The organism is Pantoea sp. JK (assembly GCF_026130245.1).
Taxonomy (GTDB): domain Bacteria; phylum Pseudomonadota; class Gammaproteobacteria; order Enterobacterales; family Enterobacteriaceae; genus Pantoea; species Pantoea trifolii.
The window spans coordinates 172,786-230,456 of sequence record NZ_JAINFN010000005.1 but is presented as its reverse complement, the minus strand read 5'-3'; the positions used below and the strand labels follow the sequence as shown (position 1 = coordinate 230,456).

The 57,671-nt window shown below is 55.2% G+C and carries 53 protein-coding genes and 6 tRNA genes (1 of these 59 running past the window's edge); 30 read left to right on the top strand and 29 right to left on the bottom strand.

The features are described 5' to 3' along the window. Positions 1-71 precede the first annotated feature (71 nt). Both PanJK_RS13420 and PanJK_RS13415 read right to left on the bottom strand, forming a co-directional pair. Positions 72-147 (bottom strand) — tRNA-Ala (locus tag PanJK_RS13420). Positions 148-189: 42 nt separating this feature from the next. Further along, positions 190-265: transfer RNA gene (locus PanJK_RS13415), tRNA-Ala, on the bottom strand. A gap of 363 nt (positions 266-628) precedes the next feature. Between PanJK_RS13415 and PanJK_RS13410 the strand changes: the two genes are divergently transcribed. Both PanJK_RS13410 and PanJK_RS13405 read left to right on the top strand, forming a co-directional pair. Further along, entirely contained in the window at positions 629-1,417 is a 789-nt protein-coding gene (locus PanJK_RS13410) for a formate/nitrite transporter family protein (RefSeq protein WP_256697035.1), read from the top strand. A gap of 111 nt (positions 1,418-1,528) precedes the next feature. Further along, positions 1,529-1,882, top strand: coding sequence for a YfeC-like transcriptional regulator (locus PanJK_RS13405; protein ID WP_256697036.1), 354 nt, complete (start codon positions 1,529-1,531; stop codon positions 1,880-1,882). A gap of 35 nt (positions 1,883-1,917) precedes the next feature. Here PanJK_RS13405 and gltX read toward each other — a convergent pair whose 3' ends face one another. Then, complete coding sequence (gene gltX / locus PanJK_RS13400; protein ID WP_265300344.1) at positions 1,918-3,339, bottom strand: glutamate--tRNA ligase; 1,422 nt, start codon at positions 3,337-3,339, stop codon at positions 1,918-1,920. Positions 3,340-3,612: 273 nt separating this feature from the next. Here gltX and PanJK_RS13395 point away from each other — a divergent pair. The 5 genes from PanJK_RS13395 to PanJK_RS13375 all read left to right on the top strand — a co-directional run bounded on the left by PanJK_RS13395 (position 3,613) and on the right by PanJK_RS13375 (position 4,500). Then, positions 3,613-3,688: transfer RNA gene (locus PanJK_RS13395), tRNA-Val, on the top strand. Between the two features lie 49 nt (positions 3,689-3,737). Beyond that, positions 3,738-3,813 (top strand) — tRNA-Val (locus PanJK_RS13390). Positions 3,814-3,853: 40 nt separating this feature from the next. After that, positions 3,854-3,929, top strand: a tRNA-Val gene (locus PanJK_RS13385). A gap of 4 nt (positions 3,930-3,933) precedes the next feature. Continuing rightward, positions 3,934-4,009, top strand: a tRNA-Lys gene (locus tag PanJK_RS13380). Positions 4,010-4,170: 161 nt separating this feature from the next. After that, entirely contained in the window at positions 4,171-4,500 is a 330-nt protein-coding gene (locus PanJK_RS13375; protein WP_154155757.1) for a FlxA-like family protein, read from the top strand. Here the strand turns inward: PanJK_RS13375 and PanJK_RS13370 are convergent. Beyond that, on the bottom strand, positions 4,497-5,417 hold the full coding sequence (locus PanJK_RS13370; RefSeq protein ID WP_256697038.1) for a LysR family transcriptional regulator: 921 nt from the start codon (positions 5,415-5,417) through the stop codon (positions 4,497-4,499). The genes PanJK_RS13375 and PanJK_RS13370 overlap by 4 nt on opposite strands. A gap of 102 nt (positions 5,418-5,519) precedes the next feature. Between PanJK_RS13370 and PanJK_RS13365 the strand changes: the two genes are divergently transcribed. Next, positions 5,520-6,521 carry a bile acid:sodium symporter family protein gene (locus tag PanJK_RS13365; RefSeq protein WP_256697040.1) on the top strand — a complete coding sequence of 334 codons (1,002 nt, stop codon included), beginning with the start codon at positions 5,520-5,522 and terminating at the stop codon, positions 6,519-6,521. A 31-nt stretch (positions 6,522-6,552) separates the two neighbouring features. On the opposite strand, the gene PanJK_RS13360 is transcribed toward PanJK_RS13365, so the two are convergent. From PanJK_RS13360 to zipA, 3 genes are all read right to left on the bottom strand, one after another. Continuing rightward, on the bottom strand, positions 6,553-6,771 hold the full coding sequence (locus PanJK_RS13360) for a DUF3820 family protein (RefSeq protein WP_008107783.1): 219 nt from the start codon (positions 6,769-6,771) through the stop codon (positions 6,553-6,555). A 1-nt stretch (position 6,772) separates the two neighbouring features. Next, positions 6,773-8,791 carry an NAD-dependent DNA ligase LigA gene (gene ligA / locus PanJK_RS13355; RefSeq protein WP_265300340.1) on the bottom strand — a complete coding sequence of 673 codons (2,019 nt, stop codon included), beginning with the start codon at positions 8,789-8,791 and terminating at the stop codon, positions 6,773-6,775. 68 nt (positions 8,792-8,859) lie between these two features. Continuing rightward, positions 8,860-9,837, bottom strand: coding sequence for a cell division protein ZipA (zipA, locus tag PanJK_RS13350; RefSeq protein ID WP_265300338.1), 978 nt, complete (start codon positions 9,835-9,837; stop codon positions 8,860-8,862). A 217-nt stretch (positions 9,838-10,054) separates the two neighbouring features. Here zipA and cysZ point away from each other — a divergent pair, with 217 nt between their 5' ends. The 5 genes from cysZ (at position 10,055) to crr (ending at position 15,001) form a co-directional block, all read left to right on the top strand. Then, complete coding sequence (gene cysZ, locus PanJK_RS13345) at positions 10,055-10,813, top strand: sulfate transporter CysZ (protein WP_265300336.1); 759 nt, start codon at positions 10,055-10,057, stop codon at positions 10,811-10,813. Between the two features lie 140 nt (positions 10,814-10,953). Then, positions 10,954-11,925, top strand: coding sequence for a cysteine synthase A (cysK, locus tag PanJK_RS13340; protein WP_008107790.1), 972 nt, complete (start codon positions 10,954-10,956; stop codon positions 11,923-11,925). A gap of 388 nt (positions 11,926-12,313) precedes the next feature. Beyond that, positions 12,314-12,571, top strand: coding sequence for a phosphocarrier protein Hpr (ptsH, locus tag PanJK_RS13335; protein WP_008107792.1), 258 nt, complete (start codon positions 12,314-12,316; stop codon positions 12,569-12,571). 157 nt (positions 12,572-12,728) lie between these two features. Beyond that, positions 12,729-14,456, top strand: a complete 1,728-nt coding sequence (ptsI, locus tag PanJK_RS13330; RefSeq protein WP_008107802.1) for a phosphoenolpyruvate-protein phosphotransferase PtsI — start codon at positions 12,729-12,731, stop codon at positions 14,454-14,456. Between the two features lie 41 nt (positions 14,457-14,497). Beyond that, complete coding sequence (gene crr, locus PanJK_RS13325) at positions 14,498-15,001, top strand: PTS glucose transporter subunit IIA (RefSeq protein ID WP_008107804.1); 504 nt, start codon at positions 14,498-14,500, stop codon at positions 14,999-15,001. A 214-nt stretch (positions 15,002-15,215) separates the two neighbouring features. On the opposite strand, the gene PanJK_RS13320 is transcribed toward crr, so the two are convergent. The 11 genes from PanJK_RS13320 to PanJK_RS13270 form a co-directional block, all read right to left on the bottom strand. Beyond that, positions 15,216-16,577 (bottom strand): ATP-binding protein, encoded by a 1,362-nt coding sequence (locus PanJK_RS13320; RefSeq protein ID WP_265300333.1) that lies wholly within the window; start codon positions 16,575-16,577, stop codon positions 15,216-15,218. Beyond that, positions 16,574-17,254: a response regulator transcription factor gene (locus tag PanJK_RS13315; protein WP_008107810.1), complete on the bottom strand. Its 681-nt coding sequence runs from the start codon at positions 17,252-17,254 to the stop codon at positions 16,574-16,576. The genes PanJK_RS13320 and PanJK_RS13315 overlap by 4 nt, the downstream gene beginning before the upstream one ends. Positions 17,255-17,431: 177 nt before the next feature. Then, positions 17,432-18,313 carry a cysteine synthase CysM gene (gene cysM / locus PanJK_RS13310; RefSeq protein ID WP_008107811.1) on the bottom strand — a complete coding sequence of 294 codons (882 nt, stop codon included), beginning with the start codon at positions 18,311-18,313 and terminating at the stop codon, positions 17,432-17,434. Positions 18,314-18,385: 72 nt separating this feature from the next. Beyond that, positions 18,386-19,474: a sulfate/thiosulfate ABC transporter ATP-binding protein CysA gene (gene cysA / locus PanJK_RS13305; RefSeq protein ID WP_008107812.1), complete on the bottom strand. Its 1,089-nt coding sequence runs from the start codon at positions 19,472-19,474 to the stop codon at positions 18,386-18,388. Beyond that, positions 19,464-20,336 carry a sulfate/thiosulfate ABC transporter permease CysW gene (cysW, locus tag PanJK_RS13300; RefSeq protein ID WP_008107814.1) on the bottom strand — a complete coding sequence of 291 codons (873 nt, stop codon included), beginning with the start codon at positions 20,334-20,336 and terminating at the stop codon, positions 19,464-19,466. Before cysW ends, cysA begins: the two co-directional genes overlap by 11 nt. Next, on the bottom strand, positions 20,336-21,169 hold the full coding sequence (cysT, locus tag PanJK_RS13295) for a sulfate/thiosulfate ABC transporter permease CysT (RefSeq protein ID WP_256697047.1): 834 nt from the start codon (positions 21,167-21,169) through the stop codon (positions 20,336-20,338). Before cysT ends, cysW begins: the two co-directional genes overlap by 1 nt. Beyond that, complete coding sequence (locus PanJK_RS13290) at positions 21,169-22,185, bottom strand: sulfate ABC transporter substrate-binding protein (RefSeq protein ID WP_265300327.1); 1,017 nt, start codon at positions 22,183-22,185, stop codon at positions 21,169-21,171. The genes cysT and PanJK_RS13290 overlap by 1 nt, the downstream gene beginning before the upstream one ends. 207 nt (positions 22,186-22,392) lie before the next feature. Then, positions 22,393-23,289, bottom strand: coding sequence for a Dyp-type peroxidase (locus PanJK_RS13285; RefSeq protein WP_265300325.1), 897 nt, complete (start codon positions 23,287-23,289; stop codon positions 22,393-22,395). Positions 23,290-23,391: 102 nt separating this feature from the next. Further along, entirely contained in the window at positions 23,392-24,012 is a 621-nt protein-coding gene (locus PanJK_RS13280; protein ID WP_265300321.1) for an RpoE-regulated lipoprotein, read from the bottom strand. Positions 24,013-24,075: 63 nt separating this feature from the next. Then, positions 24,076-24,534 carry a DUF2919 domain-containing protein gene (locus PanJK_RS13275; protein WP_265300319.1) on the bottom strand — a complete coding sequence of 153 codons (459 nt, stop codon included), beginning with the start codon at positions 24,532-24,534 and terminating at the stop codon, positions 24,076-24,078. Beyond that, entirely contained in the window at positions 24,534-24,959 is a 426-nt protein-coding gene (locus tag PanJK_RS13270) for a GNAT family acetyltransferase (protein ID WP_061717913.1), read from the bottom strand. The genes PanJK_RS13275 and PanJK_RS13270 overlap by 1 nt, the downstream gene beginning before the upstream one ends. Before the next feature lie 211 nt (positions 24,960-25,170). Between PanJK_RS13270 and amiA the strand changes: the two genes are divergently transcribed. Both amiA and hemF read left to right on the top strand, forming a co-directional pair. After that, the gene (gene amiA, locus PanJK_RS13265; RefSeq protein WP_265300312.1) at positions 25,171-26,028 is read left to right on the top strand and encodes an N-acetylmuramoyl-L-alanine amidase AmiA; all 858 of its coding nucleotides are present in this window, start codon (positions 25,171-25,173) and stop codon (positions 26,026-26,028) included. Positions 26,029-26,076: 48 nt separating this feature from the next. After that, positions 26,077-26,988 (top strand): oxygen-dependent coproporphyrinogen oxidase, encoded by a 912-nt coding sequence (gene hemF, locus PanJK_RS13260; protein ID WP_265300310.1) that lies wholly within the window; start codon positions 26,077-26,079, stop codon positions 26,986-26,988. A gap of 39 nt (positions 26,989-27,027) precedes the next feature. On the opposite strand, the gene maeB is transcribed toward hemF, so the two are convergent. Next, positions 27,028-29,307, bottom strand: coding sequence for an NADP-dependent oxaloacetate-decarboxylating malate dehydrogenase (gene maeB, locus PanJK_RS13255; RefSeq protein WP_265300308.1), 2,280 nt, complete (start codon positions 29,305-29,307; stop codon positions 27,028-27,030). A 289-nt stretch (positions 29,308-29,596) separates the two neighbouring features. Between maeB and tal the strand changes: the two genes are divergently transcribed. The 3 genes from tal to ampH all read left to right on the top strand — a co-directional run bounded on the left by tal (position 29,597) and on the right by ampH (position 33,942). Next, complete coding sequence (gene tal, locus PanJK_RS13250; RefSeq protein ID WP_256697056.1) at positions 29,597-30,547, top strand: transaldolase; 951 nt, start codon at positions 29,597-29,599, stop codon at positions 30,545-30,547. A gap of 69 nt (positions 30,548-30,616) precedes the next feature. Further along, a complete protein-coding gene (gene tkt, locus PanJK_RS13245; RefSeq protein WP_265300306.1) occupies positions 30,617-32,626 on the top strand; it encodes a transketolase in 2,010 nt (669 codons plus the stop codon). A 146-nt stretch (positions 32,627-32,772) separates the two neighbouring features. Beyond that, positions 32,773-33,942 carry a D-alanyl-D-alanine-carboxypeptidase/endopeptidase AmpH gene (gene ampH, locus PanJK_RS13240; RefSeq protein WP_265300303.1) on the top strand — a complete coding sequence of 390 codons (1,170 nt, stop codon included), beginning with the start codon at positions 32,773-32,775 and terminating at the stop codon, positions 33,940-33,942. 39 nt (positions 33,943-33,981) lie between these two features. On the opposite strand, the gene PanJK_RS13235 is transcribed toward ampH, so the two are convergent. Then, positions 33,982-35,055, bottom strand: coding sequence for a DUF1176 domain-containing protein (locus PanJK_RS13235; RefSeq protein ID WP_265300301.1), 1,074 nt, complete (start codon positions 35,053-35,055; stop codon positions 33,982-33,984). Positions 35,056-35,544: 489 nt separating this feature from the next. Between PanJK_RS13235 and PanJK_RS13230 the strand changes: the two genes are divergently transcribed. The 8 genes from PanJK_RS13230 to PanJK_RS13195 are packed head-to-tail and all read left to right on the top strand — an operon-like array spanning position 35,545 to position 43,471. After that, positions 35,545-36,375: a DeoR/GlpR family DNA-binding transcription regulator gene (locus PanJK_RS13230; RefSeq protein WP_154190452.1), complete on the top strand. Its 831-nt coding sequence runs from the start codon at positions 35,545-35,547 to the stop codon at positions 36,373-36,375. A gap of 12 nt (positions 36,376-36,387) precedes the next feature. Then, a complete protein-coding gene (locus tag PanJK_RS13225) occupies positions 36,388-37,371 on the top strand; it encodes a substrate-binding domain-containing protein (RefSeq protein ID WP_265300296.1) in 984 nt (327 codons plus the stop codon). 2 nt (positions 37,372-37,373) lie between these two features. After that, complete coding sequence (locus PanJK_RS13220; RefSeq protein ID WP_265300545.1) at positions 37,374-38,879, top strand: sugar ABC transporter ATP-binding protein; 1,506 nt, start codon at positions 37,374-37,376, stop codon at positions 38,877-38,879. After that, a complete protein-coding gene (locus PanJK_RS13215; RefSeq protein WP_256697061.1) occupies positions 38,872-39,861 on the top strand; it encodes an ABC transporter permease in 990 nt (329 codons plus the stop codon). The genes PanJK_RS13220 and PanJK_RS13215 overlap by 8 nt, the downstream gene beginning before the upstream one ends. 16 nt (positions 39,862-39,877) lie before the next feature. Then, on the top strand, positions 39,878-40,927 hold the full coding sequence (locus tag PanJK_RS13210) for an ABC transporter permease (protein WP_179449942.1): 1,050 nt from the start codon (positions 39,878-39,880) through the stop codon (positions 40,925-40,927). After that, positions 40,927-41,619 (top strand): D-allulose 6-phosphate 3-epimerase, encoded by a 693-nt coding sequence (gene alsE / locus PanJK_RS13205; RefSeq protein WP_256698437.1) that lies wholly within the window; start codon positions 40,927-40,929, stop codon positions 41,617-41,619. The genes PanJK_RS13210 and alsE overlap by 1 nt, the downstream gene beginning before the upstream one ends. Beyond that, entirely contained in the window at positions 41,616-42,509 is an 894-nt protein-coding gene (gene alsK / locus PanJK_RS13200) for an allose kinase (protein ID WP_256697062.1), read from the top strand. The genes alsE and alsK overlap by 4 nt, the downstream gene beginning before the upstream one ends. Beyond that, the gene (locus PanJK_RS13195; protein WP_265300544.1) at positions 42,509-43,471 is read left to right on the top strand and encodes a ribokinase; all 963 of its coding nucleotides are present in this window, start codon (positions 42,509-42,511) and stop codon (positions 43,469-43,471) included. Before alsK ends, PanJK_RS13195 begins: the two co-directional genes overlap by 1 nt. 84 nt (positions 43,472-43,555) lie before the next feature. Here PanJK_RS13195 and nudK read toward each other — a convergent pair whose 3' ends face one another. From nudK to PanJK_RS13155, 8 genes are all read right to left on the bottom strand, one after another. Beyond that, positions 43,556-44,134, bottom strand: coding sequence for a GDP-mannose pyrophosphatase NudK (gene nudK, locus PanJK_RS13190; RefSeq protein WP_061717931.1), 579 nt, complete (start codon positions 44,132-44,134; stop codon positions 43,556-43,558). Between the two features lie 167 nt (positions 44,135-44,301). Then, positions 44,302-44,886 carry a cytochrome c-type protein NapC gene (gene napC / locus PanJK_RS13185; RefSeq protein WP_008107860.1) on the bottom strand — a complete coding sequence of 195 codons (585 nt, stop codon included), beginning with the start codon at positions 44,884-44,886 and terminating at the stop codon, positions 44,302-44,304. A gap of 7 nt (positions 44,887-44,893) precedes the next feature. After that, a complete protein-coding gene (napB, locus tag PanJK_RS13180; RefSeq protein ID WP_007890846.1) occupies positions 44,894-45,325 on the bottom strand; it encodes a nitrate reductase cytochrome c-type subunit in 432 nt (143 codons plus the stop codon). A gap of 11 nt (positions 45,326-45,336) precedes the next feature. Continuing rightward, on the bottom strand, positions 45,337-47,823 hold the full coding sequence (gene napA / locus PanJK_RS13175) for a nitrate reductase catalytic subunit NapA (protein WP_265300289.1): 2,487 nt from the start codon (positions 47,821-47,823) through the stop codon (positions 45,337-45,339). Continuing rightward, the gene (locus PanJK_RS13170) at positions 47,820-48,098 is read right to left on the bottom strand and encodes a chaperone NapD (protein WP_008107865.1); all 279 of its coding nucleotides are present in this window, start codon (positions 48,096-48,098) and stop codon (positions 47,820-47,822) included. The genes napA and PanJK_RS13170 overlap by 4 nt, the downstream gene beginning before the upstream one ends. Then, positions 48,088-48,558: a ferredoxin-type protein NapF gene (gene napF / locus PanJK_RS13165; protein WP_265300285.1), complete on the bottom strand. Its 471-nt coding sequence runs from the start codon at positions 48,556-48,558 to the stop codon at positions 48,088-48,090. Before napF ends, PanJK_RS13170 begins: the two co-directional genes overlap by 11 nt. Before the next feature lie 163 nt (positions 48,559-48,721). Continuing rightward, positions 48,722-50,212, bottom strand: a complete 1,491-nt coding sequence (ansP, locus tag PanJK_RS13160; protein WP_256697066.1) for an L-asparagine permease — start codon at positions 50,210-50,212, stop codon at positions 48,722-48,724. Between the two features lie 296 nt (positions 50,213-50,508). Then, the gene (locus PanJK_RS13155; RefSeq protein WP_265300282.1) at positions 50,509-50,781 is read right to left on the bottom strand and encodes a YdgH/BhsA/McbA-like domain containing protein; all 273 of its coding nucleotides are present in this window, start codon (positions 50,779-50,781) and stop codon (positions 50,509-50,511) included. Positions 50,782-51,018: 237 nt separating this feature from the next. Between PanJK_RS13155 and narQ the strand changes: the two genes are divergently transcribed. The 3 genes from narQ to acrD all read left to right on the top strand — a co-directional run bounded on the left by narQ (position 51,019) and on the right by acrD (position 56,712). Continuing rightward, a complete protein-coding gene (gene narQ, locus PanJK_RS13150; protein ID WP_265300280.1) occupies positions 51,019-52,707 on the top strand; it encodes a nitrate/nitrite two-component system sensor histidine kinase NarQ in 1,689 nt (562 codons plus the stop codon). Positions 52,708-52,765: 58 nt separating this feature from the next. Beyond that, positions 52,766-53,401, top strand: coding sequence for a response regulator (locus tag PanJK_RS13145; RefSeq protein WP_265300278.1), 636 nt, complete (start codon positions 52,766-52,768; stop codon positions 53,399-53,401). 194 nt (positions 53,402-53,595) lie between these two features. Then, a complete protein-coding gene (acrD, locus tag PanJK_RS13140) occupies positions 53,596-56,712 on the top strand; it encodes a multidrug efflux RND transporter permease AcrD (protein WP_061717936.1) in 3,117 nt (1,038 codons plus the stop codon). A gap of 147 nt (positions 56,713-56,859) precedes the next feature. Here acrD and ypfM read toward each other — a convergent pair whose 3' ends face one another. Further along, positions 56,860-56,922 carry a protein YpfM gene (gene ypfM / locus PanJK_RS23995; protein ID WP_139221414.1) on the bottom strand — a complete coding sequence of 21 codons (63 nt, stop codon included), beginning with the start codon at positions 56,920-56,922 and terminating at the stop codon, positions 56,860-56,862. A gap of 406 nt (positions 56,923-57,328) precedes the next feature. Here ypfM and PanJK_RS13135 point away from each other — a divergent pair, with 406 nt between their 5' ends. Beyond that, positions 57,329-57,671: the 5' portion of an ArsC family reductase gene (locus PanJK_RS13135; RefSeq protein WP_008108371.1), read on the top strand. Its footprint extends 26 nt past the window's final position; 343 of the gene's 369 nt are visible here — the first part of the coding sequence; it begins with the start codon at positions 57,329-57,331; its stop codon lies beyond the right edge, outside the window.

Genomic DNA, 57,671 nt, shown 5'->3' with positions numbered 1-57,671 from the left:
ACAAAACCGCAATTCATGGCGTTGCGTTTAGAAGGTGATTTTTTTGAATGCGTTCGGAACGAACAGAGATTTGGTGGAGATAAGCGGGATCGAACCGCTGACCTCTTGCATGCCATGCAAGCGCTCTCCCAGCTGAGCTATACCCCCACATCTGGAAATCATTTTTCGGTCAAACCGTTGGGAGCGGTTTGGTGGAGATAAGCGGGATCGAACCGCTGACCTCTTGCATGCCATGCAAGCGCTCTCCCAGCTGAGCTATACCCCCGAACCGAAAAACTGCCGAGTAAACTCGACGGACGGGATAATATGAAACCGCCCCTTGAGTGTCAACGTCAAATTCTCGTTCTGTGTTTGATCGCTGAAAAAGGCGTCAACCCCGCGTCAGCATGGCTTTTTTTTCGACACGCCATCCCAAATCGCTTCTATTTATATGCGCTATCCAACAATGCTCACCAAACCCAACCTCAACCCAGCGTTAATTTAAGGTTAAAGATGTTAGGAGCGGTCTTGTTTTCGTTAAAAGTGCGTGTAAAACTTAGCGCGCTAATTAACCGGTCATCCTGCCAGGGTGTTCTCTCAATGACCGGCCAGCAACGTCCCCCATTAATCCATATAAGAAAAGTGAATTATGTCGCTGCATACACCTAAAGAGATCGCCCAACTGGCGATTCAAGCTGGCGTGACTAAAAGCCGCCTTCCTATCTCCACCTTGTTAATTCTTGGCTTTATGGCCGGTGCGTTTATCGCTACCGGTTTCCTGCTTGATCTGCATGTCATTAACCAACTGCCTGCTGAATGGGGCTCATTCGGCGTGCTGCTCGGCGCAGCGGTGTTCCCGGTTGGTTTGATCATGACGGTGCTGGCGGGCGGTGAGCTGCTGACCGGCAATATGATGACGATGCCCATCGCCTGGTTCGCGCGTCGCATCAGTGGCTTCAGCGTACTGCGTAACTGGTTTTGGGTGACCGTCGCTAATTTTATTGGCAGCGTTGCGGTAGCATGGTTTTTTGGTCACATGCTGGGCATGACCGAGGGCGATTACCTGAAGAAAACCGTGGCAATTGCGCACGCTAAAGTGAATGCCGATTTCCTGCACGCCTTTATTTCCGGCGTGGGCTGCAACTGGCTGGTGTGTCTGGCGGTGTGGCTCGCCTTCGCCAGTAAAGATGTGGTGGGTAAAATCTTCGGTATGTGGTTCCCGGTAATGGCGTTCGTGGCGATTGGCTTCCAGCACGTTGTCGCTAACATGTTTATTGTTCCGGCGGCGATTTTTGCCGGTCAGATGAGCTGGGCGGAATTTGCGCCAAACGTGATTGCGGTGTTCCTTGGTAACGGCGTGGGTGGTGCAATTTTTGTTGGTCTCACCTATTTCATCGCTTTCCGTCCGGAACAACCCGCAGTGAGCGAAGCACAATAACCGAATTTTGCCTTTTGTTGGAGTACAGAAGGCATTTTCTACCCAGGTTACTTTTCCCCGTTACGTTTTGTTGTAATATGTAGAACTAATGTATTTAACAGGGACTGCATCGTGAAAAAGGAATGGCTTACTCCCGAGGAGCTCGCGCTGGAAACGGGCTACAGTCGGCAAACGGTGAATAAATGGATCAAGCGTGAAAACTGGACAACCACGCCAAAGCCCGGTGTTCAGGGCGGTAAAGCGCGATTGATCCACATTGATGAGCGCGTAAAGAGCTTTGTTCAATCCACCCGCCACGCTAACGAACCCGCGGCTAATTACGGTGCACAACAAAATACGTTACCTGCGTTATTAATAAATTCTGTCCAGCAAATGACGGCAGCGGAGCAAGAGCAATTTGCGGCGTTGTTACTGCGGGAGGGAATTCGAGGCGTACTGGAACGTCTGGGGATTCAGGAAGCATAAATAAGCCGGAAGCAGATGCTTCCGGCTTTTTCATATTATGCGTTTGCTTCACGCTCAGCGATGAATGCCAGCGCTTTCTCAATACGCGCAACGCTGCGGCTGCGTCCAATCGCTTCTACCGTCACATCCAGCGCCGGTGACTGGCCTGAACCGGTCACCGCCACACGCAATGGCATTCCAACTTTACCCATGCCCAGCTCCAGCTCATCTGCCGCAGACTGAATTGCATGATGTACATTCTCAGCGTTCCAGTTGCTGTCGCTGATGGCGCCCAGTTTGTCGCGTACCACTTCCAGCGGCTGACGCGCGACCGGACGCAGATGCTTCTTCGCCGCGTCAGCATCAAAGGCTTCAAACTCTTCATAGAAGTAACGGCAAGATGCCGCGATCTCTACCAGAGTTTTGCAACGCTCGCCCAGCAAGGTAACCAGCTTGGCCAGTTCTGGACCAGTGCGGGTATCAATCTTCTGCTGCTCAATGTGCCATTGCAGCTGCGTAGCAACATATTCTGGCGGCAGCGTATTAATGTAGTGATGGTTCAGCCACTGCAATTTTTCAGTGTTGAAAGCACTGGCCGATTTGCTCACCGCATCCAGTGTGAACAGCTCTGCCATTTCCGGCACGCTGAAAATCTCCTGATCGCCATGTGACCAGCCGAGGCGCACCAGATAGTTGAGCAGCGCTTCCGGCAGATAACCGTCATCGCGATACTGCATCACACCGACCGCGCCATGACGCTTAGACAGCTTCTTACTGTCATCGCCAAGGATCATTGAGACGTGCGCATAGGTTGGCACTTCTGCACCGATCGCTTTCAGGATGTTGATCTGGCGTGGCGTGTTGTTGATATGGTCTTCACCACGAATCACGTGAGTGATGCCCATATCCCAGTCATCCACTACTACACAGAAGTTGTAGGTTGGCGAACCGTCGGTACGACGAATGATCAGATCATCCAGCTCCTGATTGCTGAATTCAATCGGGCCACGAATCTGATCGTCAAAGATGACAGAACCATCCTGCGGGTTGCGGAAGCGCACCACGCACGGCTCATCAGCAGCGTGATGTTCATGGCTGTCGCGGCAGCGGCCGTCGTAACGCGGCTTTTCGCCCTTTTCCATCTGCTCTTCACGCAGCGCATCAAGACGTTCTTTACTGCAGTAGCATTTATAGGCCGTGCCCGCTTCCAGCATGTCGTCGATCACCGCGTTGTAGCGATCAAAACGCTTGGTCTGATAATACGGACCTTCATCCCAGTTAAGGCTCAGCCAGTTCATACCATCCATGATGGCTTCAATGGCTTCCGGTGTGGAACGCTCCAGATCGGTATCTTCGATACGCAGAACAAATTCGCCTTTGTTATGGCGAGCATAAAGCCAGGAGTAAAGAGCAGTACGAGCACCGCCTACGTGCAGATAGCCGGTTGGGCTGGGTGCGAAGCGAGTTTTGATTTTCATTCAGCATTGCCTTAAATGCGCAGGTTTCATTGTCTGGATGACAAAAAAACGGGTTAACGCGAAAAAACAGTGCGCACATTCTAGCAGGTGAGGCTGATTCCTCAATGATTGTCGCGGTGGCATCCCGGTTTGCTGTGCGCTTTTCTGCTAATAAAACCAGCACATTGGCGAAAAGCACCCCACGATGATTATTTTTAAAGCGAACGCACATTTAAGTTTTAAAAACCGTTGACTCACTTTGAAGGATCCCTATAATGCGACTCCACACAGCGGGGGTGATTAGCTCAGTTGGTAGAGCATCTCCCTTACAAGGAGGGGGTCGGCGGTTCGAGCCCGTCATCACCCACCACTCTTTAGAAGGTTTAAAGATGGCCCGCAGTGAACAAGAGATAAGATATGGGTGATTAGCTCAGTTGGTAGAGCATCTCCCTTACAAGGAGGGGGTCGGCGGTTCGAGCCCGTCATCACCCACCATATCTTAGTCAGATGACACTCTTGTTAAGCAGTACGAAGTGGGTGATTAGCTCAGTTGGTAGAGCATCTCCCTTACAAGGAGGGGGTCGGCGGTTCGAGCCCGTCATCACCCACCACTTCGGGTCGTTAGCTCAGTTGGTAGAGCAGTTGACTTTTAATCAATTGGTCGCAGGTTCGAATCCTGCACGACCCACCAATGTAGAAAGGCGCCCTAAAGGCGCCTTTTTGCTATGCGTAGAATTTGTCCTCACGCTCGCCAAATCCCAACACATCTTTTCGCAAGCTTAACACTCCCTGCCCTCAAGCCTCCCGCTGCTCTGACCGATAACGATAATGGTCTATTGCAAGGAGAAAACCATGTCTATATCCAGCGTTAGTAGTGTCAGCACCGCCAGTAGCGGCGGCGGTTCTACCTCTGAAATCGCCAGCCTTAACAAGCAGATTCAATCCATCACCAAGCAGCTGAAAGATCTTTCCAGCGACGATACGCTCACCGATGAACAAAAATCGGAGCAGGAGCAGATGCTGCAATCACAGATTCAAATGATTGAAGCGCAAATCGCGCAGATTGAGCAGCAGCAAGCCGAGAAAGCGCAGCAGAAACAGGAAGCTCAGCAACCAGCGGCGAACAAAGCCGATGGTATTAACCGTCCAACCGATACCAATCAGATCAACGTGTACGTTTAAAACGCCGGCTTTAGCATGCGTTGTTGCGTCAGCAGGGCCGCCTGCTGACGCACTTCCTGCCAGATCGCTTCTGCGGCGGGTGTCAGCGAGCGATTTTTACGCTTGATCAGCATCAGGCTGCGATTAATTTCCGGATAGAGACGTCGCACCGTGAGTTTGCGTCCTGACGGCAACGGCAAGGCCAGCGCGGGCAGAATACTGATGCCAATCCCCGCTTCCACCATCGGATAAAGCGTGGCGGGATGGCCGATTTCCTGCACCACATTCACACTCAATGCCAGCTGTTGCAGCGCGGCATCGACCAATACGCGGCTGCCAGAAGCATAATCCTGCAGCACCATATTGCGTCCAGCCAGCATCGACCACTGCGCCTGCTCAATTTGCGCCAGCTCGTCATCTTCATGACACAGCAGCAAAAAAGGCTCCTGGAGAATCTCTTCGCTATCGAAATCGGTGTCGTTAAGCGGGCCAATCACAATACCAAAATCGACCTCCGCATTACGTACGCTTTGCAGCACCCATTGCTGCACGCGGTCATGCAGGATGACACGGATATCCGGATAGCGCTGCTGGCTGCTGGCCAGACACTGCGGCATAAGATGGGCAGAAGGTGTTTGGCTGGCGGCAACACGCACCGTGCCACTGCGCTGTTCGCCATAACTGCGCACATCCAACACCGTGGTATTGAGATCTTCCAATAAACGATTAAGCCGCGTGGCCAGCTGCTGCCCCGCTTCGGTCAGCATCACTTCTCGCGTGGTGCGATCCAGCAAACGTACGCCCATTTCCGCTTCCAGCTCTTTAATGCTGTGACTTACCGCCGACTGACTCAAACCAATCGCTTGACCCGCCAGACTGAAGCTGCCGTGATGCGCCACCGCCACAAAGGTTCGCAGCTGACGTAAAGTGTAATTCATCGATATCGCTCATAGATTGATGCAATAAATCAATTTTATTTCTAAACCCAGCGGGCGCACAATCAGCACCATCAATTTTTTAAATTTAACCGGATTTTAACAATGGGATTTTTACGCCTCGATCCGATGATGATTAAACTCATCATCACCGTGCTGCTGGCCAGCTTCGTTCCTGCCAAAGGCGTGTTTGTCGACATCTTTGAATATCTGACCACCGCCGCCATTGCGCTGCTGTTCTTTATGCATGGCGCCAAACTGTCACGCGAGAAGATCATTGCCGGCAGCAGCCACTGGCGTTTGCACTTGTGGATTATGTGCAGCACCTTTGTGATTTTCCCGATTATTGGTTTGCTGATTGTCTGGTGGCATCCGGTTAACGTCAGCCCGGAAATCTACACCGGCTTTATCTATCTGTGTATTCTGCCGGCGACCGTGCAGTCGTCTATCGCCTTCACCTCAATGGCGGGCGGTAACGTCGCCGCAGCGGTATGCGCAGCTTCGGCATCCAGCCTGCTCGGCGTTTTTGTTTCGCCGCTGCTGGTGAATCTGGTAATGAATGTGCATAGCGAAATGCCGGGCAACGGCCTGGAGCAGATTGGTAAAATCATGCTGCAACTGCTGGTGCCGTTTGTTTTAGGACATTTGTCGCGTCGCTGGATTGGCGCGTGGGTTGAGAAACATCGCAGCCTGATTGGTAAAACCGACCAAACCTCAATTCTGCTGGTGGTTTACTCCGCGTTCAGCGAAGCGGTAGTGAACGGCATCTGGCATCGCGTTGGCGTGGATACGTTGCTGTGGATTCTGGTTGGCAGCGTGCTGGTACTGTTTATTGCACTGGCGATTAACCTGGCGGCATCGCGCTTGTTTGGCTTTAGCCGTGCGGATGAGATTGTGGTGCTGTTCTGTGGCTCGAAAAAGAGTCTGGCGAACGGTGTGCCGATGGCCAACATCCTGTTCCCGGCCAGTTCCGTGGGGATTATCGTGCTGCCGCTGATGATCTTCCATCAGGTGCAGTTAATGGTGTGTTCTTTCATTGCCCAGCGCTATAAAGCCGGCAATGAAAAACGGCTGGCGCAGCAGCAAGTCGAAGCGCAGAAGTCCTAAGTAAAACGGCCCGCAAATGCGGGCCGTTTTGTTATTCACTGCGCTTGAGCGGTTTAATTAAACCTTCCAGACCTTCGATCTTAATCGTCAGCGTCAGCTGCATCAGTTCGCCTAACTTACCGGCCGGAAATTCATCTTTGCGGGCGAACCACAGCAAATACTCCTCCGGCACATCAATCAGCACTCTGCCCTTGTACTTGCCGAACGGCATCACGGTATTGGCGATTTCAACCAGTTGCTGTTTATCCACGTTAGGCTCCGAGCAGGCGAATCATTTCCGCTTCGTCGATCACCGCAATGCCGAGTTCCTGCGCTTTCGCCAGCTTGGAACCGGCCGCTTCACCCGCAATCAGTAAATCGGTTTTCTTCGACACGCTGCCGCTCACTTTAGCGCCCAGCGCCACTAAACGCTCTTTGGCATCATCACGGTTCATCTGCGACAGAGAGCCGGTCAAAACCACGGTTTTACCGGCAAACGGACTATCAATCTCTTCGACATTGACCACTTTAACCTGCGGCCAATGCACGCCAATCTCTTCGGTAAGATCGCGAATAACGGCGCGGTTGCTCTCTTCATCCATAAAATTACGCACATGCGCCGCCACCACTTTGCCGACATCCTGCACTTCAATTAGCGCATCAAGATCGGCGTTCATCACTTTTTCCAGCTCGCCAAAGTGATTGGCAAGGTTAGCGGCGGTAGCTTCGCCGACTTCACGAATACCCAGCGCATAGAGGAAACGCGCCAGCGTGGTGGATTTGGCCTTTTCCAGCGCATCAACCACGTTCTGCGCCGATTTCGGCCCCATGCGATCGAGTCCGGTTAGCTTACCGGCGGTAAGACGGAACAGATCGGCGGGCGTTAAGACGTACTCTTTCTCAACCAGCTGATCGATGATTTTGTCGCCAATGCCATCAACATCCATCGCACGACGCGAAACGAAATGTTTGAGCGCTTCTTTGCGCTGCGCGCCACAAATCAGACCACCGGTGCAGCGCGTCACCACTTCCCCCTCCACGCGTTCAACGTCTGAACCGCACACCGGGCAATGACTTGGAAAAACGATTTCACGCGTCTCTTCCGGGCGCTCCGATTCCACCACATTGACCACTTGCGGAATCACATCACCGGCGCGGCGAATCACCACTTTGTCGCCGATGCGCAATCCCAATCGGGCGATTTCATCAGCGTTATGCAAAGTTGCGTTGCTCACCACAACACCGGCAACCTGAACCGGCTCCAGTCGCGCCACTGGCGTAATCGCGCCGGTGCGGCCTACCTGGAATTCGACATCGCGCACGAACGTCATCTGTTCCTGCGCCGGGAATTTAAAGGCCACTGCCCAGCGCGGTGCGCGCGCCACAAAGCCGAGCTGCTCCTGCAGCGCCTGTGAATCGACCTTGATAACCACGCCATCAATGTCGAAGCCGAGCGACGGGCGCTCTTGCTCAACCTGACGATAAAACGCCAACACTTCATCGGCGCTGTGTGCCAGGCGAATACGATCGGTGACCGGCAATCCCCACGCCTTAAACTGTTGCAGACGTTGCCAATGGCTGGCGGGCATTTCACCGCCTTCCAGCAGACCAAAACCGTAGCAGAAGAAGGTCAGCGGACGTTTGGCGGTAATGCGCGGATCGAGCTGACGCAGCGAACCGGCCGCTGCGTTACGGGGGTTTGCAAAGACTTTCGCGCCGGTGCGGCGTGCTTCTTCATTCAGCTTTTCAAAGCCGCTTTCGGTGATGAATACTTCGCCACGCACTTCAACGCGTGCGGGAATGTTGTCGCCATGCAGACGCAGCGGAATGGCGTGAATAGTACGCACGTTCGCCGTGATGTTTTCGCCGGTAGTGCCATCTCCGCGTGTCGCCGCGCGCACCAGCAGGCCATCTTCATACAGCAAACTCACCGCTAAGCCATCCAGCTTGAGCTCGCAGCAATAAGTCAATTCGTCAGTGCTTTTAAGGCGATCCTGCACGCGTTTGTTGAAGGCAAGGAAGCCCGCTTCATCAAAGGTGTTATCCAGCGACAACATCGGCACTTCATGACGCACTTGCTCAAAAGCCGCCAGCGGTGCCGCGCCCACGCGTTGTGTCGGGGAATCAGGCGTAATCAAGTCAGGATGAGCGCTTTCCAGCTCGCGCAGCTGAACCATCAATCGGTCATACTCTGCATCCGGAATCTCCGGCGTATCCATCACGTGGTAGAGATATTCGTGGTGACGTAACGTGGTGCGCAGCGCGGTAATCTGCTCCTGAACCGATTTCATAGTCTCTTATCCGATAAAAAACCCCCGACATGCGGGGGTTGTATTTGTTTTGACTCAGCTAGCGGCGATTAACCGATAACTTCGCGAATACGCGTTTTGTAGGTTTCCAGCTTCTGCGGCGTCATCATGCGACGCTCATCATCCAGCACCACGCCGCCCACATCATCAGCGATACGCTGCGCGGATTGCAGCATCAGTTTGAAGTTCTGATTCGCATCGCCGTACGACGGCACCATCATAAAGATGGAGATGCCAGGCGTTGAGAAATTGCCCATCTGATCCGGATCGAATGAACCCGGTTTCACCATGTTCGCCAGGCTAAACAGCACCGGTCCGCTGCCTGCTGGGCTAAGATGGCGATGGAAAATGTTCATCTCACCAAACTGGAATCCGGCCTGCAGAATACCCTGCAACAGCGCTTCACCGTTCAGTTCGCCGCCCGCGTGTGCAGCAACATGCAGCACTAATACCGCTTCTTTTTTACTGCCCGGCGCAGCCGCCGCTGGCTGTGGTGCTTCCGGTTGATGTGCAACTGGCGCTTCAGGTTCGAATTCTGGCTCTTCAGCTGTCAGGAATTCTGGCGCAGGCTGCGTCGCGGACAGCGGTTCGTTGTCCAGCAGTGGGTCGGCCTGCATCGGTTGTGGTGCAGGCGCTGGCGTAGGCTTCGCCACGAGCGCTTGCGGCGCCACTGGCTTACGCACTTCAGGTTCGTCATCCAACAAAGGATCGCCCAATAACGGGTCGGCCTGACGTGATGCCGGTTGACGCACAGGTTCAGGCGCACGCGGTGCGCTCGCTGGACGCGCAGTGAATTCAGGTTCTTCATCCGCATCACGATGACGACGTACACGGACTTCGCCGACGCCATCATCTTCTTCGCTCAGCAGATCTTCATCGGCTTCTTCGCGCTGTTTCAGACGTTTGTGCGGGCGATCACGAAACACGGAGGAGCGCTCTTTACGGCTGGTCCACAGTCCATGAAGTAGCAGCGCTATTATGGCGATCGCGCCAACAACGATTAATATCAGACGCAAATCCTGCATCATTGTATTCTCTGTTGTTCCAATACCTTGCCACCACGGCAAACTTTATCCTCTAACTGTATTTGCCCAGCTAAACAAGTGCAAGTCTGTGCAGTATTTTCTGACAAATTAGATAGCTGCCCCACGCTTTTTTGCTGTTTTTTCGCGCAAAGCAGGCCTGAAGCCGACAAAAAGCCAGGTTATGATGGTCGCGCCGCTATATTTAGGAGAAAGGCTCGCTATGCCCGCAGGAAATTCGGTCTCAACTTTTAATGGTGTTCACTATTTCGCTGAAGGATGGAAACTGGTGCGCCTGCCCGGAATTCGTCGCTACGTCATCATGCCACTACTGATCAACATCGTGCTGCTTGGCGGTGCCTTTATCTGGCTGTTTCAGCGCTTGGGCCAGTGGATCCCAGCGTTAATGTCACATATCCCCGACTGGTTGCAGTGGCTAAGTTATCTGCTGTGGCCGCTATCGGTGATTTCGATTGTGTTAGTGTTCAGTTACTTCTTTTCGACGCTGGCGAACCTGATTGCCGCGCCCTTCTGTGGCTTGCTCGCCGAACAGCTTGAAGGGCGATTGACCGGAACGCCACTGCCCGATAGTGGCTGGATGGCCATGGTTAAAGATGTACCGCGCATCATGAAGCGAGAGTTACAGAAGATTGGCTACTATTTGCCGCGTGCGCTTGGTTTGCTGTTGCTGCACTTCATCCCTGGATTTGGACAAACGGTGGCACCGGTTCTATGGTTTTTATTCAGTGCGTGGATGCTGTCCGTGCAGTATTGCGATTACCCCTTTGATAACCACAAAGTGAGTTTTCAGCAGATGCGTCAGGCGCTGCGCCAGCACAAAAGCGCCAATATGCAGTTTGGTGCGCTGGTGAGCCTGTTCACCATGATCCCGATTATCAATCTGGCGATTCTGCCAGTGGCGGTATGCGGAGCAACGGCCATGTGGGTCGATCGTTATTATGCACAACATGCGCGCCGCTAAAGCTTTAAAATGCCTTATGCATTTTTGCGTAAGGCTTATGGTTGTGCGCTATATAGATATGCGATTTCTTTCCTTCCGCACATCATTAGAACAGGTATGCTCTGAGGGTTCCCAATATTTCATACAGTTAAGGACGAGCTATGAGTAAGATCTATGAAGACAACTCTCTGACAATTGGTCATACGCCGCTGGTTCGACTGAACCGCATCGGTAACGGCCGCATTCTGGCTAAGGTCGAGTCGCGCAACCCGAGCTTCAGCATCAAATGCCGTATCGGTGCCAATATGATTTGGGACGCGGAAAAACGCGGTATTTTGAAGCCGGGCGTTGAACTGGTGGAACCCACCAGCGGTAATACCGGTATTGCGCTGGCTTACGTTGCCGCAGCGCGCGGTTACAAGCTGACGCTGACCATGCCAGAAACCATGTCTATTGAGCGCCGCAAGCTGCTGAAAGCGTTGGGTGCTAACCTGGTGCTGACCGAAGGTCCAAAAGGCATGAAAGGTGCCATCGCGAAGGCAGAAGAAATTGTCGCCAGCGATCCGGATAAATATGTGCTGCTACAGCAGTTCAGCAACCCCGCTAACCCGGAAATCCACGAAAAAACCACCGGCCCAGAAATCTGGGAAGATACCGACGGTGAAGTAGACGTATTCATCGCGGGTGTCGGCACCGGCGGCACGCTAACTGGCGTGAGCCGCTATATCAAGAACACTAAAGGCAAGAAAGAGTTGATTACCGTTGCCGTTGAGCCAACCGATTCACCGGTCATCGCTCAGGCGCTGGCGGGCGAAGAGATCAAACCGGGTCCACATAAAATTCAGGGCATTGGTGCCGGCTTCATTCCTGGCAACCTTGACCTGAAATTGATTGACCGCGTAATCGCCATCACCAACGAAGAAGCCATTAGCACCGCACGTCAGCTGATGGAAGAAGAAGGCATTCTGGCAGGTATCTCTTCAGGTGCTGCCGTTGCCGCTGCACTGAAGCTGCAAGAGGATGAAGCCTTCGCCAACAAGAACATCGTGGTGATCCTGCCCTCCTCCGGCGAACGCTATTTAAGTACCGCACTGTTTGCCGACCTCTTCACTGAGAAAGAACTGCAGCAGTGATGCTCAAAGTCTGAAACTGACGAAAAAAGCACCCGCACGGGTGCTTTTTTGTGGTGCAGATCTCACTTTTATCACCAGACAGATTGCTTTCAGTGACGCGGCTCTGGTATTTAAGCTTCCAATTATTTCGGTGCCTGAAATTAATCTGCCTTTGAAGTGGATCAAGCTGAATCGATTTACTGATTTGGCGAAACGGCGAATCACGGCATAATGAGAAGAGTGACGCATTCGTGCAGTTTTTGATCTGTCACTGTTAATGACGTACTCATTCAAGCGCATTTTATGGTGAGCTTAAAACCATACCAGCGCACCTACACAGGCTAAAGTTACGGCTCCAGGCTAGACTTTAGATCCATAACACCAAACCTGATAAAGTTGGGGAAATAGAATGTTCCAGCAAGAAGTTACCATTACCGCACCTAACGGCCTTCATACTCGTCCTGCAGCCCAGTTCGTTAAAGAAGCAAAGGCTTTCCAGTCAGAAATCACTGTGACCTCCAATGGCAAATCTGCCAGCGCGAAAAGCCTGTTCAAACTGCAGACTTTGGGTCTGACGCAAGGTACGGTTGTTACGCTGTCTGCCGAAGGTGAAGACGAGCAGAATGCGGTTGAGCACCTGGTCAAGCTGATGGCTGAGCTGGAGTAACCGGCTCAGTTCGCAACTAAACCGACCCCTTTGCCCCATTGAGTGCAAATATCTTGATCGCGGACAACCTGTCCGCGTTATTGCATCTTTAGAGTACTGCTCCGCGACAGTGGCGACGCATCGGGTCAATGAGCCATCGTGATTAAAAGGTAGGGTTATGATTTCAGGCATTTTAGCATCACCGGGTATCGCTTTCGGCAACGCACTTTTGCTGAAGGAAGATGAGATCGTCATTAGCCGTAAAAAAATTACTGACGATCAGGTTGAGCAGGAAGTTCAGCGCTTCCTCGATGGACGCAGCAAAGCTGCTTCACAGCTCGAAGCCATTCGCATTAAAGCCGGTGAAACCTTCGGTGAAGAGAAAGCGGCGATCTTTGAAGGTCACATCATGCTGCTCGAAGACGAAGAGCTTGAGCAGGAAATCATCGACCTCATCAAAAAAGACCACGCTACCGCTGACGCCGCCGCTCACACCGTGATTGAAGGCCAGGCCGTTGCCCTGGAAGAGCTGGATGACGAATACCTGAAAGAGCGTGCGGCTGACGTACGTGATATCGGTAAGCGTCTGCTGCAGAACATTCTTGGTCTGCACATTGTCGATCTGAGCGCGATTGCTGAAGAATCTATTCTGGTGGCGAAAGATTTAACGCCGTCAGAAACCGCACAGCTGAACCTGAAAAAGGTGCTGGGCTTTATCACCGATATTGGTGGACGTACCTCTCACACCTCTATCATGGCGCGTTCACTCGAGTTGCCTGCGATTGTCGGCACCGGTAATGTGACCACCACCGTGAAAAACGGTGATTTCCTGATTATTGATGGCGTGAACAACAAGATTTACGTCAATCCTTCAGAGCAGGAACTGGAAGAGCTGAAAGCGATCCAGACGCAATATCTGTCTGAGAAGCATGAACTGGCGAAACTGAAAGATCTGCCGGCCATTACGCTGGACGGCCATCAGGTTGAAGTCTGCGCTAACATCGGTACCGTGCGCGATGTCGCTGGTGCAGAGCGCAACGGCGCAGAAGGTGTTGGCTTGTATCGTACCGAGTTCCTGTTTATGGACCGCGATTCACTGCCAACTGAAGAAGAGCAGTTCCAGGCTTACAAAGCGGTTGCTGAAGCTGTGGGTTCGCAGGCGGTTATCGTGCGTACCATGGACATCGGCGGCGATAAAGATCTGCCTTACATGAACCTGCCAAAAGAAGACAACCCGTTCCTCGGCTGGCGCGCGATTCGTATCGCGATGGACCGCAAAGAGATTCTGCATGCGCAGCTGCGCGCGATTCTGCGTGCATCCTCTTTCGGTAAACTGCGCATCATGTTCCCAATGATCATTTCAGTAGAAGAAGTTCGCATTCTGAAAGGCGAGCTCGAGCTGCTGAAAGCGCAACTGCGCGAAGAAGGCAAATCCTTTGATGAGTCCATTGAAGTGGGCATCATGGTTGAAACGCCAGCATCCGCAGTGATTGCTCGCCACCTGGCGAAAGAAGTCGACTTCTTTAGTATTGGGACAAATGACCTGACGCAGTATACTCTGGCGGTCGATCGTGGTAATGATTTGATTTCACACCTCTACAACCCAATGACGCCGTCTGTTCTTGGCCTCATTAAGCAAGTGATCGACGCATCACATGCCGAAGGGAAATGGACCGGCATGTGTGGTGAGCTGGCTGGTGATGAACGTGCTACACTACTGTTACTGGGAATGGGGCTGGACGAATTCAGCATGAGCGCCATTTCAATCCCAAGCATCAAGAAAATCATTCGTAATACTAATTTCGAAGATGCGAAGGCATTGGCGGAGCAGGCTCTGGATCAACCAACAGCGGATGATTTGATGAATTTGGTCAACAAGTTCATTAAAGAAAAAACGCTCTGCTGATCCACGGACGCTAGCCTCAAATTACTGCTTAGGAGAAGATCATGGGTTTGTTTTCTAAACTTTTTGGCGAAAAATCAGAGAGCGCGTCAGGCACTATTGATATCGTTGCGCCTCTGTCAGGCGAAATCGTAAATATCGAAGACGTACCTGATGTGGTATTCGCTGAGAAAATCGTTGGTGACGGTATCGCAATCAAACCAACCGGCAACAAAATGGTTGCACCGGTTGATGGTACTATCGGCAAGATTTTCGAAACTAACCACGCATTTTCAATCGAGTCTGATAACGGCATCGAACTGTTTGTTCACTTCGGTATCGACACGGTTGAGCTCAAAGGTGAAGGTTTCAAACGCATCGCTGAAGAAGGCCAGAAGGTTAAGAAAGGCGACGTGGTGATCGAGTTTGATCTGGCACTGCTGGAAGAGAAAGCGAAATCCACGCTGACGCCGGTTGTAATCTCGAACATGGACGAGATTAAAGATCTGATCAAACTCTCCGGTCAGGTAACTGTGGGCGAGACTCCGGTTATCCGCATCAAGAAGTAAGCTTCGGCTGATTCGTGAGAATTGTAAAACGGCACCCAATGGGTGCCGTTTTTGTTTACTTAAAAATTAGAGTTCTGAATGCGCGAGGTGAGGTCAGGACGACGGGCCAGAGGAGTAAAGCGTCTCGCACCAGGGAAGGCGCGAGCCGAGGCCCAGGGACGGTTTATGCCGTCTTTACGATCTGCCCCGTCGTCCTGACCGACCACACCAAGCCTCATTCCGGCTTCCAGCGCGGCAACCTTAATGTCAGCTCCAGACCCCCTTCCGGGCGATTTACCGCCTGAACTTCACCGTGATGCGCCAAAATCACCTTACGCACAATTGATAGCCCCAAGCCATAGCCTTTGCCCATCAGCGGAGAATTCACGCGGACGAACGGATCAAAGATGCTCGAGAGCTTTTCATCGTCAACGCCCGGCCCTTGATCGCGCACGCTAATCGCCAGCCACTGATTCTCCGCCTGCAGGCGCACATTGATGTGCTGACCTTTATGCGAGAAACGCAGCGCATTGCGCAGCACATTCTCCACGCCACGGCGAATCAGCTCTGCATTGCCGTGCACGGTGTAATCCGCGTTCTCATCAACCTGAAAATCGACTTTCACGCCTGGAATTTGCGCCTCGTAGCGCACATCAGTCACTACCGCATGCAGCAGGCCGGTAAGGTCGAAATACTGTTCGCCCGGCATACTCTCGTGCTCAGCACGCGAAAGTGTCAGCAACTCACCAATCATCTTGTCGAGGCGTCGGGCCTCCTCATCAATACGATTGAGTGAGGATTCGACGGATTCTGGGGTCTGACGTGCTAAGCCGGTCGCCAACTGCAATCGCGCCAGCGGTGAACGTAGCTCGTGGGAGATATCATGCAGCAGCTCCTCACGCGCTTTCACCAGCGTATCGAGGCGCTCCACCATCGCATCAAAATCCTGCGCAACGTTTGACAGCTCGTCATGGCGTTTACGCATCACCGGATAGAGCCGCACCGACAAATCGCCGCTGGAGACACGCGCAAAGCCCTCGCGCAGCTGCCGCATCGGCCGCGTCAGGTTCCACGCCAGCAGCAGGCTAAACAGCAGCCCCAATGCACCAGCGAAAGTAAACATCGGTTCTGGGATATTCAGGATGCGACGCGGGCCGCCGCCGCCCATTGAGCTATCTTCACGCAGGCCTTTAACGTCATAACGCAACTCGTACTGTTTACCATCCTGCCCTTTCACCCAACGCACAATCACATTGGGAAAAGGCCCATGAAACGGTGCGCTAAAGGTTTCCGGTGGCGCATCGCCCGGCGTGGTAACGGGTTTATCGTGCTGAATGACGGAGAAAAACTGACGATCGTTCGGCTCCCAGTCCGCCATCATGTCATCCAGCGAGCTCAGCCCGCCGCGCTCCAGCACTGAGACGGCGGAAGCCATTTGCAGATTAACGATACGGCGAATCGCGACAATCTCGGGCGGCTCATGTCGATTACCGGAGAGCGTAAAGCCCAGCCACAACAGCTGGCTGATGATGACAAACACAATCCAGAAGCCGAGCAAAATCTTCCAGAACATGCGGCCGCGATAGCTGTGTTTCATCGAATGCGATAACCAATGCTGCGCACAGTTTCAATATTGACGCTGTCGGCGGTTAACGCAGCCAGCTTTTGACGGATGTTGCTGATATGCACATCAACGCTACGATCGTAAGCTTCGCGCGGACGGCCAAGGCCTTTTTCCGACAGCTCATCTTTCGATACCACGCGGTCCGGCGCACGCAGCAGCAGATCCAGCAGATTGAACTCAGAAGCCGTCAGGTCGAACGCTTTGCCCTGCCATTCGGTGATACGTGTGGCGGGATTGAGGCTCAGATCGCCCCAGCGCAGCAGCTCTTTCTTATCCGGCAGCGGAGTTTGATCTTCAAAGCGACGCAGCACGGCACGCAGACGTGCCACCAGTTCACGCGGGTAACACGGTTTCGGCATGTAATCATCCGCGCCCATTTCGAGGCCGATAACACGATCGATGTTGTCGCCTTTCGCCGTCAGCATAATCACCGGCAAACGGCTGTTCTGGCGCACCTGACGCAGCACATCGATACCGCTCATATCAGGCAGCATGATGTCGAGAATCATCGCGGTATAATTACCCGATAGCGCACCTTCAACACCGGCGCTTCCGGTTAAAACCAATTGCGTTTCGAAGCCTTCCGCAATCAGGTATTGGCTTAGCATGGTGCCAAGCTCTACATCATCATCAACCAGCAGGATTTTCATTTTTATCTCTCGTACAAAATTGCCGCTATTTTGTCCTGACTCCGCCGCGAACGCAGCCGGTTTTACGCGATCCTTACAGTGCTTACGCTAGACGATTATTAGGGGAACTATAGACAAAAATGGCCCAGTCATACTTTAAAGGTATGCATAGGCCAAATTAAATGCGGGGAAAATCGCTCAATGGAAAACGCCGGTGGAGAGATAGCGATCGCCACGATCGCAAACAATCGCTACCACCACGCTGCCTGGCTGCGCGGTTGCGATACGCAAGGCGCCCGCCACCGCGCCGCCAGAGCTAACGCCACAGAAAATCCCTTCACGCTGCGCCAGCGCGCGCATGGTCTCTTCCGCTTCGCGCTGCGCCATATCGATCACCTCATCCACCAGCTCCGGACGGAAAATACCGGGCAGATAGGCTTCGGGCCAGCGACGTATACCGGGAATGCTACTGCCCTCTTGCGGCTGCAGGCCAATCACCTGCACCGCAGGCGCGAACTCTTTCAGGTAACGTCCCACGCCGGTAATGGTGCCGGTAGTGCCCATGCTGGAGACAAAATGCGTCATGCGGCCAGCGGTTTGCTGCCAGATTTCCGGGCCGGTGGTGAGATAGTGTCCCAGCGGATTATCGGGATTGTTGAACTGATCCAGCACGCGCCCTTCACCACGATCAGCCATCGCCTGCGCCAAATCGCGCGCCCCTTCCATGCCTTGCTCGCGCGTTACCAGCAGCAATTCAGCACCGTAAGCACGCATCGCGTCCTGACGCTCCTGGCTCATGTTATCGGGCATCAACAGGCGCAGCTTGTAGCCTTTCATCGCAGCGATCATCGCCAGCGCAATGCCGGTATTGCCGCTGGTGGCTTCAATCAAGGTATCCCCCGGCTTGATATCACCGCGCAACTCCGCCTGATGAATCATCGACCAGGCCGCACGATCTTTCACGGAACCGGCTGGATTGTTGCCCTCCAGCTTTAGCCAGATCTCGCTGCCGTTATCAGGCGTCAGGCGCTGCAACTTAATCAACGGCGTATTGCCGATGGTATTTTCCAGTGTGGTCACGGTTTGATTCCAGACGAAAGAAGTGCAAATAAAACGGGCGGGAAAGTCCCGCCCGAAGGAGTGTCAAAAATATCAGGCGCTCTCGGCAAAGGCAACCGGGCGCAGCGGCGTAGTGCCATGGTAAATTCGCGCCTGTTGCAGGCCAACGAACAGGCGTTCACCGCGAATCGGTGCGTTATGGTCGCCATCAAACACCACCGAGAACACGTCGCCCTGCCAACCGCTCGGCTGCACTACCAACTGCCAGAAGTGGCCACGCGGACTGATCTCCAGCACTTGCACCGGCAAAGGCGTTTCCAGACTGCTCTGGCGTGAAATATCGATTTCCCACGGACGCAAAAACAGCTCAACTTCGCCCTGATGCGCTGGCGTATAGCCCAGCGGCCAGCGATGCGCGGCAACATGGAACTGCGAGCCGTGCACTTCGCCTGCAAAGCGATTCACTTCACCGAGGAATTCGAGCACAAAGCGCGTCGCCGGGTCGCGCCACACGTCATCTGGTGTGCCAACCTGTTCGATGTTGCCCTGGCTCATCACCACCACGGTGTCCGCGACTTCCATCGCTTCTTCCTGATCGTGGGTGACGAACACGCTGGTGAATTTCAACTCTTCATGCAGCTGACGCAGCCAGCGACGCAGCTCTTTACGCACCTGCGCATCAAGCGCGCCAAACGGCTCATCCAGTAGCAAAATTTGCGGTTCTACCGCCAAGGCACGCGCCAGCGCCACACGCTGTTTCTGTCCACCAGACAACTGGGCCGGGAAGCGATTACCGAGATGGGAAAGTTGTACCATCTCAAGCAGACGCGTAACGCGCTGTTTGATTTCAGCAGCGCTCGGACGTTCGCGACGTGGCAGCACCGTCAGGCCAAAGGCGATGTTGTCGAACACCGTCATGTGGCGGAACAGCGCGTAATGCTGGAAAACGAAGCCCACCTGACGATCGCGCGCATGGATGCGACTGACGTCTTTGCCATTGAAATGGATTTGTCCGCTGTTCTGATGTTCCAGCCCAGCGATGATACGCAGCAGCGTTGTTTTACCGGAGCCGGACGGCCCCAGCAGCCCCACCATCTTGCCGGAAGGAATATCCAGAGAGATGTCGTTCAGTACCGACGTGCGGTCAAACGATTTGTTGATTTGTTTAATCTCAATGCTCATGATTTTCCTCCTGTAGGCGCTTCTGCTGATGCTCTAATCGCCACTGCACCACGCTTTTCAGAAACAGCGTTACAATTGCCATCAGGGTCAGCAGCGCGGCGGCGGTAAAGGCGCCCACGGTGTTGTAATCCTGATGCAGTAATTCAACCTGAAGCGGCAAGGTATAGGTTTCGCCGCGAATCGATCCCGAAACCACCGAGACCGCACCAAATTCACCAATCGCTCGTGCGTTGGTCAGAACCACGCCGTACATCAGCGCCCAGCGGATATTTGGCAGCGTCACGCGGCGGAACATCTGCCAGCCGGATGCGCCCAGCAGCACCGCTGCTTCATCTTCGTGGCTACCCTGGCTCAGCATCACCGGCACCAACTCACGCACCACAAACGGACAGGTAACGAAGATGGTGGCCAACACCATGCCCGGCCAGGAGAACATAATCTGAATGTTGTGCGCATCCAGCCAGCCACCGGCAGGACCGTTGACGCCCCAGAACAGCAGATACATCAAACCGGCAACCACCGGCGACACCGCAAACGGGATATCAAACAGCGTCAACAGCAGCTGGCGACCAGGGAAAGTAAAGCGCGTTACCAGCCACGCCAGCAGCGTACCGAACACCATATTGACCGGCACGGTAATCAGCGCCACTAACAGGGTCAGCCAGATGGCGTGCAGCATGTCACCATCTTTCAGGTTATTCAGCGAGGCAACCAAACCCTGGTTGAGCGCTTCCCAGAAGATGGAAACCATCGGCACCACCAGCAGCAGGATGGAAACCAGCGCGCCGATACCAATCAGCAGCCACTTACCCCAGTTGATTGGCTGGCGGTCAGCGTGATTGATGTGTGAAATTTCCGCCATCAGTGGCCTCCTAAGCGACGGCCAAAGCGGCTCTGCAAGGTGTTAATCGCGAACAGCAGCAATAAGGAAGCGGCCATGATCACTGACGCGATGGCGCTCGCCGCCGGATAATCAAACTCCTGCAGACGCACGAAAATCATCAGCGAAGTCACTTCGGTTTTCCACGCGATGTTACCGGCGATAAAGATCACTGCGCCGAACTCACCGATACTGCGGGTAAACGACAGCGCGGTACCGGCCAGCAACGCCGGTGCCACTTCTGGCAGCACCACGCGACGGAAGCTCTGCCAGCGCGTAGCGCCGAGGGTTTCCGCTGCTTCTTCATATTCCGGACCTAACTCTTCCAGCACCGGCTGCACGGTACGCACCACAAACGGGATGCTGGTAAAGGCCATCGCCACGGCAATACCGAGCCAGGTATAAGAGACTTTGATATCAAAATGCGCCAGCCATTGGCCGTACCAGCCGTTGACCGAAAACAGGCCTGCCAGCGTTAAGCCCGCCACCGCAGTTGGCAGCGCAAACGGCAGATCCATCAAACCATCAAGCAGCGTACGTCCGGGGAAGCGATAGCGGGTCAAAATCCACGCCATCAGCATGCCGAATACCGCATTGAACAGCGAAGCCACGCCCGCTGCCAGAATCGTCACTTTGTACGCAGCAACCAGCTGTGGATGAGTGATTACATCCCAGTATTGCGCCAGCGTCATCTGCGACAATTGCATCAGCAGCGCGCTGATCGGCAGCAGCAGAATCAGGCAGGTGAAGAGTAAGCTGGTGCCGAGGCTCAATCCAAAGCCGGGCAAGACACGTTTTTGAGCGAGCGCAAACATTAACCGCGCCCCGCTGCCAGTAGTTTGTCCAGCTCACCGCCACTGGCGAAATGGATTTTCATCACGTTGTCCCAGCCGCCAAAGGCATCTTTGACGTTGAACAGTTCAGTCTGCGGGAAGCGATCTTTCTGCTCCGCCATCAACTGCGCATTGTTCACGCGATAGTAGTAACTGGTGATAATTTTCTGCGCTTCAGGCGTGTAGAGATAATTCAGATAGGCTTTGGCCGCGTCGGTGGTGCCGTTGTGCTCGACATTTTTGTCGACCCACGCCACCGGGAACTCCGCCAGAATATTGGTTTTCGGCACGATCACGTCGTACTGGTCTTTGCCGTACTGATTACGGATGTTATTCACTTCCGATTCAAAGCTGATCAGCACATCGCCGAGGCCGCGCTCGGCAAACGTAGTGGTAGCGCCGCGACCGCCGGTATCAAACACTTCAACGTTCTTGAGGAACTTCGCCATATAAGCTTCAGTTTTAGCTTTATTGTTGCCATCGGCCTGATCGGCAGCGCCCCACGCGGCGAGATAGGTATAACGCCCGTTACCGGACGTTTTTGGATTTGGGAAAATCAGCTTCACGTTATCGCGCGCCAGATCGGCCCAGCTGTGAATCTGCTTTGGATTACCCTTACGCACCAGAAACGCCATGGTGGAGTAAAACGGTGAGCTGCTGTTTGGCAGACGCTGTTGCCAGTCAGCGGGAATCAGTTGGCCTTTGTCATGCAGCACCTGCACATCGGTAACCTGATTGTAAGTCACCACATCGGCGCGCAGACCTTGCAGAATCGCCAACGCCTGCTTCGAAGAACCGGCGTGCGACTGCTTGATGGTCAGCTTGTCATTGGGATGCGCAGCGTCCCACTGCTTTTCAAATGGTGCATTCAGGGCAACAAACAGTTCGCGCGAAACGTCGTAGGAGCTATTCAGCAACTCGGTTGCTTGCGCCGCACTGGCTAAAGCACACGACAGCGCGATACCGCCAAGCCATTTTTTCGAAATCGGAAGTGTCATGCTGCACCCTGAAAGACGGCAGTTAAGCCAATGCCATTAGATGCTGTCAGTGTATTTATAACTCAGGGGAAAGCTGTAACGGTTTTATATATCGTTTAGGGATTTCAAAGTCTAAAAAGGCATAAGACGGCGGGAGAGTTTATGCGGTGAGTGGGATTAAAGTGTGCGGCGTTTCGTAGGGTCGCCATTTATGGCGACCTCGCTTAATTACAGCGCTGTAAGCACATCCAGCGACGGCGCAAAAAAGTAGCTTCCACTCACCGGTTTAGTGAAGCGCAACATCGCGTCCATTTTTCCGTCGCGCTCGCCAAACATACTCAGCAGCTGCTGCTCAATATTGTAGAGACGATGACAGTAAGAAATGAAAAAGAGGCCATGCGTACCGCTGGCGCTGCCGTACGGCAGGCTTTGGCGCAGAATCTTCAGCCCTTTGCCCTCCTCTTTCAGATCGACACGGCTGAGATGCGACGTCGCAGGACGTCGATCGCCTGGCAGCTCTTCATCCGTCTCTTTGGTACGACCAATAATCGCTTCCTGCTTCTCTACTGCCATACGATTCCACAGCTTGAGGTTATGCTCCCAGCGTTGGGTAAACACATAGCTGCCGCCCGCATCGGGGCCTGCGCTGATAATCGCCACATCCTTGCGCGCTTCGCCCTGCGGGTTTTCCGTGCCATCGACGAAGCCCGACAAATCGCGGTCTTCAATCCAGCGGAAACCGTGCGTCTCTTCTTCGATATTGACGGCAGCAGCAAAGGCGCTGAGTGCGGCCTGAGCGAGCGCGAAGTTCACGTCATGTCGTTGAGATTGAATATGGATCAGCAAATCGCGCTGCGTGGCCGGCGCAATGCCGTTACCGAGCGCGGCGAAAGCTTTGAGTTCAGGTGCGGAAGCATTGCCTTGCAGATCGCGCCACAGCGCATCGCCAAAGGCGATCACCGCGCCCAATCCGGCATCACTGAATTTAGTTTGCAGCGCTTCAAGCTGCTGCAGGAAGGATTTGCTGCCCTGGCGCAGCGCGTCAAGATCGCCCGTGACGCGGGCTTCGAGCCAAATGGCGAAACGGCGGTGTTCCAACAGGATCCCGCTCTGAAACTGAGACATTGCACTGCTCTCCGGCATGAAAGTTAGACGATGTTTTTTTCGCCCGTATCATACCGGAAAGCCACACTCTTTGAGCGGGTGTTTAAGCAAGTTTTATCTTGTTTAACGCTGCCAGACAATCTTGCTGATTTTCCAGCTTTTCAGGGTATCGTCCGACGGCATCAAGCCTTCCGGACCATGCCATTCTCCGCTATAGATGTAGGAGATGTGCTGACTACCCGGCGCACGGCACTCAACATTACGTGCATCGAGACCGGTGACCATTTTGCAGTTATTAAAGGCTTTGCTGAACTTCGCGCTGAACAGATCGCCGATCTTGCTGCCGTCCGCCGCTTTGGCATCGGCATCCTGCACTTCAATGCGCTCAACGCTGGTGCTGCCGTTAATCACCAATTTAACCTTGTCGCCATCCAGCGCCTGCCAGAAATCCACCACCTGACCATTCTGCGTGCGCATGCCCTGACGCAATTTGTAATCGCCGTTCAGCGCTTTATTAATGGCGTCTTCCGACATTGAGGTGGTGCTCGTCAGGCCCGCAACGCCTTGCTCGGTGACCTCCAGCGATCCACCAAACCAGCCGAGCGGATTGAGCGCCGACCAGTGATAGCTCAGCGGATTGTACCAATGGCTTTCGCTATCGCTCGCGCTGCCAGATGAACCCGAACTGGCGCAGCCGGCCAAAACCATGCTGCTAACCAGCAGTGCGTGACGAACAACTTTCATGAAAACTCCTTGATCTGCTAAGCCGATTGGCGTGCCTGTTGGAGTCGCAAACCGGCAAAAAGTTTATTCGATGTGCTGATGTTCCGGCAGAAAGCAGTCGCGCAGGCGCGGTTGCGTTTGCAGCCAGAACAGCGCCAGCAGGTCAAACAGCGTCAATAACAGCAGCGGCGAGTCGGGAAAGGCGCCTTGCAGCAGGCTGGAACCTTGCCACAGCAGGCTGATAAGTAGCGATGCGCTCAATACATGACGCCAGCGTTGCCACAGGCGCGGCCAGCGCTGGCGATAGCCGGTCAGTAACAAGCCAATCGCCGCCGGAATGCCTAACGCCAGTCCCAGCCAAAAGCTTTGACGATCGGGATAGAACAGCGCCAGCAAATCATTGCCCTGCTGACGCGATGCGCCCGCCATCACCAATAGCAGCCAGGTGCGCGCCTGCAATAACAGGATCAGCCAGAAAAGAAATGGCAGCCGCAGCTGCCCTTTCGCATCGTACTCTTCGGGAAGGTATTTCAAACCGACCATTAATACTCGCGATCTTCAATCAAACGCTTGCCCAGCAGCAGCGAATCCACCGGCTCGTACTCAAGCTTTTCATAGAACGCCACCACCTGATCGTTCTCTTCGCGCACCATCAAATTGATTTTTGGGCAACCGCGCGCAATCAGCTTCTTCTCGAGACGATTCATCAACGCATTAGCAAAGCCACGCCCCTGATAATCAGGATGCACCGCAAGATAGTAAACGGAGCCGCGATGGCCGTCGTAGCCGCCCATCACCGTACCGACCACTTCGCCACCGACTTCCGCAACCAGAAACAGTTCCGCGTCGTGGTTCATTTTGCGTTCGATGTCCAGCTCGGGATCGTTCCATGGGCGTAACAAATCGCAACGCTCCCAGAGCGTGATCACTTCTTCAAAATCTTCCTGGCGGAAAGAACGGATTTCCATCGACGTTACCCTGCTGTTAGGCACAATTCGCTGATTATCACGCATTCTTTGCCAGGCGCAACCCTCACGCGTGACAACGGGGCAAAAAAAGCGCGACATCGCTGTTAGTCAGTTGCAATAGAAAGTAAACACTTGAAATAGTTACGAGGTCGCCGCCTGACAATTGTTACGCTATAACACTGGGCAGGATTTACCTGCCATGGACCCGTAAATGAAGAAGATTTCACTGCTTAAGCGCCTTACCAATCGTCGCCAACTGATACTTTCCGGTTTAGCGCTGGCGGTGTTGTCACCGCGCGCGGTACAGGCCAAAGAACAAAACAGCGATTTGCGCGTCAGTCCGCGTCATACGCCACCGAAACCCGCCAGCAACGGCAAACGCATCGTGATGATTGATCCTGGCCACGGCGGCATCGATTCCGGCGCTGTCGGCGAAGAGGGTTCGGAAGAGAAACACATCGTGCTGGCGATCGCTAACACCGTGAAGACGCTGCTGCATTCGCATCCGCGCATCGAAGTGCGCCTGACGCGCGACAGCGACCACTTTATTCCGCTCTATCAGCGCGTCGAAATTGCCCATCAGCACGGCGCTAACCTGTTTATGTCGATTCACGCCGACGGCTACACCAGCCCCGATGCGAACGGCGCATCGGTGTTTGCCCTTTCCAATCGCGGTGCCAGCAGCGCGATGGCGCGTTACCTGTCACAGCGTGAAAACGACGCCGACAAAGTGGGCGGCGCCGAGGTGCAGGATAAAGATCATTACCTCAACCAGATTCTGTTCGATCTGGTGCAGACCGATACCATCCGCAACAGCCTGACGCTGGGTAAACACGTGCTCGATCAGATTCGCCCGGTGCATCATCTGCACAGCCAGCACACCGAACAAGCCGCGTTTGCGGTGCTGAAATCGCCGTCAATTCCGTCGGTGCTGGTGGAAACCTCTTTCATTACCAATCCGCGTGAGGAACAATTGCTCGGCACGCAGGCGTTCCGCCAGAAAATTGCCAGCGCCATTGCCGACGGCATTGCCCGCTACTTCGATGAGGTTGATCGTCGCGAAGCATAGCCTTTATCCTGTGGTAGAATCGCGGCAAATTTCCGGAACGAGTGACTGATGAGCAATCCCGATATTTCCCGCGTCAAAGCCTTTTTGCTGGCGCTGCAAGATGATATTTGCGCCCAATTAGCGGCGGAAGATGGCAAGGCGAGCTTTGCCGAAGATGAGTGGCAGCGTCCCGGCGGCGGCGGCGGACGCAGTCGCGTCTTGCGTGATGGCGCGGTATTTGAACAAGCTGGCGTTAACTTCTCGCACGTACACGGCGATCAAATGCCCGCATCCGCTACCGCACATCGTCCCGAACTGGCTGGCCGCAGCTTTGAAGCGATGGGCGTGTCGCTGGTGGTGCATCCATCCAATCCTTACGTACCAACCAGCCACGCCAACGTGCGCTTCTTTATTGCGGAAAAACCGGGTGCCGATCCGGTGTGGTGGTTTGGCGGCGGTTTCGATCTCACGCCCTATTACGGCTTCGAAGAGGATGCGCTGCACTGGCATCAAACCGCACACGATCTCTGCCAGCCGTTTGGTGAAGAGGTTTATCCGCGTTACAAAAAGTGGTGCGATGATTACTTCTATCTCAAGCATCGCGACGAGCAGCGCGGCATCGGCGGCCTGTTCTATGACGATCTGAACACGCCCGATTTCGATTACTGCTTCGATTTCATGCAGGCGGTCGGCAACGGTTTCGCCGCTGCCTATCTGCCGATTGTGGCGAAGCGCAAAGCGCTGCCGTGGGGCGATCGCGAGCGCCAGTTCCAGCTTTACCGTCGTGGTCGCTACGTCGAGTTCAATCTGGTGTGGGATCGCGGCACGCTGTTTGGCCTGCAAACCGGCGGCCGCACCGAATCGATTTTGATGTCGATGCCACCGCTGGTGCGCTGGGAATACGATTATCAGCCAGAAGCCGATTCCCCCGAAGCCGCCTTGTACCGCGATTTCCTGCCAGTCAAAGATTGGCTGAAATAACCCGTAGGGTCGCCATTCATGGCGACCTTTTTGATAGTTTTATAACGGTTCGGTCTGCGCCTCCACCACCGCTAACGCCACCATATTTACAATGCGCCGCACCGATGCGATGCGCGTCAGCACGTGCACCGGTTTGCTGATCCCCATCAGCACCGGTCCCACCGTGACACCTTCGGAGCAGGAGACGCGCAGCAGGTTATAGCTGATACGCGCCGCTTCGACGTTCGGCATAATCAGCAAATTTGCGGTGCCTTTCAGCGGGCTATCTGGCATCAATTCGCGGCGAATGCTCTCAACCAGCGCCGCGTCGCCGTGCATCTCGCCGTCAATTTCCAGTTCCGGCGCGCGTTGCTGAATCAGCGCCAGCACGTCGCGCATTTTGCGCGCGCCCGGCGCATTTGAGGTGCCAAAGCTGGAATGCGACAGCAGCGCCACGCGCGGTTCAATGCCGAAGCGTCGCACCGTTTCCGCCGCCAGCAGCGTGATATCCGCGAGCTGCTCGGCGCTGGGATCTTCATTAACGTAGGTGTCAGCAATAAAGGTGTTGCCGCTCGGCAGCAGCAGCGCATTCATCGCGCCCGCCACCTTCACGTCCTCGCGTAGCCCAAACACTTTCTCCACCACGTCGTAATGTTCCTGATAATCGCCGATGGTGCCGCAGATCAGCGCGTCAGCCTCGCCGCGATGCACCATGATTGCGCCAATCAACGTAGGATTGCCGATCACCGCGCGTTGGGCGGTTTCCGGCGTCACGCCACGCCGTTTCATGATCTGGTAATACTCGTTCCAGTACTCTTTGAAACGCGGATCGGACTCGTTATTAACGATCTCAAAATCTTTGCCGGCCTCGATCTTCAACCCCTGCTTTTGCAGACGCATGGCGATGACGTTCGGGCGACCAATCAGAATCGGTTTCGCCAGGCCCAGTGTTACCAGTTCCTGCGTGGCATGCAGCACGCGCACCTCTTCGCCTTCGGCCAGCACCACGCGTTTGGGATCTTTGCGCGCCTGCGAGAAGATCGGCTTCATAAACAGGTTAGTTTTGTAGACGAACTCGGTAAGCTGCTCACGATAGGAATCAAAATCTTCTATTGGTCGCGTGGCGACGCCCGATTCCATCGCCGCTTTGGCTACCGCTGGCGCGATCTGCACAATCAAACGCGGATCGAAAGGTTTCGGGATCAGGTATTCCGGGCCGAAACTCAGGTCCTGATCGTCATACGCCGACGCCACCACATCGCTCTGTTCCGCCTGCGCCAGCGCCGCAATCGCGTGTACCGCCGCCAGCTTCATCTCTTCATTGATCGCCGTGGCACCCACATCCAGCGCACCACGAAAAATAAACGGGAAGCACAGCACGTTGTTCACCTGATTGGGGAAATCAGAGCGACCGGTGCAGATAATCGCGTCGGGCCGCACCTGTTTCGCCAGCGGCGGCATGATTTCCGGTTCGGGATTGGCTAGCGCCAGAATCAGCGGATCCTGCGCCATCTTCTGCACCATTTCCGGCGTTAAAGCTTTGGGACCAGAACAACCGAGGAAGATATCTGCGCCGCCAATCACCTCATCCAGCGTGCGTGCGCCGCTGTCGGCTACCGCGTACGCGGCTTTGGTCGGCGTCATATTCGGCTCGCGATCGCGATAGATCACGCCTTTGGAATCGCAAACCACAATGTTGTGCTGCTGCATGCCGAGCGCCACCAGCAGATTCAGGCAGGCAATCGCCGAAGCACCCGCGCCGGAGACCACCAGCCGCACATCGCTGATGGCTTTTTTGACGATGGTTAAGCCGTTGAGTACCGCGGCAGTACAGATGATCGCCGTGCCGTGCTGATCGTCGTGGAACACCGGAATCTGCATCCGCTCACGCAGCTGTTGCTCAATATAGAAGCACTCGGGCGCTTTGATATCTTCCAGGTTGATGCCACCAAAAGTGGGTTCCAGCGCGGCAATCACCTCAATCAACTTATCGGGATCGCGCTCATCGATTTCGATATCAAATACGTCAATGCCAGCGAACTTTTTAAACAGCACGCCCTTGCCTTCCATCACCGGCTTACTCGCCAGCGCGCCAATATTGCCCAATCCCAGCACCGCCGTACCGTTGGAGATCACCGCCACCAGATTGCCACGCGCGGTGTATTTGCGTGCCGCCAGCGGATCGGCGGCAATTTCCAGACAAGGCGCGGCGACGCCGGGCGAATAGGCCAGCGCCAGATCGCGCTGTGTGGCTAACGGTTTGGTGGGTGAAACCTGAATTTTTCCGGGCGTGGGGAATTGGTGAAAATCGAGCGCGCTTTGCTTAAGTTGATCGTCCATTGGGCATCCTTTGGCACCGCTAAATGAGCCATCAGTATAGGAATTTGCGGCACACAAGAGGGTGAAGGCGCTCAAAGAACGCACAGTACAAAGGGCACGGATTGCTACCGCTGCGCCTGCGGCTTTGTCACAGCCTGCTATCCTTATTGATGGCAAAACGCGTGGCTGAAGCGTTTCAGAGAAAACGCATTTTCTTCGTGAAACGTCTGTAGCACTGTGTTGGACCGGACTATAACAGGAATGGGCACCACAGATTTGCCCACAAATTTGCTCATCAAGGAGTTAAGCGATGAACCAGCTAGATGCATTAAAACAGTACACCACCGTGGTGGCAGACAGCGGCGATATCGAATCCATTCGCCATTATCACCCGGAAGATGCGACCACCAACCCATCATTGATTCTGAAAGCCGCCGGTCTCGACGCCTACAAACATCTGATTGATGACGCCATCGACTACGCGAAAAAACAGGGCGGCAGCAAAGAGACGCAAATCATCAACGCCAGCGACAAAGTGGCAATCAACCTCGGTATGGAAATTCTGAAAAGCGTACCGGGCCGTGTTTCGACCGAAGTGGATGCGCGCCTCTCCTTCGATCGTGGCATGTGTGTGACCAAAGCCGAGAAGCTGGTCCGTCTGTACGAAGAGCATGGCATCGACCGCTCACGCATTCTGATCAAGCTGGCTTCGACCTGGGAAGGCATCAAAGCCGCCGAGGAGCTGGAAAAAAACGGTATTCAGTGCAACCTGACGCTGTTGTTCTCCTTCGCTCAGGCGCGTGCCTGTGCTGAAGCCGGTGTGTTCCTGATCTCGCCGTTTGTTGGCCGAATTTACGACTGGTACAACTCCCGCAAACCGATCGACCCGTATGTAGTTGATGAAGATCCAGGCGTGAAATCTGTGCGTCGTATCTACGATTACTACAAGAAGCACCGTTACAGCACCGTCATCATGGGTGCCAGCTTCCGTAAAGTAGAACAGATACAGGCGCTGGCCGGCTGTGACCGTTTGACCATTTCCCCTAACCTGCTGGAAGAGCTGGCCAACAGCGACGCGCCGCTGGAGCGTAAGCTGGAGCCATCAACCGAAGGCTTCCATCAGCCGGCTTCACTGTCTGAAGCGGAATTCCGCTGGGAACACAATCAGGATCCGATGGCGGTAGAAAAACTGTCAGACGGCATCCGTCAGTTCGCCATCGACCAGCAGAAGCTGGAAGACGTGCTCTCTTCTCGTCTGTAATCCGCACTCACTCTTATGGCGGATGGGCATTGGCTCATCCGCTATCGCCAAATCACAAGGGAGAACCTTATGTCTTCACGCAGAGAGTTGGCTAACGCAATTCGTGCACTCAGCATGGATGCGGTACAAAAAGCAAATTCCGGACATCCCGGCATGCCGATGGGCATGGCCGATATCGCCGAAGTTTTATGGCGCGATTTCCTCCATCACAATCCCAATAATCCGGCATGGATTGATCGCGACCGCTTTATTCTTTCCAACGGTCACGGTTCAATGCTGCAATACAGTTTGCTGCATCTCACCGGTTACGATCTGCCGATGGAAGAGTTAAAAAACTTCCGCCAGTTACATTCCAAAACGCCAGGTCACCCGGAACTCGGATACACGCCAGGCATCGAAACCACCACCGGTCCGCTCGGCCAGGGCTTAGCCAATGCCGTGGGCATGGCGATTGCCGAGCGCACGCTGGCGGCGCAGTTTAACCAACCCGATCACGACATCGTTGACCATTACACCTACGTGTTTATGGGCGATGGCTGTTTGATGGAAGGCATCTCGCACGAAGTGTGCTCGCTGGCCGGTACGCTCGGTCTTGGCAAGCTGATTGGTTTCTACGACCACAACGGTATCTCGATTGATGGTGAAACCGAAGGCTGGTTCACCGACGATACGCATAAACGCTTTGAAGCCTATAACTGGCATGTGATCGGCAGCGCAGAAGGTATTGATGGCCACGATCCAGAAGCCATTGCGGCGGCGATCAAGGAAGCGCAAAGCGTTACCGATAAGCCGTCACTGATCATCTGCCGCACGGTGATTGGTTTCGGTTCGCCGAATAAAGCCGGTAAAGAAGAGTCACACGGCGCAGCGCTGGGCGAAGAAGAAGTGGCGCTGACGCGACAGAAACTCGGCTGGAAGTACCCGGCGTTCGAGATTCCCAAAGAGATTTATCAGCAATGGGATGCTAAAGAAGCCGGCAGTCAGCGTGAGAAATCCTGGAATGAAAAATTTGCCGCCTACAAAGCCGCCCATCCGCAGCTGGCAGAGGAATTCAGCCGCCGCGTGAGTGGCGAAATGCCGGTAAATTGGGAAACGGAAACCCAGAAATTTATTGAGCAGTTGCAGGCTAATCCGCAAAAAATTGCCAGCCGTAAAGCCTCGCAAAATACGCTGGAAGTGTATGGCAAGCTGCTGCCGGAATTCCTCGGCGGTTCGGCGGATTTGGCACCAAGCAACCTCACTATTTGGTCGGGTTCAAAATCGATCAAAGAAGATCTCGCCGGTAACTACATTCACTACGGCGTGCGTGAGTTTGGTATGACGGCGATTGGCAACGGCATCGCCACGCACGGCGGCTTCGTGCCGTACACTGCAACCTTCCTGATGTTCGTCGAGTATGCGCGTAACGCGGTGCGCATGGCGGCGCTGATGAAAGCGCGTCAGGTGCTGGTGTATACGCATGACTCCATCGGCCTCGGCGAAGATGGCCCGACGCACCAGCCGGTTGAGCAAATCGCTGGCTTGCGCGTTACGCCAAACCTCAGCTTGTGGCGTCCATGCGATCAGGTAGAAACCGCTGTAGCCTGGAAAGCTGCCGTTGAGCGCCATCACGGGCCAACCGCGCTGATCCTGTCGCGTCAAAATCTGTTGCAGCCGGATCGCAGCAAAGAGCAGGTGGCGAATATCGCGCGCGGGGGTTACGTGCTGAAAGATAGCACGGGCACACCGGAAGCGATCATTATCGCCACCGGTTCAGAGATTGAAATCGCGCTCGGCGCGGCGGAAAAACTCACCGCCAACGGCCACAAGATTCGTGTCGTGTCGCTGCCGAGTACCGACGTGTTTGATAAGCAGGATGCCGCTTATCGCGAATCGGTGCTGCCATCTGGCGTGAAAGCGCGCGTGGCGGTCGAAGCCGGTATTGCGGATTACTGGTACAAGTATGTCGGGCTGGACGGCGCGATTGTCGGTATGACCACCTTTGGTGAGTCTGCTCCGGCCGGCAAACTGTTCCCGGAATTCGGTTTCACCATCGAGAACATCGTTAGCCATACCGAAGCATTACTCAAGCCGCACTAATCGATCTGGCCCTACGTCTTTTTGGCGTAAGGGCCATTTTTTGATCACAGCCTGATACAGAAAAAAATCTGCCCTGCCCTCTTCACGCCTCGCTCAAACTGATTACTATAAGCTTTCCTCCGATTCTCATAGCGGACGCTTTCCCGTTGAAAAAACGTACTCCTTTTTTACTGGCCTTAATGGTCTCAGTGCTTCCATTAAAAAGCATGGCGCAGTCATCGCCCGATCCACTGTTGGCATCGCAAATTGTTGATCGTTACGCTGAGCACATTTTCTATGGCAGCGGCGCAACCGGCATGGCGCTGGTAGCGATTGACGGCAATCAGCGGGTTTTCGCCAGCTTTGGTGATACGCGCCCCGGCAACAACGTGCGTCCGCAGCCCGATTCGGTGATTCGTATTGCCTCGCTCAGCAAGCTGATGACCAGCGAAGTGATGGTGAAGATGGCAGAGCGCGGTCAGCTACGTCTTGACGATCCGCTGAGCAAATACGCGCCGCCTGGCGCGCGCGTGCCAAGCTATAACGGCCAGCCGATTCGCCTGATTAACCTTTCCACGCATACCAGCGGCCTGCCGCGCGAGCAGCCCGGCGGTAAGCCGCATCGTCCGGTGTTTGTCTGGCCGACCAAGTCCGATCGCTGGCAATGGCTGAGCGGCGCCGCATTAAAGGCCGCGCCGGGCACCAATGCCGCCTATTCCAACCTGGGCTTTGATCTGCTGAGCGATGCACTCGCCAAAGCGGCGGGCATGCCGTATCCGGCGCTGTTTCAACAGTTGATAACGCGTCCGTTGGGCATGAAAGACACCACTTTCACGCCGTCACCGGATCAGTGTCAGCGCCTGATGATTGCGGAGAAAGGCGCCAGTCCGTGTAACAACACGCTGGCGGCTATCGGCAGCGGCGGCGTTTACTCAACGCCAGACGATATGGGCCGCTGGATGCAGCAGTTCCTCAACTCGGCGGTGAATCACCGCACGCCGCAAATCGATCGCCTGCAAACGCTGATCTACCGCCGCGACCAGTTGACCAAAGTCGAAGGCATGGATGTGCCGGGTCGCGCCGATGCGCTGGGCATGGGTTGGGTGTATATGGGGCCGAAGGACGGTCGTCCGGGAATTATTCAGAAAACCGGCGGCGGCGGCGGCTTTATTACCTATATGGCGATGGTGCCGCAGCACAACGTTGGTGTGTTTGTGGTGGTGACGCGCTCGCCGTTAACGCGTTTCACCCCGATGAGCGATGGCGTGAATAATATGCTGACGGAATTGGTGGGCAATCAGTCGGGTTCACCGATGACGGTGCAAGCGATTCGTTAATCATATGGGGAAGGTCGCCATTAATGGCGACCCTACAGATTAACGCGACTGCACCGGGTTCTGCGATTCGGTAACCCACAACGTTGGCCAATCTTCACTGCTGTGCCACGCATCGCAGGTCTTCTCTTCCGCATACTCCGCCAGCACAAATTCGTTGCCGTCATACTGCCAGCGCGTCGCCACGCCGCAATCACCCAATCCACGTCCTTTACTGAAGGTGTAAAGCAATCCATGGCTGGCATCGAATTCGGCGTTCACCAACTCCAGCTGATTATCGCTGCGTGATGCTGGGGTGAACGGCAACGTTAAGCTCAAGCCACGCGACACATAAGGCGCATCACGCGTCACTTCAAATGCCAGATCGATAACGTTATAAGCACCGGTTTCACAGCTGATCAGCAGCAGCGCTTTGCTGTCGGTGAGCGGTGAAACGCTCACTTCACGCCGCAGCGGATCGAGCGAGCAGTTATCGGTATTCACCCGCCAGGTACCAAAATCAATCAAACCGCTGGTCTCTTCCTGCGTCAGCGGCGGCGGCGGCGGTAACGGCGCGGGTAACGCCGGCAACGCGGGTTGCGGCGGCACATCCCACTGCACGCGGTCGCCACGCCTCACCCAGGCGCTGGCACCGTTGACGCGGCCCTGCACGTCATCCATCAACAATAACGCTGCCTTCATGCCGCTGAGCGGAATGGTAGCGTTGGCTTTATAGGTCAGTTGCAGATTTTGCGCATCCAGCGTCTGCGCCAGAAACTCGTCGATGGCGATAGCATTGCTGGTCGCCAGATGGTGCGGCTCCACCGTCCAGTGTTTGAGATCCGGCGTCAGACGGCGTTGATCAAGCAACAAATTATCCTTGAGCGGGCCGCCAGGCAGCTCACCGCTGTAGGCGCTGCCGTAATCGATGCGCAGTAAGGGGCGATCGTTGACGCCAGCATGACGTGAAATCGTCATCACTAAGCCGTTGTCACCGGGAAAACTGCGTGCCACGCAAAAAGCCGCATTGTTACAGGTCAGTTGCCAGTCAGAAAATGACTTTTGCAGTGGCTGAGCCTGTACGCACGCGACGAAAAGAAAGGGCAATAAAAGCAGTAACTTCATCCAATACGACATCAAAAAAATCGGTCCCCAAATTCCTGGAAAGAAAATAATAGCGCAACGGGAACGCTGTCAGCAGGCCTAAACTGTGAGCCGGCCCTAAAAGCGGGGTCAACCGCTGAAAAAGACATCACCTTGTAGCGATCGGGTATTGGATGACGCAATGGCTCATCATCCGTTTTGACCGATTCCTGCTCAATCGGATTCGTCGCACTCTTGTTGACGCATCACAAAACGGTCAAATACACACAAACGGGCATAAGCGGTCATGCTAGGTTAATTCCATGTTGCGGCTATGCAACGCGCGTAGAACGCAGATTTCGCGACATTAGGCGATTTTATGTGAAGTGCGTCACTTAATTTTGATAACCAGACATCTCATTTACATTGAAGAAAGATCCAGATCACTCTAATCAGCTAAGGCGTATTGGTGACTGTGGACTCGTGCGCAGCCCACACTTTCCAAATGCGCTATCCAGTAATTTATATCCATCGGAGGTTAGTATGTTGCCGATTGAAAGACAGCAGCGAATTATTGACGAATTAAATGTAAATGGTCGGGTCATTGTCGCTGAATTAGTCACGTTATGTCAGGTTTCACAAGAAACCATTCGGCGTGATTTAACTCAGCTGGAGAAACGTGGTCTGTTACAACGCAGTCACGGTGGTGCGGTACCAGCAAAACGACAGGCCGCTAACATTCAGGGAAATACAAGAGGCGTTAACGAGTATGAATTATCTTTCCGCCAGAGAATAAATGAACACGTTGATGCCAAGATGGCGATTGCCAAACGCGCACTCGATTTCATTAGCCCTGGCGATTGTATATTACTCGATAGCAGCACCACTTGCTGGTATTTAGCGCGACAGCTGCCAGATATTGAATTAACGGTATTAACCAATTCCATCAGGATTGTGCAAACCCTTGCGGCGCGCGGCAGTATCCGCACCATCTGTCTGGGAGGAGAATATTCTGACCGTTATGAAGATTTCCACGGCGTGGTCGCCGAGCAACCGCTCAGGGAATTTCAGATCAATAAGATCTTTTTTTCCTGTAGCAGTTTAGGTAATGACGGTTATTTACGTGAAGGTAACGAAAACAACGCACATTTAAAACAGCAAATGTTATTAGCAGCGGAAAGAAAACATCTGTTGCTGGACGGAAGTAAATTCCTGCGGCCCTCATTCGCGCGTATTTGTCATTATCGCGATGTGGACTTTCTCATCACTGACCAATTAAAAGACAAAGAGCTGGAACAAGAATTAGCGTGGAACGGCGTCAATATTATTGATTGCTCCCAGCGCAGCCATTCTATGCAGCTAATAAAAAATTAAATCGGAGTCTTTATGAAAAAACATCTTATCGCCTGTTCTCTGCTCGCCCTGTTTGCCGCCTCCGGCGCGCACGCTGCTGACAAATTACGCATGGGCATCGTGGTGAAAATTGGCGGTATTCCGTGGTTCAACGCCATGGAAGCGGGCATCAAGAGTGAAGCGGCGAAACGCGGCATTGACGCGTGGATGGTGGGCCCAACGGCGGCCGATCCGGCTCTGCAGGTGCGTGCTATCGAAGATTTGATTGCCCAGAAGGTCGACATCATTGGCGTGGTGCCGAATGACCCGAAGGTGCTGGAGCCGGTGCTGAAGCGCGCCCGTGATGCTGGCATTGAAGTCATCACCCACGAATCGCCGGATCAGAAAGGCGCTAACTGGGACTTCGAACTGGTGGATGCGCCGACGCACGGCATCAACCATATGAAAGCGCTGGCGAAATGCATGCATGAAGAGGGCAAATACGCCATGTACGTCGGCAGCCTGACCGTGCCATTGCATCAGCAGTGGACCGATGCGGCGTTGAATTACCAGAAAGAACACTATCCGAAGATGCAGATGGTCACCGACAAGTTTGGCGTCGGCGAATCGCTGGATGACTCGATTCGTACCACCAATGAGCTGATGTCCAAATACCCGGATTTGAAAGGGATTATGGCCTTTGGTTCACAAGGTCCGATTGGCGCCGGTCGTGCGGTGATGAACCGTAACAAAATTGATCAGGTGTGCGTGATTGGTGCCTTCAGTCCTGGCCAGGGCGCATCGCTGGTGCAGCGCGGCGCAATCAAAGGCGGCTACATCTGGAACCCGCAGACCGCTGGCGAAGTGTTTGTGCGTATCGCCGAAATGATGCAGAAGAAAGAGCCAATCACCGACGGAATGACCATCGAGGGTTTGGGCAAAGTGAAAGTTGATGAGGCGACCCACACCATCCTCGGCAACAACACCGAAAGCCTGGACAAAGAGAACCTGCCAAAACTGGTGAAAATGGGGCTGTAATGATGAAAGAGGTGATCCCACAGACGCTGATTGCGCTCGACAACCTGTCGAAAACATTTGGTGGCAACCGCGCACTGAGCGATATCTCGCTGACCTTACTGGCTGGCGAAGTGCACTGTCTCGCTGGCACCAACGGCTGTGGCAAGAGCACCTTAATCAAAGTCATTTCCGGGGTGCACGCCCCGGATAGCGGCAGCCGCATTACGCTGGGCGAAGGCCCAAGCTTCCCGCGCCTGACCACACGTCAGGCGCGTGACTTCGGCATCCAGGTGATTTATCAGGATCTGTCGCTGTTCCCCAATCTCAGCGTGGCGGAAAACATCGCCTTCGAGCACAACCTGAGTAGCCTGCTCGGCTGGCACCGCAAAGCCAAACTGCGTGAATCGGCGCAGCGCATTATTGATGAGCTGAAGTTTGACCTCGACCTCGATGAAAAAGTGGCATCGCTTTCGATTGCCGCCCGCCAGCAGGTAGCGATTTGCCGTGCGCTGGTCGCTGATGCGGGGCTGGTGATCATGGATGAGCCGACTGCTTCATTGACGCGCACCGAAGTGAATCAGCTGCTGCGCACCGTGCGTTACCTCAAAGACAAAAACATCTGCGTGGTGTTTGTCAGCCATCGTCTGGATGAAGTGCTGGAGATTTCGGATCGCGTGACGGTGATCCGCGACGGCCGCAAAATGGGCTGCTGGCCCGCCAAAGCGATGACGCCGCACCATCTGACCGAACTGATGACCGGCCTGAAACTCGACTATCAGCTAAAAACGCCGACGCGCAATGACGATCGCCTGATCCTCGAAGTCGAAAAGCTGACGCGCGCCGGACAATATCACGACGTTAATTTCAAACTCTATCAGGGCGAAGTGCTGGGCCTGTGCGGCCTGCTGGGCTCTGGCCGTACCGAACTGGCGCTGTCGCTGTTTGGCATGACCAAGCCCGACAGCGGCAAGATCTGGCTCGACAGCAAACCGGTGCGCTTCCGTGGACACGAGGACGCGATCAAAGCGGGTATCGGTTATGTCTCTGAAGATCGCTTAACGCTGGGTTTGGTGCAGCAGCAATCGGTGGCCGACAACATGGTGCTGCCGATCCTCGACAAACTGCAAAACCGTTTCCACCTGATTGACGAATACCGCAAGAATAAGCTGATCCTGCAGTGGATTCAGCAGCTTGGCGTGCGCGTCGCCGATCCCAATCTGGCGATCTCCACGCTCTCCGGCGGCAACCAGCAGAAAATCGTGCTGGCGAAATGGGTGCTGACGCAGCCGCGCATCCTGATCCTCGATTCGCCCACGGTTGGCGTGGATGTCGGCGCTAAAGCCAGCATCTATCAGCTGATTCATCTGCTGGCGAAGGAAGGTTTGTCGATCATCCTGATTTCCGACGAAGTGCCCGAGGTTTGGTACAACTGCGACCGCATCCTGCACTTCCGTGATGGCACCGTTCATGCCGAATACCAACCCGATACCGTTGAGCAACAGCAGCTGGCGGAGGTGATCAATGCCTGATTTTTCTCGTTTACGTCCGAGCTCCAGCCAGGGCTGGCTTGCCTGGGTTTTGCTGGCGTTCATCGTGTTTTTCTCTGCCGCCAGCGACCAGTTCCTGACGGTGCAAAACCTGCTGGATCTGGCGGAAAGCTACGCCGTGACCGGCATCTTCGCCCTCGGCCTGTTTGTGGTGCTGGTGACCGGCGGCATCGATATCTCCTTTGCTGCGGTGGCGTCGGTGGTGCAATACCTGATCGCCTCGCTGTTTGTGCAGTTCCAGTTTGATAACGCCCTGCTCAGCATTCTGCTGGCGGTGGTGTGCGGCACGCTGTTTGGCGTAATCAACGCCCTGCTGATTACCTCGCTGCGCGTGGTGTCGATCATCATCACCATCAGCATGCAGTCGCTGCTGTTTGGCCTGTTGATGTGGGTAACCGGCGGCAAAAGCCTCTATTCGCTGCCGGACTGGTGGATCACGCTGCGCAGCGTGCTGCCCTTCAACTGGCAAGGCAACAGCTTCCAGATTGGATTGCCGCTGGTGACCATGCTGGTGATTGCCGGACTCACCGCGCTGCTGCTGAACAAAACCAATCTTGGCCGCCAGCTGTATGCGGTAGGCGGCGATGCGGAATCGGCGCGCCGTATCGGTATTCGCGTGGGTCTTATCCACATCTTCGCCTACGGCTGGCTGGGTGCGATGGCGGCGATTGGCGGCTTAGTGCAGGTCTATCGCATGGGTGAAGTGGTGCCGAATGCGCTGGTTGGCGGCGAGCTGGATGTGCTGGCGGCCACGGTGCTGGGCGGTGCCAGCCTGATGGGCGGCAAAGGCACGGTGAGCGGCACCTTAATGGGCGTGTTCCTCATCGCCATTCTGAAGAACGGCCTCAACCTGATTGGCGTCTCCAACTACTTCATGAACATCGTGGTGGGCGGCGTGATCATGGTGGCCATCGCCGTGACTCACTACAAAAAACGTAAAGAAACTGATGTCAGTTTCGTCTAACGGAAGGCGCATTCACATGAAATCACTCTCTGCTCTGCGTCCGGACGGCACCAATATCGGCCTGATGCTGCTCATTGCGCTGGCGCTGGCGACCTTCACCATCATGCTACCGGGCCGCTTTCTCACGGATTCGACCTTTATGAGCATGGCGTTCCAGTTGCCTGAGCTCGGCTTGCTGACGCTGGCGATGTTTATCGCCATTCTCAGCGGCGGACTGAATCTGGCGATCATCGCCACCGCTAATCTGACGGCGCTGTTTATCGCCTGGACGCTGATGCGCGCCCTGCCCGCCGATGCGGGAACCGGTATGCAACTGTTGTGGCTGTTCATCGCCATCATCGGCGCGATGCTGATTGCCGCGCTGATTGGCGTGATTACCGGCGTGATGGTAACGCGCATCGGAGCGCACCCGATTCTGGTGACGCTGGCGACCATGATGACGCTGAACGGTATCGGCATCTGGCTCACCAAAGGTGCGGCGGTCAGCGGCATGCCGTCGGTGGTGCAGGCGCTCGGTTCCAACACGCTGCTTGGTGTTCCGCTGCCGCTGTGGGTGTTCCTGATTGCCGCCGCGCTGCTAGCGCTGTTCCTCGGCAAAACCCGCGCCGGTAAATGCATCTATATGGGCGGCAGCAACATCAACGCCACCTGGTTTAGCGGCATCAACACCCATCGCATGGTGATTCTGGTGTACGTCATCTCCAGCCTGCTGTGCGTGTTGGCCGGATTGATCATGATGGCACGCTTCAACTCGGCGCGTATGGGTTACGGCGATGCGTATCTGCTGCTGACGGTGCTGGCGATCATCCTTGGCGGCACCGATCCCAACGGCGGCTTTGGTCGCGTCACCGGCGTGGTGCTGGCGCTGATCGCGCTGCAAGTGCTCTCCACCGGCTTCAACCTGATGAACATCAGCCAGCACGTCAGCCTGGCGATGTGGGGCGCGGTACTGATTGTGGTGCTGGCCTTCAAACAATTCAAAACCCGCTTTAACGAACATCGTGCCGTCAAACTCAGCAAGCTGGCCGCGGCGCTTAACCCTTTGACCGAAAAAAAGGAAGTATGATGCGTATTCAAGTCTCCCCGTCGTTGATGTGTATGAATCTGATGGAGATCAAGCACCAGCTCGCCGTGCTGGACTCCCGCGCCGACTTCCTGCACATCGATATTATGGATGGTCACTACGTGAAAAATATCACGCTGTCGCCGTTCTTTATTGAGCAGATTCGCCCGTTCACCAAAGTGGCGCTGGATGTGCATTTGATGGTCGAGCAACCCACCGATTTCATTGAAGTGATTGCCAAAGCCGGCGCGGATTACATCTGCCCGCACGCCGAAACCATTAACCGCGATGCGTTCCGCGTGATCAACATGATCCGCAGCTTCGGTAAGAAAGTTGGCGTGGTGCTCAACCCCGCGACGCCGGTCTCCTTTATCCATCACTACATTCATCTGGTGGATAAGATCACCGTGATGACGGTGGATCCGGGCTATGCCGGACAACCGTTTATTCCGGAAATGGTGCTGAAGGTCCAGGAGTTGAAAGCGCTGAAGCAGGCCAACGGCTATCAATACCTGATTGAGATCGACGGTTCCTGTAACACCCGCACTTACAACACGCTGGTTGGCGCGGGCGCAGAAGTGCTAATTGTTGGTACTTCCGGTTTGTTCAATATTCACGACGATCTGGAAACCGCCTGGAATATGATGCGCGAAAGCATCGATGAGGCTCAGGGATTGGCGCAGGTATCCGCATGAAAAAATGCTGGCTCGGTATCGACATTGGCGGCACCGGCACACGTCTGCAGCTAATGGAAGCAGGCCGCGTTTGGTCGAGCTTCCGTAAAGTGCCGACGGCCAGCTGGGCGCAACAACCTGATGCGCTGAGCGCGTTGGGCGAGTTAATCAGTGAAACGCTGGAGCAGCAGCCGGTCAGCGGCGTGATGCTCGGATTACCCGGCATTCTGAGCCGCGACCGCCAGCAGGTGATTTCTCTGCCATTTATTCAGGCGCTGGATCAACAACCGGTTGCCGCGCTGCTTACCGAACGTCTTGGCGTGCCGGTGGCGATGGATAAAGATGTTAACCATCTGATGCTGTGGGATTTACTGCAGCTGGAGCAGCTGCCGGACAGCGCGGTGGGTTTGTATCCCGGCACCGGCATGGGCAACAGCTTGTGGATCAACGGTCAGTTTTATCATGGTCAGCACGGCGGCGCGGGTGAGCTTGGCCATGTGCCCGTTGCCGGCAACGATCTGCCCTGCCCGTGCGGCAATCGTGGCTGTGCGGAAACCGTCACTTCCGGCCACTGGCTAAGCCGCTGGGCGAGCGCTAACGTGCCAGAAACTAACATGTCGGCGCTGTTTAGCCAGCATCGCGAGCATCCGGAGCTACAGGCTTTTGTGCAGCGCCTGGCGCAGTTGATTGCCACCGAGATGAACATCCTCGATCCGGAATACCTGATTCTCGGCGGCGGCGTGCTGGCGATGGCGGACTTTCCGCTGGCGCAGTTGCGCAGCCAGATTCAGCAGCATCTTCGTCCACCCGCCACGCGCGACGGTTTGAAGATCGTGTTTAGCCAATCCACCGATCACACCGGTTGTCGCGGTGCCTGTTTAGCCGCCGAACGTCTGTTCAGGAGTGCATGATGAAAGGAAAAGTGTGTGTGTTTGGCTCGTTCAACCTCGACGTGGTCGCGGTGATGAACCGCTTTCCGATGCCGGGCGAATCGCTCACCGCCCATACCAGCATGATGGGACCGGGCGGCAAAGGTGCCAACCAGGCAACGGCTGCGCTGCGTGCCGGCGCGCGGGTGCACTACATCGGGAAGATTGGTAACGATGACTTCGGCATGTTTGCGCGTCGTCATCTGGAAAAGACCGGTTTCGATGCCATCACCTTGTTTACCTGCAAGGAGAAACCCACCGGCAATGCGCTGATTTACGTTGCCGGTGACGATGCCGAGAACATGATTTCGGTCTATCCCGGCGCAAACACCACGGTAACTGCCGCCGAAGTGACGCGCTGCCAACCCACCGTTGCCGCCGCCGATATTTTGCTGGTGCAGCTGGAGAATAATCTCAGCGCCATCCAGCGCATGCTCGACAACGCGCGCGCTGGCGGCACCTTTGTGATTATGAATCCCGCACCGTGGCAGAAAGTTACTGATGCGCTGCTGGCGAAAGTGGACTTGTTGACGCCGAACAGCACCGAAGCGATGCAGCTAACCGGCGTGAAAGTCACCGACTTCCCCAGCGCGCAGCAAGCGGCAGAAAAGCTGCACCGCAAAGGCGCGCGTCAGGTGATTATTACCTTGGGGGTGTCCGGCGCGTTGCTTTCGGTAGCCGGGCAGCCGCCGCTGCGTATTCCGCTCTTCCCGGCGCAGCCGCTGGATACCACCGGCGCAGGCGATGCGTTTAACGGCGCACTGGCGGCGCGGCTGGCTTCTGGCGATGAACTGCCGCAGGCAGCGCTATTTGCTTCAGCTTACGCTTCGCTGTGCGTGGAACGCTCCGGTGCGGCTCACTCGATGCCCTCTTACGCCGAAGCGCTGGCGCGGTTGCAGGCGTATCCAGAGTGTGTACCGGAAGCGTTGGGAGAATTGGTATAATCCTGTGCGGTAATGGACAAGGTCGGCATAAATGCCGACCCTACGGGTGTTGTAGGGTCGCCATTTATGGCGACCTGGCCAAATTTACGGCTTTAACCACCCGGCGATCTGGGCATGCTGCAACAGCATAATGGCTTTGCCGTCACGAATGCGGCCGTCTTTCACCATCGCCAGCGCTTCCGGGAAACTCAGCTCCAGCACGGTAATCTCTTCATCCTCAACGCCACCGCCGTTGTTGGCGCGCTGCGCATCGCTGTATTGCGCAGCGAAGAAGTGGATCAATTCGGTGACACCGCCCGGCGACATATAGACTTCGTAGAGTTTCTCCACCTTGCCCACCTGATAACCGGTCTCTTCAATCGCTTCTTTGCGAATGCACTCTTCCGGCGAGTCGTCATCCAGCAGCCCCGCGCAGGTCTCAATCAGCTCGCCGCTTTCGTTGCCATTCACATAGGTAGCTATACGGAACTGACGCACCAGCAGAACGCTATTTTTTTCAGTGTTATACAACAGGATGGTGGCGCCGTTACCGCGATCGTAAACTTCGCGCTTGTGACGCACGACTTCGCCGTTGTTGCGGGTGAGTTCGTAGGTGAAGTTGCGCAGCACAAACCAGTTTTCTGACAGCAACTTGTCTTTGATGATGTTGATCTTTAACGACATAACCGCTCCACTGCTAAATTGAGGGAGCCTGAGATGATAGGACGAAGCGGCGGAGAAAACTATCTGAATTGTGAGGATGGTGGAGGTATAAAAAGGAGGTCGCCATAAATGGCGACCCTATGGGGGAAACACGCTCAAACGTAGGGTCGCCATTTATGGCAACCGGTTCAAAAACCGTTTGGCTGATCTTTCATATCCGGCAGATGGTGCGCGATACCTTTGTGACAATCGATACAGGTTTTCCCTTCCTCAATCGCCTTGCTATGCATCTTCGCGGCCACGGTTTTCTGCGCAGTGAAATCCATATAATCAAAGTTGTGGCAGTTACGACACTCCTGCGAATTGTTGTTTTTCATCCTGCGCCACTCGTTTTGCGCCAGCTCGATGCGGTGATCCTCGAACTTTTGCGGCGTATCGATGATGCCGAAAATCTTGGCATACACCTCTTTGCTCGCCTGGATCTTACGCAGCATTTTCGGGCCCCACTCGTGCGGCACATGACAATCCGGACAGGTGGCGCGCACGCCGCTGCGGTTGTTGTAGTGCACCGTCTGCATATATTCCTGATAGACGTTATTGCGCATCTCGTGGCAGCCGATACAGAACTGCTCACGGTTGGTCATCTCCATCGCGGTGTTGAAGCCGCCCCAGAAAATGATGCCGCCAGCAAAGCCCAGAATCAGCAAGGTGCCGAGCGCCAGACGACTTGGACGTCGCCACCAGCGCCAGATGCGCAGAAGTTTCTCTTTCATCATGTCCTCACTTACCGAATCCGTCAGCCGGTTTGAAGGTGTTTTCCACCACCGGTTTGGCATCGGTTTGCGGTACGTGACACTGCAGGCAGAAGTAGCGGCGCGGCGACACGGTGCTGCTCACCAGACCATCGCGATCGGTAAAGTGCGTTGGGCTGACACGCGGCGCGCCGGTGGTGAGATAGCTCTGCGTGCCGTGACACTGCAGACAACGGTTCACGTTTTTCGTCACCTGATAGCCATCCACGCTGTGCGGGATCACCGGCGGCTGATTCACGTAGTTCAACGGCTTGCGGCTCTGCTCTTTGGGCTGATGAATAGTGCCCTGCTGCGTGGCCGTCACTTCCGGTGACTGGTTGAGATCGACGCCGTTATTGGCGTAAACCGTGCCGCCCAGCATCAGGGCGGCCAAAGTAACGAGTGTGATTAAGGGTTTCATTGCATCCTGCCTTAAATTTTAACCAGCTTGACGGCGCATTTTTTGTAATCGGTCTGCTTCGACAGCGGATCGGTGGCGTCCAGGGTGACGTTGTTGGCCAGCACGCCCGCATCAAAGAACGGCATAAATACCAGACCTTTTGGCGGCTGATTGCGACCGCGCGTCTCCACGGTGGCAAGGGTTTCACCACGACGCGATACCACGCGGACCTTCTCGCCGCGACGGAAATTGCGCTCTTTGGCATCCAGCGGATGTATATAGAGTAGCGCCTGCGGCACCGCGCGGTGCAGCTCCGGCACGCGACGCGTCATGGTGCCGGTATGCCAGTGTTCCAGTACGCGACCGGTACAGAACCACAAGTCATACTCTTCATCCGGCGATTCCGCTGGCGCTTCGTAAGGCAGCGCGAAGATGGTGGCTTTGCCATCCGGCTTGCCGTAGAAACGCACGCCTTCACCGGCTTTCACGTAGCTGTCGTATCCTTCGCGATAGCGCCAGCGCGTCTCTTTGCCATCGACAACCGGCCAGCGCAAGCCGCGCGCCTGATGGTAAACATCGAACGGCGCGAGATCGTGGCCGTGACCGCGACCAAAGCTGGCGTACTCCTCGAACAAGCCTTTCTGGATGTAGAAGCCAAACTCGCGCGCTTCATCATTCAGCTGGTCATCTGCCACTTCACTCAGCGGGAACTGATTGACCTGGCCGTTGGCGTACAGCACATCAAACAGCGTTTTGTCGCGCAGCTCAGGATTCTGCGCCAGCAGCGCTTCCGGCCACACTTCCGCTACTTTGAAACGTTTGGAGAAGTTCACCAGCTGCCACAGATCGGATTTCGCATCGCCCGGCGCTTTCACCTGCTGATGCCAGAACTGGGTGCGACGCTCGGCGTTGCCGTAGGCGCCCTCTTTCTCCACCCACATCGCGGTAGGCAGAATCAGGTCAGCCGACAAGGCGCTGACGGTGGGATAGGGATCGGAAACCACGATGAAGTTGCGCTCATCGCGCCAGCCCGGCATACGCTCCTGCGTCAGGTTCGGACCGGCCTGCATATTGTTGTTACACATCACCCAATAGGCGTTGAGCTTGCCATCTTTTAGCGCGCGATCCTGCGCCACGGCGTGCAAACCAATTTTGGCTGGCACCGTGCCCTGCGGCAGCTTCCACAGCTTCTCGGCGGTGGCGCGGTGTTTGTCATTGTTGACCACCATGTCCGCCGGTAAACGGTGGGCGAATGTACCAACTTCACGCGCCGTGCCACACGCCGACGGCTGGCCGGTGAGCGAGAACGGACCGGTGCCCGGACGCGAGATTTTGCCGGTCAATAAGTGCAGGTTGTAGCACAGGTTATTGGCCCACACGCCACGCGTATGCTGGTTGAAGCCCATGGTCCAGTACGACACCACGTTCACTTTCGGGTCGGCATAGAGTTCGGCGAGTGCGATCAGCTGATCTTTCTCCACGCCGCTCATTGCGCTGGCTTTTTCCACCGTGTACTCGGAAACAAACTTCGCAAACTCGTCGAAGCTCATCGGCGTGGATTCGCCGCTGTCCGGGTTCTTCGCCGCAGCCTGACGCGGATCGGTGGGACGCAAGCCGTAACCAATGTCCGTCACACCTTTGCGCAGCGTCACGTGGTTCTGCAGGAAGGTTTTATCGACCTTGTTGTTCTGAATAATGTAGTTGGCGATGAAGTTGAGGATCACCAAATCGCTTTGCGGCGTGAACACGATCGCGTTATCGGCCAGCTCAAAGCTGCGATGACGATAGGTGGAAAGCACCGCCACTTTGACGTTGTCATTGCTAAGACGACGCGCGGTGATACGTGACCAGAGAATCGGGTGCATCTCCGCCATGTTCGAGCCCCACAGCACAAAGGCGTCGGCCTGCTCAATGTCGTCGTAGCAGCCCATCGGTTCATCCATACCGAAGGTGCGCATAAAGCCGACCACCGCCGAAGCCATGCAGTGACGCGCGTTCGGGTCGAGGTTGTTGGTGCGGAAACCGGCTTTCATCAGCTTGGAGGCCGCGTAACCTTCCCATACCGTCCACTGGCCGGAACCGAACATGCCGACCGAATCCGGGCCGTTGGCTTTCAGCGCCGCTTTGAACTTCTCTTCCATGATGTCGAAGGCTTGATCCCAGCTGACCGGCGTGAACTCACCCTCTTTGGCATATTTACCGTCGGTCATGCGCAGCAGCGGCTGGGTCAGGCGATCTTTTCCGTACATGATCTTCGGCAGGAAATAGCCTTTGATACAGTTCAGACCTCGGTTCACTTCGGCCTGCGGATCGCCCTGCGAAGCCACTACGCGGCCATCCTGGGTGCCGACCAGCACGCCACAGCCGGTGCCGCAGAATCGGCACGGCGCTTTTTCCCAGCGAATCGGCGCAGCCAGCGAGGTCGCGGCTTTGGTCACGGTAGGAATGGTGAGTCCTGCAGCCGTGGCAGCAGCAGCCGCCGCATTGGCCTTCATAAAATCACGACGACTTATACTCATGATGCTTCCTTACAAGGTTCTTCAATTTCGTCTTGCTGGTGATACACCAGCGATACCGCCAGCACGCCAGCGATGTTGCGGCTCTCTTCAATATTGCGCAGCAGCGCGGCGCTATCTGCCGCACCCAGCGTCACCGCCAGCGTGCCGCGCGCGGCGTCTTCGGCAGCGATATCGCAATCGTCAAAGGCCAACAGCGCACTTTTCACGGCGGGAATCGACGCCGGGCGCGCCTGAATCACCAGGCCGCAGACGTGCCAACTGTGTTCATGGTTCATGATGTAATCCTGTGGCTGAGACCGGGCAAGGCGCGATGCAGGCGCCGCAACCGGTGCAATGCTGCGGAAGGGTTTCAGGCTGTGCGATGCCGTTCGGCATCAAATGGAAACGGATGGCTTGCTGTTCGCAACTCTCCTGGCAGCTGCGGCAATTCACGCCAAGAAAGGTGATGCAGCGGTTGTCGATGCGAATGCGTTGCGGAAACGGCTCGGTTTCACGCGCGTGGAACAACGGCTGCGGGCAAGCCTCTGCGCAGGCGGCGCAGAACGTGCATTCACCCTGCAGAAAATCGAGGTGCGGTACTTCACCGGCAGCCAGGCGGATGATGTGGGTTTCGCAGGCAGCCACGCATTTGCCGCAGCCATCACAACCGTTCTCTCCCCGCCACCACGGCAAAGCGATGCCGTCAGCAGACGCTACGCGCTGCCCGGTAAAGAGTTCACGTCGCGACAGCGCCATCGGTTCACCTTAAACGGGGGAAAGAGAGATGGTGCGTAAAATAACCTGACGCTAATGAGGGCTATATCACCCCAAAGGGGTAAATCCCGACGTGGGATCAAGTGAAGGGGAATTGAAATAAAAACGGGGGCCAAAAGGCCCCCGCAGATGAGAATCGCTGTGATTAGCGCGGTGAATCTTCCGCCAGCGTATCGTGATTCTCAGCATGATGTTCATGCTCTTTCTGCGCTTCAGCATGCACGCGTTTGCGCACGCCAAACCAGCCCAGCACCAGAATCACGGCAATTAACGGGATTGAGGCGATGGTGTAGGTGCCGTTTGGATAGTCAAACGCCATCAACACCAGCACGCTCGCCAGGAACAGCAGCGTCAACCATGAAGTAAACGGCGCCCACGGCAGTTTAAAGCTGACGTCGTCTGCCTTGCCTTCTCTAATCGCTTTGCGCAAACGCATCTGGCACACCACGATAAAGCCCCACGACGAAATGATGCCGAGCGAAGCAACGTTCAGAACGATTTCAAATACCTGTGAAGGCACGTAGTAGTTGAGTACCACACCAAATATGTATACACCGATGGTCACCAGAATACCGGCATACGGCACCTGCTGTTTGCTCATCTTCGACATGAACTGCGGTGCAGAACCGCCCATCGACATCGAACGCAGGATACGACCGGTAGAATAAAGCCCCGAGTTGAGGCTCGACAGCGCGGCGCTCAGCACCACGATGTTCATCACGCTACCGATGTAAGGCACGCCAAGTTTAGAGAAGAAGGTCACAAACGGGCTTTGCCCCGCCTGATAAGCATTCCACGGCAGCAGCAGCACCAGTAACACCACCGAACCGACGTAGAACAGGCCGATACGCCAGATCACGCTGTTGATGGCTTTCGGCAGCATGGTTTTGGGATCTTTACACTCGCCTGCTGCAGTTCCCACCAGCTCAATCGAGGCGAAGGCAAATACCACGCCCTGCACCAACACCAGCGCTGGCAGCAAACCGTGCGGGAAGAAGCCGCCGTTATCGGTGATCAAGTGGAATCCTGTGGTGTTACCGTCGAGCGGCTTACCACTTCCCAGGAATATCGTTCCCACAATCAGGAACGCCACAATCGCCAGCACTTTGACCAGCGCGAACCAGAACTCCATCTCGGCGAACCACTTCACGCCGATCATGTTCATGGTACCGACAATCGCCAGCGCGCCCAGCGCAAACACCCACTGCGGCACATCGCCAAACGCGCCCCAATAGTGCATATAAAGCGCGACGGCGGTGATATCGACAATACCGGTCATCGCCCAGTTGACGAAGTACATCCAGCCCGCAACGTAAGACGCTTTTTCCCCAAGGAATTCACGCGCATAAGAAACAAAGCTGCCGCTGGAAGGACGGTGTAATACCAGTTCGCCCAACGCACGGAGGATAAAGAAGGAGAAGATACCGCACACCAGATAAACCAGCGCCAGTGCAGGACCGGCCATTTGCAGGCGCGCGCCAGCACCGAGGAACAGACCGGTACCGATAGCACCGCCGATGGCGATCATTTGTACCTGACGGTTACCCATTGCTTTTTGGTAACCGCTGTCGTGCGAGTTGAGCCAGCGTCTTTTCGCAGCGCGTTGTTCGGCTGCGGTTTTTTTAGTTGATTTCATAGCCATCCTGTTTGTCCTGACCATCAATCACCGCCAAACCAAACGATTGCGTAGGGCGGTGCGAAATGGGGTAAAAACCCAGCGTCACGCGGCGGAACGATGTCGCGTGGCGGGGTGGGAATTTACGGCGATGAATCCTACCCGTTCTGCAAGAACGAAGCAAAAAATACCGCCAGGCTGCACAAGATGAATTGTAATAATCCGTCGCGGTGCACAAAAAAACCGGTCAGAGGGCTGACCGGTAAAAGGGATGGCTACAGGGATAACGACTACTACAGGGTTACTACTGGAGGAAATTAACGGTAAATCTCTGCGGTGCCGCTCCACAGGCTGGAATCCCCTGGGGTTTGTACACCAATCACGCGATACCCGCTGGCACCTTGCTCCTGCGCTTTCTGCGACAGATGGCGCGTTGCATCATCCAGCGTACCGCGTACGCCGGTGATGGAAACGGTGCCGACGCTTTGCAGGTTTTGCGCTTCTGTAGCGCTTACGGGCTGGGCTGCCAGCGTCGAGAAACTTGCGGTGGCAAGCAGTGCAGCAGTCAGAACGGCATAACGTCTCTTCATATGATGCTCCTGTTGTCTTCCGTTAAGGGTTACAGGACTCATTATCACGCAGGGAATGAAAACCAGGTTGAGCAAGCCGTAAAGCCGTTTAATAATTCGCCAGCGAAACGCGAGTTACTTAGGGAAAGGTAAAGAGAAAGGGTTTTATCTGCTAAAAGTAACCTGATGTGACGAGATCGAACTCGCCGTTATCGCACGGCTGCCCTATAATCCCACGCTCTTATAAGGGTTATTATTGTGATTGTGAAACGTCCCGTTACTCGAACCATTGCCCGTGCACTCAGCGTGATTGTGCTGCTGTCGCTGTTGACCACCGGGCTGGCGCTGATGACGCTCTCCAGCAGCCTGCGCGATGCCGAAGCGGTGAATGTCGCCGGATCGCTGCGTATGCAGATTTACCGCCTGGCGTGGGACAGCACGCGCGATCCGCAGCAGCTGGAACATCACATTCAACTCTACCGGCAAACGCTGGAATCCCCGGCACTGCAACATCTGGAGCGCGCGTGGGTGCCGCTTGAAGTGAGCAGCCGCTATCGCTATCTGCATGACAGCTGGCCGATGTTGCAGGAGACATTGCAGCCCGAGCGCGCGCAAATCTATCAGCAGCGTGTCGCGGGCTACGTTAGTGAGATCGACCGCTTCGTGCTGGCATTGCAGCATTATGCTGAACTGAAAATGCATCTGGTGGCCGCCAGCAGCCTGTTTGGTTTTCTGGCGATTGTGGCGCTGGCGCTGTGGACGATTCGCTTTATCCGCCGCAACGTCGTGCGGCCGCTCAACGCGCTGGTGACCGCCAGCCAATATGTTGAGCAGGCGAATTTCGCTTTTCCGCCGCTGCCGGTGCAACAACCCAATGAACTGGGTGTGCTGGCGCAGGCCTTCACCACCATGGCGGAACGGCTGCATTCGCACTATCGCCTGCTGGAGTGCGCGGTGCGCGATAAAACCGAAGATCTCACCCAGGCCAATCGCACGCTTTCCCTGCTGTATGAAAGCTCACAAATTCTCACCAGCAGCCCACCCAATCCCGAATTGTTTCAGGGATTGCTGCGTCTGGTGCAGCGGCGTGAAGCATTAACGGTGCTGCAAATTGTCAGCGAGGGTATTGAGTTTCAGGCCGGTGTGGCGGCGGATGATTTAAGCTGGCAGCGATTGCCTTTGATGCAGGAAGAGCAGCGGCTGGGCGAGCTGTGCTGGCAAACCCGCCGTGCACCGCCCGCCGACGAACTGATGCAGAGCCTGGCGAACATGCTGGCGCGCGCGCTGTGGATTTGGCAGACGCAAAAACAGTATCAGCAGATGCTATTAATAGAAGAGCGCGCCACCATTGCGCGCGAATTGCACGATTCACTGGCGCAGTCGCTCTCTTTCCTGCGCATCCAGCTGGCTTTGCTGCGGCGTAATGTCGATGAGTCGCAACCGCAGGCGCTGGCGATTATCGCTGATTTTGATCGCGCGCTGGCCGAAGCCTATCAGCAGCTGCGCGAGCTGCTGACCACTTTCCGCCTGACCATCGAACAGGCCGATTTGGTGCAGGCGATGCAGGCGATGATTGCGCCACTGCAGGAGCAATCGCAGGCGGCCATCGACTTCGATTATCAGCCCGGCTTGCAGATGCTGGATGCCCAGCAGCAAGTGCATGTGCTGCAGATTGCGCGTGAAGCGCTGCTCAACGCGATTCGTCATGCGCAGGCGAAAAATATTCAGATTCATTATCAGCGTGTCGCTGATGAGGACCACCTGCTGACCATTGAAGACGATGGCTGCGGTATCAGCAGCCTTGAAGAACCGCCGGGACATTATGGTTTAACCATCATGGCGGAACGCGCCGCACGCTTATCCGGCACGCTGATGATTACCCCGCAGGCGCAAGGCACGCGCGTGACGCTGCGTTTTCCGCCGCGCCCGGCGCATCGGCTGAGTTAACAATGAGCATGAGGTCGCCATGAATGGCGCCCCTACGAGATTAAAAACTGGAGAGATTATGGCTAAACCTTCCCTGACAATTATGATCGTTGATGATCATCCGCTGATGCGCCGTGGCATTCGCCAGCTGCTGGCGCTGGAGCCTCGGCTGGAAGTGGTGGCCGAAGCCAATAACGGCACCGAAGCGCTGGCCGAAGCGCGGCGTTTATCGCCGGATGTCATCCTGCTCGATCTCAACATGAAAGGCATGTCGGGGCTGGATACGTTGAAAGCGCTGCGCAACGAAGGCATCGCCGCGCGCATTTTGGTGCTGACGGTTTCTGATGCGCGCAATGATATCTACGCGATGGTGGATGCCGGCGCCGACGGCTATTTGCTAAAAGACAGTGAACCTGAACTGCTGCTGGCGCAAGTGATGCGCGGCGCAAAGGGTGAAAACGTGTTTAGCGATGCGGTGGCCGATTATCTTGCAACGCGTCAGCCAACGTCGAATCCGTTCAAACAGCTGACGGAACGCGAGCTGGATGTGCTGCAGGAAGTGGCGCGCGGATTATCGAATAAGGAGATCGCCGCCACCTTGCATATCTCCGAAGAGACGGTAAAAGTGCACATTCGCAACCTGCTGCGCAAGCTGGATGTCCGTTCGCGCGTTGCTGCGACGGTGCTGTGGCTGGAGAGTCGACGACATGTGTAATCGCGCACATAAAATCATCACGACATTCACACTTTCTCCATAATTTACTCACGATTCTCTAATTTGCTCAGCGTAAAGTACTATCAGCAGGCGTTTTCGTTAGAGGACCTTGCACTCCGCCAGCGTGACGCCATCCGCGCATCGCGCTCATCATAATAAAAGTAAAAAATACGCAGTTGAGGAGTGTCGGTTACATGTCGAATTTTTTTATCGACCGCCCCATTTTTGCCTGGGTTCTGTCTATTTTGCTCTGCCTGTGCGGCACACTGGCAATCATCTCGCTGCCGATTGAGCAATATCCCGACCTCGCACCGCCCAACGTGCGTATTACCGCCAACTATCCCGGCGCATCCGCAGAAACACTGGAAAACACCGTCACGCAAGTTATCGAACAGAACATGACCGGCATCGATAATTTGATGTACATGTCCTCCAACAGCAGCAACACCGGCCAGGCCCAAATCACCCTCACCTTTACCGCTGGCACCAATCCTGATGAAGCGCGCCAGCAGGTGCAAAACCAGCTGCAAAGTGCGCTGCGTAAACTGCCTGCAGCGGTACAGTCACAAGGCGTGACGGTGAATAAAACCGGTGATAGCAATATCCTGATGATTGCCTTCGTCTCCACCGACGGAAGTATGGACAAACAGGATATTTCAGATTATGTCGCCAGTAACATTCAGGATCCGCTCAGCCGTATCGATGGCGTCGGTCAGGTTGATGCTTACGGCTCGCAATATGCGATGCGCATCTGGCTCGATCCCAACAAGCTGATTGCCTACGCGCTGACCACCGAAGATGTGGTGAGCGCGATTGAATCACAGAACGCGCAGGTCGCGGTGGGTCAGGTCGGCGGATTGCCGTCGGTTGACAAGCAAGCGCTCAACGCCACGGTAAATGCGCAGTCGATGCTGCAAACGCCTGAGCAGTTCAAAGCGGTGACGCTGAAAACCAACAGCGACGGCTCGGTAGTGACGCTCGGCGATGTGGCGGATGTGGCGATGGGCGCGGAAAAATATGACTTCCTCAGCCGCTACAATGGTCAGGCGGCTTCGGGGCTCGGCATTAAGCTGGCTTCCGGTGCCAACGAGATGAACACCGACAAACTGGTGCGCGCGCGCATTGCTGAGCTGTCGCACTACTTCCCGCACGGGCTGGAGGCCAAAGTCGCCTATGAAACCACGCCGTTCGTGAAGGCCTCGATTAAAGACGTGGTGAAAACCCTGCTGGAAGCGATCCTGCTGGTGTTCCTGGTGATGTATCTGTTCCTGCAAAACTTCCGTGCCACGCTGATTCCAACCATCGCCGTGCCGGTGGTGCTGCTCGGCACCTTTGCGGTGCTCTATGCCTTTGGTTACAGCATCAACACCCTCACCATGTTCGCCATGGTGCTCGCCATCGGCTTGTTGGTGGATGACGCCATCGTAGTGGTGGAAAACGTCGAGCGCATCATGAGCGAAGAAGGTCTGTCGCCGCGCGCCGCCACGCGTAAATCGATGGGGCAGATTCAGGGCGCGCTGGTCGGTATTGCGCTGGTGCTGTCGGCGGTGTTTGTGCCGATGGCGTTCTTTGGCGGCACCGTCGGCGCCATCTATCGCCAGTTCTCGATCACTATCGTTTCGGCGATGGTGCTGTCGGTATTGGTGGCGATGATTCTGACGCCTGCGCTCTGTTCCACGCTGCTGAAACCGCTGGAGCAAGGTCATCATCACGGTCGTCGTGGCTTCTTCGGCTGGTTTAACCGCACCTTCAACGCCAGCGCGGAACGTTATGAGCGCGGCGTCGCCAAAATTCTGCGCAAAGGCGGTCGCTGGCTGCTGCTCTATCTCGCGATTATCGGCCTGATGGCGTTCCTGTTTATCCGTCTGCCCACCTCGTTCCTGCCGCTGGAAGATCGCGGCGTGTTCCTGACGCAGGTGCAATTACCTGCCGGTGCAACGCTGGAGCAAACCTCGAACGTGGTGGCGAAGGTCGAGAACTACTACATGACCCAGGAGAAGGACAATGTGGTCTCGGTGTTCTCCACCATCGGTGCGGGTCCCGGCGGTAACGGCCAGAACGTGGCGCGCCTGTTCGTTCGTTTGAAAGATTGGGAAGAGCGTCCGGGCAGCGATCGCACCTCTTTCGCCATCATTGAGCGCGCAACCAAAGCCTTCCACAAGATCAACGAAGCGCGCGTTATCGCCAGCAGTCCACCCGCGATTACCGGCATGGGCAGTTCGTCGGGCTTCGATATGGAGCTGCAGGATCACGGTGGCATCGGCCACACGCAGTTGATGGCGATGCGTGACAAGTTACTGGAGCTGGCCGACAGTAATCCGGCGCTGTCGCGCGTGCGTCACAACGGCCTCGACGACAGCCCGCAGTTGCAGATTGATGTCGATCAGCGCAAAGCGCAGGCGCTGGGCGTGTCGCTGGATACCATTAATGACACCTTAACCACCGCATGGGGCTCGACCTACGTCAATGACTTCCTCGATCGCGGCCGCGTGAAGAAAGTCTACGTGCAGGCAGCGGCAGAGTTCCGCATGCTACCGGAAGACGTCAACAAGTGGTACGTGCGTAACAGCAGCGGCGGCATGGTGCCCTTCTCCGCCTTCGCCACCAGCCACTGGCAAACCGGTTCACCGCGTCTGGAGCGTTACAACGGTTACTCCGCACTGGAGATTGTCGGTGAAGCGGCGAACGGCGTCAGTAGCGGTACAGCGATGGATGTGATGGAAAAACTGGTTGGTCAGCTGCCGCTCGGCGTCGGCTTCCAGTGGACCGGCGCATCCTATCAGGAACGCTTATCCGGTTCGCAGGCGCCCGCGCTGTATGCGATTTCGCTGCTGGTGGTGTTCCTGTGTCTGGCGGCGCTGTATGAGAGCTGGTCAATTCCGTTCTCGGTGATGCTGGTGGTTCCGCTCGGCGTCGTGGGTGCGCTGGTGGCAACCTGGATGCGCGGGCTGGAGAACGATGTCTATTTCCAGGTGGGCTTGCTTACGGTGATCGGCTTGTCGGCGAAGAATGCCATTTTGATTGTCGAGTTCGCCAATGAGATCAACAGCAAAGGGCGCGAACTGATGGAGTCGACGCTGGAAGCGTCACGCCAGCGACTGCGCCCGATCCTGATGACTTCTCTGGCGTTTATCTTCGGCGTGCTGCCGATGGCGATCAGCAGCGGTGCCGGTTCCGGCAGCCAGCACGCGGTAGGTACCGGCGTAATGGGCGGGATGATTTCCGCTACCGTGCTGGCGATTTTCTTTGTGCCGTTGTTCTTTGTGGTGGTGCGCCGCCGCTTCCCGCTGAAAGAGAAGCCGCACGATTAAACACGCCATTCCGCTGCGTGTATTTCTTCGGTCGCCATGAATGGCGCCCCTACAAAAAAAGCCGCCATGAACGTCATGGCGGCTTTATTGTTGTGTGTGGTAAGAATTACAGCAAGTTGGGAAATGCCCTGCTTTTCTCTTCACGCGTTACTTGTTGCGTAACATCGCTTCGATGAATTCTTTCCAGTTTCCCATTTCGGTGTCGACCATAAAAATCCTCTCTTATTGTAGCGGCAATTCTACGCCGTTTTTTTCTACAGGTGAATACGTTTCCACCTGTTATCACTATCGGCAAAAGCGTCGAAAATCTTCAATCTGCAGAAATTGCGTACTGACGCACATTTCAGCAACTCTATAATACGTCAGGAAAAATACCTGACTTAAATCGCATAGCAGAAAATGGTGATTAGGATAATCCTTAGTGGCTTAATGATGTCGCAGGCAATTATTGAGTGCGTAAGTGAAAGCGCTTCCCGGCCCTAAGTAATAAGTTTTATAACGGTAAAAGGGTCATGAAAAATACCTGAATCAGGCAGGCTTTCGCCGTCAGCGCTCACAGCCCTTAGAGCGCTGTGGTAAACTCGCGCTTTATTTTTTTACTAAACGGGAATAAGCGATGACAGCGCAGTGGGTGATGTACGGAATTAAAAATTGCGACACGATTAAAAAAGCACGCAACTATTTAGCGTCTTCCGGTATCGACTACTGTTTTCATGACTATCGCGTGGATGGCATTGATGACGCGCTGCTGCAATCGTTTATCGATCAGCTCGGTTATGAGGCGCTGCTCAACACGCGCGGTACCACGTGGCGCAAGCTGCCGGAAGCCGAACGCGATGCGGTAAACGATGCCGCCAGCGCCAAAGCGGTGATGCTGGCGCAACCTGCCATCATCAAGCGTCCGGTGTTAGCCGCACCGAATGGCGATCTGCTGGTCGGCTTCAACGATTCCCTTTATT

Bases quoted from the DNA above. Each gene is read 5' to 3' on its own strand.
- napF (WP_265300285.1), bottom strand. From the start codon at position 48,558: ATGGCGCTGTCGCGACGTGAACTCTTTACCGGGCAGCGCGTAGCGTCT.
- PanJK_RS13375 (WP_154155757.1), top strand. From the start codon at position 4,171: ATGTCTATATCCAGCGTTAGTAGTGTCAGCACCGCCAGTAGCGGCGGC.
- PanJK_RS13235 (WP_265300301.1), bottom strand. From the start codon at position 35,055: ATGTCGTATTGGATGAAGTTACTGCTTTTATTGCCCTTTCTTTTCGTC.
- PanJK_RS13365 (WP_256697040.1), top strand. From the start codon at position 5,520: ATGGGATTTTTACGCCTCGATCCGATGATGATTAAACTCATCATCACC.
- PanJK_RS13370 (WP_256697038.1), bottom strand. From the start codon at position 5,417: ATGAATTACACTTTACGTCAGCTGCGAACCTTTGTGGCGGTGGCGCAT.
- cysZ (WP_265300336.1), top strand. From the start codon at position 10,055: ATGCCCGCAGGAAATTCGGTCTCAACTTTTAATGGTGTTCACTATTTC.
- alsK (WP_256697062.1), top strand. From the start codon at position 41,616: ATGAAAAAATGCTGGCTCGGTATCGACATTGGCGGCACCGGCACACGT.
- napB (WP_007890846.1), bottom strand. From the start codon at position 45,325: ATGAAACCCTTAATCACACTCGTTACTTTGGCCGCCCTGATGCTGGGC.
- hemF (WP_265300310.1), top strand. From the start codon at position 26,077: ATGAGCAATCCCGATATTTCCCGCGTCAAAGCCTTTTTGCTGGCGCTG.
- zipA (WP_265300338.1), bottom strand. From the start codon at position 9,837: ATGATGCAGGATTTGCGTCTGATATTAATCGTTGTTGGCGCGATCGCC.
- cysK (WP_008107790.1), top strand. From the start codon at position 10,954: ATGAGTAAGATCTATGAAGACAACTCTCTGACAATTGGTCATACGCCG.
- PanJK_RS13220 (WP_265300545.1), top strand. From the start codon at position 37,374: ATGAAAGAGGTGATCCCACAGACGCTGATTGCGCTCGACAACCTGTCG.
- cysT (WP_256697047.1), bottom strand. From the start codon at position 21,169: ATGTTTGCGCTCGCTCAAAAACGTGTCTTGCCCGGCTTTGGATTGAGC.
- maeB (WP_265300308.1), bottom strand. From the start codon at position 29,307: ATGGACGATCAACTTAAGCAAAGCGCGCTCGATTTTCACCAATTCCCC.
- nudK (WP_061717931.1), bottom strand. From the start codon at position 44,134: ATGTCGTTAAAGATCAACATCATCAAAGACAAGTTGCTGTCAGAAAAC.
- PanJK_RS13155 (WP_265300282.1), bottom strand. From the start codon at position 50,781: ATGAAGAGACGTTATGCCGTTCTGACTGCTGCACTGCTTGCCACCGCA.
- PanJK_RS13210 (WP_179449942.1), top strand. From the start codon at position 39,878: ATGAAATCACTCTCTGCTCTGCGTCCGGACGGCACCAATATCGGCCTG.
- napA (WP_265300289.1), bottom strand. From the start codon at position 47,823: ATGAGTATAAGTCGTCGTGATTTTATGAAGGCCAATGCGGCGGCTGCT.
- tkt (WP_265300306.1), top strand. From the start codon at position 30,617: ATGTCTTCACGCAGAGAGTTGGCTAACGCAATTCGTGCACTCAGCATG.
- PanJK_RS13170 (WP_008107865.1), bottom strand. From the start codon at position 48,098: ATGAACCATGAACACAGTTGGCACGTCTGCGGCCTGGTGATTCAGGCG.
- PanJK_RS13315 (WP_008107810.1), bottom strand. From the start codon at position 17,254: ATGAAAATCCTGCTGGTTGATGATGATGTAGAGCTTGGCACCATGCTA.
- ptsI (WP_008107802.1), top strand. From the start codon at position 12,729: ATGATTTCAGGCATTTTAGCATCACCGGGTATCGCTTTCGGCAACGCA.
- crr (WP_008107804.1), top strand. From the start codon at position 14,498: ATGGGTTTGTTTTCTAAACTTTTTGGCGAAAAATCAGAGAGCGCGTCA.
- PanJK_RS13275 (WP_265300319.1), bottom strand. From the start codon at position 24,534: ATGGTCGGTTTGAAATACCTTCCCGAAGAGTACGATGCGAAAGGGCAG.
- acrD (WP_061717936.1), top strand. From the start codon at position 53,596: ATGTCGAATTTTTTTATCGACCGCCCCATTTTTGCCTGGGTTCTGTCT.
- ansP (WP_256697066.1), bottom strand. From the start codon at position 50,212: ATGAAATCAACTAAAAAAACCGCAGCCGAACAACGCGCTGCGAAAAGA.
- napC (WP_008107860.1), bottom strand. From the start codon at position 44,886: ATGAAAGAGAAACTTCTGCGCATCTGGCGCTGGTGGCGACGTCCAAGT.
- PanJK_RS13285 (WP_265300325.1), bottom strand. From the start codon at position 23,289: ATGTCTCAGTTTCAGAGCGGGATCCTGTTGGAACACCGCCGTTTCGCC.
- PanJK_RS13290 (WP_265300327.1), bottom strand. From the start codon at position 22,185: ATGACACTTCCGATTTCGAAAAAATGGCTTGGCGGTATCGCGCTGTCG.
- PanJK_RS13145 (WP_265300278.1), top strand. From the start codon at position 52,766: ATGGCTAAACCTTCCCTGACAATTATGATCGTTGATGATCATCCGCTG.
- PanJK_RS13280 (WP_265300321.1), bottom strand. From the start codon at position 24,012: ATGAAAGTTGTTCGTCACGCACTGCTGGTTAGCAGCATGGTTTTGGCC.
- PanJK_RS13230 (WP_154190452.1), top strand. From the start codon at position 35,545: ATGTTGCCGATTGAAAGACAGCAGCGAATTATTGACGAATTAAATGTA.
- amiA (WP_265300312.1), top strand. From the start codon at position 25,171: ATGAAGAAGATTTCACTGCTTAAGCGCCTTACCAATCGTCGCCAACTG.
- PanJK_RS13320 (WP_265300333.1), bottom strand. From the start codon at position 16,577: ATGAAACACAGCTATCGCGGCCGCATGTTCTGGAAGATTTTGCTCGGC.
- ligA (WP_265300340.1), bottom strand. From the start codon at position 8,791: ATGAAATCGGTTCAGGAGCAGATTACCGCGCTGCGCACCACGTTACGT.
- PanJK_RS13215 (WP_256697061.1), top strand. From the start codon at position 38,872: ATGCCTGATTTTTCTCGTTTACGTCCGAGCTCCAGCCAGGGCTGGCTT.
- cysW (WP_008107814.1), bottom strand. From the start codon at position 20,336: ATGGCGGAAATTTCACACATCAATCACGCTGACCGCCAGCCAATCAAC.
- PanJK_RS13270 (WP_061717913.1), bottom strand. From the start codon at position 24,959: ATGGAAATCCGTTCTTTCCGCCAGGAAGATTTTGAAGAAGTGATCACG.
- PanJK_RS13225 (WP_265300296.1), top strand. From the start codon at position 36,388: ATGAAAAAACATCTTATCGCCTGTTCTCTGCTCGCCCTGTTTGCCGCC.
- PanJK_RS13410 (WP_256697035.1), top strand. From the start codon at position 629: ATGTCGCTGCATACACCTAAAGAGATCGCCCAACTGGCGATTCAAGCT.
- alsE (WP_256698437.1), top strand. From the start codon at position 40,927: ATGCGTATTCAAGTCTCCCCGTCGTTGATGTGTATGAATCTGATGGAG.
- cysA (WP_008107812.1), bottom strand. From the start codon at position 19,474: ATGAGCATTGAGATTAAACAAATCAACAAATCGTTTGACCGCACGTCG.
- tal (WP_256697056.1), top strand. From the start codon at position 29,597: ATGAACCAGCTAGATGCATTAAAACAGTACACCACCGTGGTGGCAGAC.
- gltX (WP_265300344.1), bottom strand. From the start codon at position 3,339: ATGAAAATCAAAACTCGCTTCGCACCCAGCCCAACCGGCTATCTGCAC.
- PanJK_RS13195 (WP_265300544.1), top strand. From the start codon at position 42,509: ATGAAAGGAAAAGTGTGTGTGTTTGGCTCGTTCAACCTCGACGTGGTC.
- ptsH (WP_008107792.1), top strand. From the start codon at position 12,314: ATGTTCCAGCAAGAAGTTACCATTACCGCACCTAACGGCCTTCATACT.